The organism is Streptomyces sp. NPDC024698, assembly GCF_055559015.1.
Map to the genome: position 1 here is coordinate 114,166 of NZ_JBVHLK010000015.1, position 56,912 is coordinate 171,077.

The window sequence follows — 56,912 nt, forward strand, 5'->3', positions numbered from 1 at the left end:
CCACGGGACACGGTGGCCGAGGGAACGGCGGCCTACACCGTGGTGACCGCGTTCGAGCCGATCGGCTGTGTGGCCGGCGACTCCGAGGGGCTCGGCTCGCTGCTCGCGCAGGCTGCCCCGCTCGCCGGACGGGGGGCACCCGTGGTGCTCGTCGGGTGGGGGCCGCCGGAACGCTGCACCACCTCGGCCGTGCTGCGGGTGGCCACCAAGCTGGCCGATCCGCTGCGCGGTGCGGCGAGCTGGCGTGCCGCCCGCCGGGACGACCTGGAGGAGGTCGCCCAGCGGGCCGGGCTGCGGCCGGACGGCTCCGGGCGGGTGGCCTGCCCGTTCGGCTACGCCGATGTGGACAGCGCCGTCCGCGGGCTGCTCTCCACGGGGCTCTTCGACGCCGCGGTGGACGCCACCGACCAGGCCCAGGTCGACAAGGAGGTGGCCGAGGCGCTGCATCCTCATCTGCGGCGGGACGGGACCGTCTGGATGCCGAACGTGTTCCGGTATCTGATCGCCCGTACGCCCTGAGAGCGGTGGGGGGCGGGGCCGTGCCGGTGCTTCAGCCCGTCGCCGTCGGGTGAGGGGTGGGCGTCGGTGGCGACGGGCATCGATGGACCGGCACGTCCCCTCACGTTCGATTCCGGCTGCGGGTGTGCGGTGGCTTGGGGGTGGTTCCGGGCGCCGGGGTCACGCCTCCTTGGTCGTGCGGGGCACTCCGGCGATCCGGTACGCCTCGGCCTCCTCCAGCGTCTCGTTCGCGAGGAGCGCCTCTGCCAGGGCGTCCAGCTGTCCCCGGTGCTCACGGAGTTTCTGGCAGGCCTCCTCGTAGCACTCGTCGACGATGCGGCGCATCTCGTGGTCGATCGAGTCGAGGGTGCCCGGGGCGGCCGAGAGGCCGTAGGCCTGCTGGGCGTCGCCCGGCAGCGCGGACAGCCGGCCGACGCGTTCGCTCATGCCCCAGCGGGCCACCATGCCGCGGGCGAGGTTCGTGACCTGTTCCAGGTCGTTCTCCGAGCCCGTGGTGATGACGTCGTAGACGACGTGCTCGGCGGCCATGCCGCCGAGGGCGCCGATGATCCGGCCGCGCAGATACTCCTCGGTGTACGCGTACCGGTCCGCGTCCGGCGTCGAGAGGGTGACGCCCAGGGCACGTCCGCGCGGGACGATGGTGATCTTGCGGACCGGGTCGGCGCCCGGCCGCAGCATCCCGAGGAGGGCGTGGCCGCTCTCGTGGTACGCGGTGCGACGGCGCTCCTCGTACGGCATGACCAGGGAGCGTTCGGCGCCGAGCTGGACCTTTTCGAGCGCTTCGGAGAGGTCCCCCTGGGTCACCTCGGACTGCTTGCGCTTCACGGCGAGCAGGGCGGCCTCGTTGGCGAGGTTGGCGAGGTCGGCGCCGGTCATGCCCGGGGTCGTCCGGGCCACCTGGGTCAGGTTCACGTCCGGGGCGAGCGGGATGTCGCGGGTGTGGATCTCCAGGATCGCCTCGCGGCCGCCGCGGTCGGGGGGCGAGACGTTGACGACGCGGTCGAAGCGGCCGGGCCGGGTGAGCGCCGGGTCCAGGATGTCGGCGCGGTTGGTGGCGGCGATGACGATGACGCCCTCCGCGCCGGAGAAGCCGTCCATCTCGGTGAGGATCTGGTTGAGCGTCTGCTCGCGCTCGTCGTGGCCGCCCATGGCGGAGCCGCCCGACCGTGAGCGTCCGATGGTGTCGATCTCGTCGATGAAGATGATGGACGGGGCCACCTTGCGGGCCTCGGCGAACAGTTCGCGCACGCGCGAGGCGCCGACGCCCACGATCATCTCGATGAACTCGGAGGCGGAGGCGGAGAAGAAGGGGACGCCCGCCTCACCCGCGACGGCCCGGGCGAGGAGGGTCTTTCCGGTGCCGGGCGGGCCGGCCAGCAGCACCCCGCGCGGCATCTTGGCGCCCATCCTGCGGTAGGCGTCGGGGTTCTTGAGGAAGTCGACGACATCGTTGAGCTCGCCGGCCACCTCGTCGATGCCGGCCACGTCCGAGAACGTGGTGCGCTTGCCGCCGGGCACGAGTTCGACCGGTTTCGGGGGCGCCTTGCGGCCGAGCATGCCGCCCGCACCGCCCGCGCCGGAGCCCATGCGCCTGGCGATGAAGATCCACAGCACGACGAGCAGGATCATCGGGGCGAGCGAGATCAGCAGGTTGAACAGGAAGCTGCGTTCCTGGACGACCGGCGAGGCGGTCACGGTGACGTCGTGCTTCTGGAGGCTGTCCCACAGCTTGTCGTCCGCGAAGACCGGGCGCTGCGTCTTGAACTTGGTGTATTTCCCGCCGCCGTCGGGCTTCTCCTGGGAGTTCTTGAGCTGTCCCTGGATCGCGTCGCCCTTGGCGTAGATCTTGGTGACATTGCCGTCGTCGACCTGCCGACTGAACTCCGTGTACGAGATCGTCGGTTCGTTGCCCTTGTTGTAGAAGGACAGCACCAGGTTGGCGATCAGGAACACGATGAGCGCGGCCAGGGCCAGGCTCCACCATCCGCCGGGCAGCTTCCGCCGGCCGCCGGGCGGCGGGGTCGGCTCGGGTGGCGTGCCTTCGGTGCGCCACGGCTGGTCCGGTGCCTTGCGGGGCGGCACGGGATTGCTCATACAGGGACGTTACGACAGATGGCGGACACCGGCACCCGCGGTCGTGCCGCTGGGGGCGCCCCTCGGTGAGGGGCGCCCCCAGCGGGCGTCACGACGGTGTCCCCGTACGGGACGGGAGATCGTTCCCGGGCGTCAGCCCATGAACTTCTTGAACTCGTCCGGCAGCTCGAAGTCCTCCTGGGCGTTCTGCTGCGGGAGGCCGAAGGCGTTGCCGCCCTGGGCGCCGGCCTCGCGGCGGGCGGCCTCCTCTTCCTCCTGCTGCTTGCGCTTCATCGGGTTGCCCGAGCGCTGCTTGCCCTTGGCCTGCTTCGGCTTCTTCTTGGCGCGGCCGGGGCCGCCGCCCATGCCCGGCATCCCGGGCATGCCCGGCATCCCGCCGCCCTGGGCCATGCGGGACATCATCTTGCGGGCCTCGAAGAAGCGCTCGACCAGGCCCTTGACCGCGCTGACCTCGACGCCGGAACCCTTGGCGATACGGGCGCGGCGCGAGCCGTTGATGATCGTCGGGTCCCGGCGCTCGCCCGGGGTCATCGACTTGATGATCGCGCCGACGCGGTCGACGTCCCGCTCGTCCAGGTTGTTGATCTGGTCCTTGATCTGACCCATGCCCGGGAGCATGCCGAGCAGCTTGCTGATGCTGCCCATCTTCCGGACCTGCTCCATCTGGGCCAGGAAGTCGTCCAGGGTGAAGTCCTGGCCCTTCTTGGACGCCAGCTTGGAGGCCATCTTCTCGGCCTCTTCCTGGCTGAACGTCTTCTCCGCCTGCTCGATCAGGGTGAGGAGGTCACCCATGTCGAGGATGCGGGAAGCCATCCGGTCCGGGTGGAAGGCGTCGAAGTCGTCGAGCTTCTCGCCGTTCGAGGCGAACATGATCGGCTTGCCGGTGATCTGCCGGATCGACAGGGCGGCACCACCACGGGCGTCACCGTCGAGCTTGGAGAGCACCACGCCGTCGAAGCCGACGCCGTCGCTGAAGGCCTCGGCGGTGTTGACCGCGTCCTGGCCGATCATCGCGTCGACGACGAAGAGGATCTCGTCCGGGCTGACGGCGTCGCGGATGTCCGCGGCCTGCTGCATCAGCTCCTGGTCGATACCGAGGCGGCCGGCGGTGTCCACGATCACGATGTCGTGGACCTTGGTCTTGGCGAACTCGATGGAGTCCTTGGCGACCTTGACCGGGTCGCCGACGCCGTTGCCCGGCTCGGGGGCGTACACGGCGACGCCCGCGCGCTCGGCGACGACGCTGAGCTGGTTGACCGCGTTCGGACGCTGGAGGTCGGCGGCGACGAGGATCGGGGAGTGGCCCTGGTCCTTGAGCCACTTGCCGAGCTTTCCGGCGAGCGTGGTCTTGCCCGCGCCCTGGAGGCCCGCGAGCATGATCACGGTGGGCGGGTTCTTGGCGAACCGCAGACGGCGGGTCTCCCCGCCGAGGATCGTCACGAGCTCGTCGTTGACGATCTTCAGGACCTGCTGGGCGGGGTTGAGGGCCCTGGAGACCTCACTGCCCATGGCCCGTTCCTTGACGTTCTTGATGAACGTGCGGACGACGGGCAGGGCGACATCGGCTTCGAGGAGCGCGATGCGGATCTCGCGTGCCGTGGCGTCGATGTCCGCCTCACTGAGGCGCCCCTTGCCGCGGAGGTTTTTGAACGTCGCGCTGAGGCGGTCGGAGAGGGTATCGAACACGGTGGCTTCGGTCCTCGGAGTCGGGGTCGTTTCGGGCTGCCCTCCAGGGTATCTGTCCCCGCAAGCGATTCATCCCCGCACACCGCATTCCGGCGGCCGAGGACGAGGTCCGGGGCGGTGAAGAGCGCTCGGCACCCCTTCCCCACCCCTTCCCCGGCCGGGGTCCGCCGGCCGGAGGGCCCCCGGGGTCGCGGAGATCACATGTCACGCGGCGGGGCGGGCCCCGGGGCTCAGGTCCGCAGGGCCTCCTCCAGGGTGCGGGCCACCGAGGCGGCCTCCTCCCCCGGCAGGGGTTCCCCCTTCGTGCCCGTCACGTAGAAGGCGTCCACGGCGTTCGCGCCGAGCGTGGAGACGTGCATGCTCCGTACCCGCACCCGCGCCGTCTCCAGGGCGCGTCCGATGCGGTGCAGCAGGCCCGGGGCGTCATGGGCGCGGACCTCGATGACCGTGGCCAGGCGGGACGCCGCGGGGGCGACGGTGACGCGCGCGGGGGGCGCGACGACGCCACGGCGGCGCGGATAGGCGGCGTCGCGCTCGGCGAGGCGGGCGGTGATGTCCAGGGAGCCGTCGAGGGCGCGTACGAGGTCGGCGCGCAGCCGGGCCGCCTGCGGCAGGGAACCGTACTCGGCGGCGACCCGCCAGTTGAGCAGCAGGACCGAACCCTCGACGCCGTCGGGCAGGTCGAGGGCGCGCAGTTCCGCGGTGCGGACGGTCAGCCGGTGCATGGCGAGGACCCCGGCCACCGACGGGAGCACCCCCGGCTGGTCGGGGACGGCGATGAGGAGTTCCACGCCGAGCGGCTCCGGGTCGTCCGGGCCGGTGCCGGTCTCGGCCTCGGGGTCGAGGGGTTCGGTCTGGGCGCGCAGGGCCAGGACGGGTCCGCCGGTGCGGAACGCCTCGATCGCGAGGCGTTCCATCTCGGCGGTCGGCGCGGCGGCCTCGGGTTCCTCGGACGCGTCCCCCGCGAGCACCGCCGAGACCCGTTTGACCAGGTCGGCGACGAGGGAGCCGCGCCAGGACGACCAGGCGGCGGGCCCGGTGGCCAGCGCGTCCGCCTCGGTGAGGGCGTGCAGCAGTTCCAGGGTGCCCTGGGAGCCGACGGCCTCGGCGACCGAGCGGACGGTGGCCGGGTCCTCCAGGTCCCGCCGGGTCGCGGTGTCGACGAGCAGCAGATGGTGGCGTACGAGGGTGGCGAGCACCGCGGCGTCCACACGGTCGAAGCCGATCCGGGTGGCCACGTCGCGGGCGATGATCTCGCCGGCCACGGAGTGGTCGCCCGGCCAGCCCTTGCCGATGTCGTGGAGCAGGGCAGCGACCAGGAGGAGGTCGGGGCGGCCGACGCGGCGGGTCAGCTCGGAGGCGCGGACGGCCGTCTCGATGAGGTGGCGGTCGACGGTCCAGATGTGGACGGCGTTGCGCTGCGGCCGGCAGCGCACCCGCTCCCAGTCGGGCAGCAGCCGCGTGATCAGCCCTTCGGCCTCCAGCGCCTCCCAGACCCCGATGGTCGGCCGGCCCGAGCCGAGGAGGGTCACCAGCTGTTCGCGGGCCTCGGCGGGCCATGGGGTGGGCAGGGGGCGTACGGCGGCGGCCAGACGCCGTACGGCGTGCAGGGAAAGCGGGAGGTCCGCCTGCGCCGCCGCGGCGGCGGCACGCAGCGGGAGCACGGGGTCGCGTTCGGGCCGGGCGGCGCGGGCGAGCACGACCTCGCCGTCCTGTTCGACCACTCCCTCGGCGAGGGGGGAGCGTTCGGCGACGGGCTTGCCGCCGCCGAGCATGGCCCGCAGCCGCGGCCGCACCGCGCGCGAGCGCAGGACGCGTCCCACCTCGCGCCAGGTGACGTCGGACGCGTACGAGACGACGCGGGCGGCCTCGTACACCTGGCGCAGCAGGGTGTCGGCGTCCAGGAGTCCGAGTTCGGCGGCGACCTGGTCCTGTTCCTGGAGGGCGAGGCGGTCGGTGGCGCGGCCGGTGGCGAGGTGCAGGGCGTCACGGACGTCCAGGAGCCGGCGGCGGGCGTCGGCGAGGCCTTCGCGGGGTGCGTCGGCGAGCCAGGACGCGGCGACGGCGCGCAGCGCGGTGGCGTCGCGCAGTCCGCCGCGCGCCTCCTTCAGGTCGGGTTCGAGGAGGTACTGGAGTTCGCCCTGGCGTTCGCCGCGTTCCGCGCACAGTTCCTGGAGCTCGGGCAGGCGCTTGGGCGCCTGGTTGCGCCAGTCGGCGAGGACGGCGGTGCGCAGTCCCGCGGTGAGGCCGAGGTCCCCGGCGAGGTGGCGGGCGTCGAGGAGGCCGAGCTGGACCTTGAGGTCGTCGGAGGCGGTCTTGCGGGCCTCGGCCGGGGTGCGGACCGAGTGGTCGAGATCGAGGCCGAGGTCCCACACGGGGTACCAGAGGCGGTCGGCGAGGCCGGCGACGGCGCCGGAGTCGGAGCCGTCGTGCAGCAGGAGCAGGTCGAGATCGCTGCGGGGGGAGAGCTCACCGCGGCCGTAGCCGCCGACGGCGACGAGGGAGACCCCGCGCAGGCCCTCGGATCCGGCGGCGAACAGGCCGGTCAGCCAGTCGTCCGTCAGTTCCGCCAGGGCCGCACGGCGCGGCGGCCCGGACCGCGCCCCCTCCTGGAGGAGGCGCAGCCGGGCCGCCGCGTAGCCGCTGGGTCCCGAGTCCTCTGCTTCCACTCGCGTGTCCGTGCTCGTCACCCAGCGACTCCTGTCTTCCCTGTTCCTGCGGGCCGGTCCCGTCAGAGTGCGTCGGGGCCACGCTCGCCGGTGCGGACGCGGACGGCCGTCTCGACCGGTACGGACCACACCTTGCCGTCGCCGATCTTGCCGGTGCGGGCCGCCTTCACGACGACGTCGACGAGCTGTTCGGCGTCGTCGTCCTCGACCAGCACCTCGATGCGGATCTTGGGAACGAGGTCGACCGTGTACTCGGCGCCGCGGTACACCTCGGTGTGTCCCCGCTGCCGACCGTAGCCGCTCGCCTCGGTGACCGTCAGTCCGTGGACCCCGAAGGCCTGGAGTGCCTCCTTGATCTCGTCGAGCCGGTGAGGCTTGACGACGGCGGTGATGAGCTTCATGCGTCCACCTTCTTGGCGTCCGTGTCGGCCGGGGCGGGCACGGCGGTCCGGGCGGAGCCACCACCGGCGCCGCTGAAGTCGTATGCGGTCTCGGCGTGCTCGGCCTGGTCGATGCCGGCGATCTCCTCGTCCTCGGTGACCCGCATGCCGATGGTCTTGTCGATGACGAAGGCGAGGATCGCGGAGACGACCAGGGAGTAGCCGAGGACGGCGAAGACGCCGGCGCACTGCTTCCAGAACTGGGTCAGGCCGCCGCCGTAGAAGAGGCCCTCGACCGTGGACTGGCCGTGGCCGCTGGCGAAGAAGCCGATCAGCAGGGAGCCGATGACACCGCCGACGAGGTGGACACCGACGACGTCCAGGGAGTCGTCGTAGCCGAACCTGTACTTCAGGCCGACGGCCATGGCGCACAGGACACCGGCGATGGCACCGACCGCGATGGCGCCGAGCGGGGAGACCGCGCCGCCGGACGGGGTGATGGCGACCAGACCGGCGACCGCGCCGGAGGCGGCGCCCAGCGTGGTGAACGCGCCGTGCCGGATCTTCTCGTAGAGGAGCCAGGCCAGCATGGCGGCCGCGGTGGCGACCTGCGTGTTGACGAACATCAGCGCGCCGACGCCGTCGTCGTTGCCGAGCCAGGAGCCGGCGTTGAATCCGAACCAGCCGAACCACAGCAGACCGGAGCCGAGCATCACCAGCGGGAGGCTGTGCGGGCGCATCGGGTCCTTCTTGAAGCCGACGCGCTTGCCGATGACCAGGATCACGCCGAGTGCCGCGGCGCCCGCGTTGATGTGGACCGCCGTACCGCCGGCGAAGTCGATCACGCCGAGGTCGAAGGCCCAGCCGCCGGTGCCCCACACCCAGTGGGCGACCGGGAAGTAGACGAGCGTGGCCCACAGCGTGATGAAGATCGACCACGCGGTGAACTTCACCCGGTCCGCGAGAGCACCGCTTATCAGCGCGGGCGTGATGATCGCGAACATGAGCTGGAAGACCATGAAGACGAAGACCGGGATGGTGTATCCGGGCCAGAGTTCCGTCAGACCGATGTTGCTGAGGCCGACCCAGTCGGAGGTCCAGCCGATGAACGATCCCTTGTCCGTGCCGAAGGCGAGGGAGAAGCCGTACAGCACCCACAGGATGGTGATGATCCCCATGCTGATGAAGCTCATCATCAGCATGTTCAGGGTGCTCTTGACCCGGACCATGCCTCCGTAGAAGAAGGCGAGGCCCGGCGTCATGATGAGCACGAGGGCGGAAGCAATGAGCATGAAGCCTGTGTTCGCGGAGGACAGCTTGGGTGCCTCCGCGGCAAGCGTGATGGCTGGTGCCATCGGCGTCTCCTCGTCGTTGGTACGGCCCCGTGCGGGCGAAGCCTGGATGGGTCGTGAGGGGTGGGCCGGTTATGCGCCATGAGATTGACGCAGCGCCGTTTCCGTGGACGCCCCTCGATGTTTCGCACCCGTGACGAAGGCGCTCCGTGTGTTACACGTTCATGAACTGCCCCATTGCGGTCGAAACGATCGTTATCGTGACGCAATCTCCCGCGGGACGCCGACGGCGTCCGGGGCGGGTCCGGCCGGGGTTGCCGTACGGGTGGTCCCAGCGGTGGCCCGCCTCCCGCGCGGGAGCGGCGCCGGCCGGGGCCGCACGCAGCGGAACCGGCCACGGCGGGCCGTCCGATGACCTGGCATGGGGGAGCCGAGTCGGGCAGTTCGGGACGGCCGGCCGCAGCCGGGGTACTGGGCGGGGCCGCCTCGGCGGCCGGGGGTCAGACCGCCTCGGCGGTCTCGGGCAGGTCGACGGCGAGCTGCTCGGTGAGGTCGATGACCTCGGCGAGGTCGCCGAACTCGCGGACCGCGGTGTCGACCGTCTTTCGGATACGAGTGTTGACGCGCTCGGAGCGCACTTTCCTGCCGATCCTCAGGGCTTCTTTGGCCAGGACCGCACTCTGCTCGGGCTCACGCTGGAGAAGGTGCACGGTGGCCATGCCGATGAGGTTGAGCGCGTACGACCGCTGGTGCTCGGAGTCCTTGCCGAAGCGGTCGACCGCCTGCTGCATGAGGGGCTCGGCCATGGAGGCGTACGTGGGGCTGCGCCCGGCGACGTAGGCGAGGTCGCGGTAGGAGTGCGAGTTCTCGCCGTACAGCTCGGCCTTGGAGAAGAAACGGATCCAGTCGGGGTCCGGCTCGTCCCACTCGTGCACGTCGGTGAAGGTGTCCTCGGCCATGCGGACGGCCCGTTTGCACTTTCCGGGCTGGCCCATGTTGGCGTAGGCGCGGGCCTCCATCGCATACAGCATCGACTGGGTGCGCGGACCGGCGCAGTCACGGCTTCCGTACTGGGCGAGGTGGATCAGCTCCAGCGCGTCCTCGGGCCGCCCGAGGTGGATCATCTGACGGCTCATGCTGGAGAGGATGTACGAGCCGAGCGGCTTGTCACCCGCCTCCTTCGAGGCGTGCAGCGCGAGCACGAAGTACTTCTGGGCGGTGGGCTGGAGGCCCACGTCGTAGCTCATCCAGCCCGCCAGCTCGGCCAGTTCGGCGGCGACCTTGAACAGGCGCCTCTCGGTGGCGGCGGGCTGCGGCTCCTGGAGCAGGTCCGTCACCTCGTGCAGCTGGCCGACGACGGCCTTGCGGCGCAGTCCGCCACCGCACTGCGCGTCCCACTGACGGAACATCACGGTGGTGGACTCCAGGAGGTCCAGCTCCGGCTGGGAGAGCCTGCCGCCGCGGCGTGTGGAGGCCGGCGGTTCGGCCGGCTCGTACGCCGTCGGCGGGGTGGGCACGAGCCAGCGCTGCATGGGCTCGATGAGGGCCGGGCCCGCGGAGAGGCCGAGCGAGCTGCCGAGGAAGCCGCGCCGGGCCAGCATCAGGTCGCTGCGCGAGTACTCGCTGATCAGGGCGACGGTCTGGGGGCCGGTCCAGGGCAGGTCGATGCCGGACACGGAGGGTGCCTGGTGGGCCGCGCGCAGGCCGAGGTCCTCCACGGCCACGACACAGCCGAACCGCTCGGAGAACAGCTCGGAGAGGATCCGCGGGATCGGCTCGCGCGGGTTCTCCCCGTCCAGCCAGCGGCGCACCCGGGAGGTGTCGGTCGAGATGTGGTTGGCCCCCAACTGGCGGGCCCTGCGGTTCACCTGGCGCGCCAGCTCGCCCTTCGACCATCCGCTGCGCACGAACCACGAGCCGAGCAGCTCGTTCGGGCGCTTGTCAGCGTTCGCCCCGCCTCCGCCGTTGCCGCCCACTGGAACGCCCCCACTCCCCGAGACCACTTGTCGCCGCTCTGCGTCAAGCCCTATCAGAATGCCCGTAAACGCGGCCGCGCGTCCGGTAGTTCTCACCCTTCGAACGGGAACCCGTCTTGCCCTTGGCATACTCGCGAGTAAACAAAACCCCAGGGCTCGTGCACACAAAGTAATCCTACGATCACGCGTCCAGCCATGGCGATCGATGAATCGCCACCATTCGCCACCCCTTCGAATGAACTCCAGTCGCCCTGCTCGCGATTCACTTGACACAGAACGACCAAGGGTGGGCGGACAGGCGCACTTCAGGGCGCACCGAGCCGGGCGCACCACCCCATACGCAACAGGGCGCCGTCTGGATCGCGCGATACCGGACAGGCAGGAACAGAGGGTGACAATCCGGTTCCGTGACGTAACCACGGGCGCATCGAACCCGTTGGAGGGGGCATGGGCTTCACGATCGGCAGTAGTCGGGCGATGCGCGACATCCGGACCGGTGCTCGTCGCCGCGGCCGTTCGTCGGAGGGCACCGCGGTCGCCGCGTTCACCGGACTGTGGGGATGGGACGTGGTCCCGGGTGCCCGAGCCGCCGCGGGGGCGTGCTCGTGCGGCCGGGCCGACTGCCACGCTCCGGGTGCGCATCCCCTCTCCTTCGCCCCGGTGATCCCGGCGGGCACGACGCTGGACGAGGCGACCGGCGCCTGGGCCGGCTTCCCGGGCGCGGCGGTGATGCTGCCGGTCGGCCGGGCCTTCGACGTCATCGAGGTGGCCGAGCCGGCGGGGCGCCGCGCGCTCGTCCGGCTGGAGCGCATGGGCCTGCCGCTCGGACCCGTCACGGCCGGCCCGGACGGCCGCGCCCAGTTCTTCGTCTCCCCCGGTTCCGCCGCCGAACTCCCCGAGCTGCTCTACCGCCTGGGCTGGGACGACGCCTCCCTCGACCTGCACGGCCTGGGCCCGGGCACGTTCATCACCGCCCCGCCCTCCGACCGCGCGGGGCTCGGCCCGGTCCGCTGGCTGCGCTCCCCCGTCCTCGACTCCGTCACGAAGCCGCCGCCGGCCAGGCTGCTGCTGGGCACCCTCGCCTACGTGGCGTACCGCTCACGGGCCTGAGCACCGCGAACAGGCGGCCCGTACAGGACGAAGCGCCCGTCCCCCGGCAGTGCCGTGGGGCGGGCGCTTCTTCGCGCACCTACGCGTTCGCGTGGGTGGTCACTCTCCGATAAGGGCGTCAACGAACGCCTCCGGCTCGAACGGCGCCAGGTCGTCCGCGCCCTCGCCGAGCCCGATGAGCTTGACCGGGACGCCGAGCTCGCGCTGTACCGCGACGACGATGCCGCCCTTCGCCGTGCCGTCGAGCTTGGTGAGCACGATGCCGGTGATCTTCACGACCTCGGCGAACACCCGGGCCTGCACCAGACCGTTCTGGCCGGTGGTCGCGTCGAGGACGAGCAGCACCTCGTCGAGCGGGGCGTGCTTCTCCACGACGCGCTTGACCTTGCCGAGCTCGTCCATGAGGCCGGTCTTGGTGTGGAGCCGGCCCGCGGTGTCGATGAGGACGACGTCCGCGCCCTCCTCGATGCCCTCCTTGACCGCGTCGAACGCGATCGAGGCCGGGTCGCCGCCCTCGGGACCGCGGACGGTGCGGGCGCCCACGCGCTCGCCCCAGGTCTGGAGCTGGTCGGCGGCGGCGGCGCGGAAGGTGTCGGCCGCGCCGAGGACGACGGTCTTGCCGTCGGCGACGAGCACGCGCGCGAGCTTGCCGGTGGTGGTGGTCTTGCCGGTGCCGTTGACGCCGACGACCATCACGATGCCCGGGGTGCCGAGGTTCGAGTCGGTCTTGACCGCGCGGTCGAACTCCGGGACGAGCAGCTGGATCAGCTCCTCGCGCAGCAGGCCGCGCAGTTCGTCCGGCGTCCGTGTGCCGAGCACCTTCACGCGCTCGCGCAGCCGCTCGACCAGTTCCTGGGTGGGCCGCACACCGACGTCGGCGACGAGCAGCGTGTCCTCGATCTCCTCCCAGGTGTCGTCGTCCAGGTGCTCGCGCGAGAGCAGCGTGAGCAGTCCCTTGCCGAGCGCGTTCTGCGAGCGCGAGAGCCGGGTGCGCAGGCGGACCAGCCGCCCGGCGGTCGGTTCCGGGATCTCGATCTGGGGGGCGGCGGCCGGGGGTTCCTCGACGACGACCGACGGGGCGGCCGAGCCGTCGGGGAGATCCACCTCCTCCAGGGTGCGGCGCGGTTCGTCGCGCGGCGTCTCGGCCTCTTCGCCGACGTGCGGTTCGGCCGGAGGGGCGGTGATGTCGGGGGCGGCGGGGGGCGGCGGGGGCAGCTGCTTCCGCTTGCGACTGCCGACGACGAGCCCACCGAGCGCGCCGATCACCACCACGGCGATGACTACAGCAAGGATGATGGTTTCCATAACGCCCTCAGTATCCGCCATCGCCGGTGCGGGAAGCTTTTTCCCCGCGCAGGGGAAGGCTTGTAGTTTCGTACGAACACCGGAGCTCCCGGCCGGCCCGCGTGCGTCCGCGGCTATGGCGACCTGACGATCCGTCAGCTACCGTCCCCCTCCACATACGAAGGGGGGCTCCCCATGCCCGTGACGGTCGTGCGCTTCAACCTCGTCGAACCCGACGCCACCCCCGCCTCGCTCAGCGCCCGCTACCGAGCCGCCGTCGAGATGGCCGCGTACGCCGACGCCCGCGGGGTCACCACGGTGCAGACCGAGGAGCACCACGGCGCCGCCAACAACTGGCTGCCCTCGCCCTTCGCGTTCGCGGGGGCGGTCTTCGGGGCGACCCGGAGTGTCGCGGTCACCGTCTCGGCGGTCATCGGCCCGCTGCACGACCCGCTGCGCCTGGCCGAGGACATCGCCGTGCTCGACCTGCTCAGCGGCGGCCGCCTGGTGACCGTGGCCGGCATCGGCTACCGCCCCGAGGAGTACGCGCAGTTCGACGTGGACTGGAAACGGCGCGGCGCGCTCCAGGACGAGCTCCTGGAGACGCTGCTGAAGGCGTGGACCGGCGAGGAGTTCACCTACCGGGGCCGTACGGTACGGGTCACCCCGCGTCCGTTCTCGGACCCGCATCCCCTGCTGCTGGTGGGCGGCTCCTCCAAGCTCGCGGCCCGGCGTGCCGCCCGGCTCGGCCTGCCCTTCTTCCCGAGCGCGCACCTGCCCGAGCTGGAGGCCTACTACAAGGAGCGGCTCATCGAGTACGGCACCGAGGGCTGGACCATGATGCCCGCCGCCGAGACGCCGCTGCTGCACATCGCCGAGGATCCCGACCGGGCCTGGGCCGAGTACGGCCGCCACTTCCTGCACGAGGCACGGACGTACGCCTCCTGGCAGTCCGGCGAGATCCGTTCGGCCGTGAAGTCGGCGGCCACGACGGTCGACGAGCTGCGTGCCGAGGGGGTCTACCGCGTCCTCACCCCCGGCCAGTGCGTGGAGCTGGGCCTGGACAGCCTCGTCCTGCATCCGCTGTCCGGAGGCATGCCCCTGGACGAGGGCTGGCGGAGCCTTCGGCTGTTCTGCGACAGCGTGCTGCCCCGGCTCGTATGACCTGAAGGTCCGAACCGGGGCAGCACGCCCTCTTCACGAGTACGAGGAGAGGGGCAGCGGGGACTTGGCCCTTCTCCTCGAGTCAAGGGGAGTCACCGGCGGCCGTGGGGAGCCGCCGGTGACACGGGCGACTAGCCCATCTCCTCCAGCGTCTTGCCCTTCGTCTCCTTGACGAACTTGAGCACGAAGGGGATGGAGAGCACGGCGAAGCACGTGTAGATCACATAGGTGCCGGACAGGTTCCAGTCGGCCAGCGACGGGAAGCTCGCGGTGATGGCCCAGTTCGCCATCCACTGCGCGGAGGCGGCGACACCGAGCGCGGCGGCGCGGATGCGGTTCGGGAACATCTCGCCGAGGAAGACCCAGACCACGACGCCCCAGGAGAGGGCGAAAAAGAGGACGAAAACATGGGCGGCGATCAGGGCGACCCAGCCCTGGGTGGCCGGCAGCTTGCCGTCGACCAGGTCGTAGGAGAAGGCCCAGGCCTCCAGGCCGAGACCGATGGCCATGCCGACCGAGCCGATGAGGGCGAGCGGCCTGCGGCCGATGCGGTCCACGAAGATCATGGCGATCACGGTGCCGATGATGTTGATGATCGACGTGGTGAACGAGTAGAAGAACGAGTCCGTCGGGTCGACACCGACCGACTGCCACAAGGTCGCGGAGTAGTAGAACGCGATGTTGATGCCGACGAACTGCTGGAAGACCGAGAGGCCGATACCGACCCAGACGATCGGCAGGAAGAGGAAGCCGCCGCCGCCGAGCAGGTCCTTGAAGGTCGACTTGTGCTCACGCTTCATGGCGTGCTCGATCTCGGCGACGCGGGCGTCCAGGTCGATCTTGTCGCCCTCGACCTCCTTGAGCACCTCACGGGCACGGTCCCGGCGGCCGACCTCCAGCAGGAAGCGCGGCGACTCGGGGATGGCGAAGGAGAGCAGGCCGTAGAGCACGGCCGGGATGACCATGACGCCGAGCATGACCTGCCAGGCTTCCAGGCCCATCAGCTGACCCCGCTGGTCCCCGCCCGCGCCCTTCAGGATGGCGTAGTTGACGAGCTGCGAGATGGCGATGCCGACGACGATCGCGGCCTGCTGGAACGAGCCGAGCCGCCCTCGGTACGCGGCCGGGGAGACCTCGGCGATGTAGGCGGGGCCGATGACCGAGGCCATGCCGATGGCGAATCCGCCGACGATGCGCCAGAAGGCGAGGTCCCACAGCGCGAAGGGCAGCGCCGAACCGACGGCGCTGATGGTGAAGAGCGTCGCGGAGATCTGCATGCAGCGGATGCGCCCGATGCGGTCGGCCATGCGGCCGGCCACGGCGGCGCCGATGGCACAGCCGATCAGCGCGATGGCGATGACCTGGGCCAGGGCCGCGGAGCCGATGTCGTAGCGGCTCCGGATGGCCTCGACGGCGCCGTTGATCACGGCACTGTCGTAGCCGAACAGGAAGCCGCCCATCGCGGCCGCCGCCGCGATGAAGATGACGTGCCCGAGATGCTCGGGGTGAGCCGACCTGGCTTCTGACATAGGTGCCTGCGATGCGCTGGTCACGTAAGACTCCTCGGGCCACCGGCCTCGCTGCCGGGGGTGGGGGGCGAAAGCCTTCGTTGGTGGTTACCAGTGGCGCACAGGTTCACGTGGGCCACCACCTGAAGGTAAAAGCAACGTCGGAGAGACTATGCCTTCAAGATTCGAAGTCAAACTTGGGTTGTTGTGGATGCAATGCGACCAACCTGACGCGATTGTGTTCAAGCTTTGAACATCAAGTGCGCTGAATGGCTCAATGCGGACCCTCGGACACGCCCGTCCAGCCCCTCGCCCCACCGGGTGAAAACCCCGGAACGCGTGGCGCGGCGGCGAGCCCGGACCCGGCTATCGGGGCGGGCGGGCCTCCGCGGGCGCCGGGCCGGCGCCCGCCACGAGGCCTGTCCCGCGAGTACCCGCCGGGCGGCCGCACAAGGCTGTGACGCGTCCCACACGATGGGCCGCCGCGCCCCCGGATCGCCGTCGTCCAGGCCGTGTTCGCGTTGCCCACGACGGCCCGAGCGGCGAGGATCCGGTCATGCCGCAGACCACGGTCGTCAACCTCAAGGGCCACCGCGACGATCCCGCGTACGCCGATGTGGTGTACGTCGGCCGCGCCATGTACCGGGGTGGCTGGCGACTGGCCGGCTCCCCGCTGGCGAGCCCGTTCCGTCCGGGGCACGACGGCACCCGGGAGGAGGTCGTCGAGATGTACCGCGCCCATCTGCTGGCGCGTCCGGAACTGCTGGCCCGGCTCCCGGCCCTGCGCGGCCACCGCCTCGGCTGCTGGTGCGTCCCCGAGCGCTGTCACGCCGAGGTACTGGCCGAACTCGCCGACGAGGGCGTGGGCGAGGGCCTTCCGGCGCCGGAAGACGGGTAGCCGGGCAGCCGCGTAGCCGCGTGGCCAGGTAGCCGGGTAGCCGGGCTTCAGCGCAGGCGCTGGCTGATGACCTTCGAGACGCCGTCGCCCTGCATGGAGACGCCGTACAGCGCGTCGGCGACCTCCATCGTGCGCTTCTGATGCGTGATCACGATCAGCTGGGAGGCCTCCTGGAGCTCCTGCATGATCCTGATCAGCCGCTGGAGGTTCGTGTCGTCCAGCGCCGCCTCGACCTCGTCCATCACGTAGAACGGGCTGGGTCGCGCCTTGAAGATCGACACCAGGAGCGCGACGGCGGTCAGCGACCGCTCGCCGCCGGAGAGCAGGCTGAGCCGCTTGACCTTCTTGCCCGGCGGCCTGGCCTCCACGTCGACACCCGTGGTGAGCATGTTGTCGGGGTCGGTCAGGATGAGCCGTCCGTCCCCACCGGGGAAAAGCCGGCCGAAGACGCCCTCGAACTCCCGGGCGGTGTCCCGGTAGGCCTCGGTGAAGACCTGCTCGACGCGCTCGTCGACCTCCTTCACCACCTGGAGAAGGTCGGCGCGCGTCTTCTTCAGGTCCTCCAGCTGCTCGCTCAGGAACTTGTGGCGCTCCTCCAGCGCGGCGAACTCCTCCAGGGCCAGCGGATTGACCTTGCCGAGCTGCTGGTACGCCCGTTCGGCCGACTTGAGCCGCTTCTCCTGCTCGGCCCGGTGGAACCGCCGGGGCTGGTTGCGCGGGTGCTCGGGGTCCTCGGGCAGTTCCTCGCCCTCGGCGGGCAGGGACGGCGGTACGAGCTGGTCGGGGCCGTAGTCCGCGACGAGTCCCGCCGGTTCGACGCCGAGTTCGTCCAGCGCCTTCGCCTCCAGCTGCTCCACGCGCATGCGCTTCTCGGCGCCGAGCACCTCGCCCCGGTGCACCGAGTCGGTGAGCTTGTCGAGCTCCTCCTTGAGCTCACGGCCCTGACCGCGCGCGGCCACGAGCTCCTGCTCACGGCGGCCCTTCGCGCTCTCGGCGGCGGTGCGCTCCTCCTCCGCGCGGGCCAGCGAGATCTCGACGTGCGCGAGCAGCTGGCGTGCGCCGGAGGCGACGGCCGACGCGACGGCCGCCTCGTGGCGCAGCCGGGCGCGCCGCTGTTCGGCACGCGCGCGTGCCTCGCGTTCGGCGCGGGCGGCGCGGTCCAGCGAGTCGGCCCGTCCGGCGAGGCCCTTGACCCGCTCCTCGTGCGTACGGACCTGGAGGCGGGCCTCCATCTCCGTCTGGCGCGCGTTGGCGCCGTCGGCGGCGAGCCGGTCCCGCACCGAGGTGTCGGGTTCCTCCTCGACCGGCATCTCTTCGGCCACGGCGAGCCGTTCGGCCAGTTCCTCCGCCTCGGCCACGGCCCGGTCGAGCGCGTCCTGCGCGCGGGCGGCGGCCGCGGTGCTCCGCTCCGCCTCTCCCGCGGCGCCGCGGGCCTGCCCGGCCAGCCGTCCGAGCTGCTGCGCGACGGACGACTTCTCCCGCTCGGCGGTCCGGCGCCGCTCCCCCAACTCCTCGACGAGCGCCGCCCGTTCCTTGCGCCGCTCGGTCGCCAGCCGTTGCGCTTCGGCCAACTCCTCGCAGCGGACCGCCAGTTCCTCCAGCTGGGCCGTGGCTTCGTCCACGGAGGCCTGTACTTCGAGGAGGCTGGGGGCCCCGGCGGACCCGCCGTGCGCGAAGTGCGCCCCGAGCAGGTCGCCGTCGGCGGTCACCGCGGTGAGTCCGGGGCGGGCGTGGATCAGGTCCTCGGCCTCCTCCAGGGTGCCGACGACGACGATCCCGCGCAGCAGCCGTCGTACGGCGGGCATCAGTTCGTCGGGGCCCCGGACCAGACCGGCGGCGTACGGGAGACCGTCCCCCGTGCCGTCCGTGCCGGTGCCGGGTTCCTCGGGTGCTCCGGCGAGCAGCAGGGCCGCGCGGCCCGCGTCCTGCTTGCGCAGCAGCCGGATGGCCTCGATGGCCGAGGCCGGGGTGCCGACCGCGACGGCGTCGGCGGCCGCGCCGAACGCGGCGGCGAGCGCGACCTCGAACCCGGGGGTGACCGTCAGCAGCGCGGCGGCGGGGCCGAGTACGCCGGTGAGCCGGTCCGTGGCGCCGAGCAGCACTCCCGTGCCGTCCTTGCGCCGCAGTCCGAGGGCGAGCGCGTCGCGGCGGGCCCGGGTGGCGGCGCGCTCGCGTTCCGAGGCGGTGGCGGCCTCGCGCGCCGTGCTCAGGGCGGCCTCGGCGTCGGACAGGGCCCTTCTGGCGTCCTCGTGCCGCCCGGTGAGGTCGGCGTCGTCCGCGTCGAGTCCGTCGACCTCGGCCTTCAGCTGCTCGTACTCCTCCTGGGCGGTGACCGCGCGCTCCTGGGCCTCGTCGCGGGCGGCGGCGAGCCGGTCGATCTCGGCCTGTGCCGAGGCGGCCCGCGACCGGGCGGCGTTGACCTGGCCGCCCAGACGGGCGAGGCCCTCACGGCGGTCGGCGATGGCGCGGGCCACGTCCTTGAGCCGGCGTTCCTCGACGGTCAGTTCGCGCTCCAGCTCGGCGCGGTGCGCGACGGTGTCCTCCAGGGCCCGTTCGGCCGCCTCCAGGGCCGCTTCGAGTTCGGCCTCCTGCTCGCGGACGCGTGCGGCCTCGCGCTCCATGTCCTCGGGATCGCGCCCGCGCCGCTCCTCGGCGGGCACCGAGGTGGCGCTCTTGACGCGCGCGTCGGCCAGCGAGACCGTGCCGCGCACCCGCTCCGCGAGCTGGGAGAGGTCGTACCAGGTCTGCTGCGCGCGCTGGAGACGCGGCGTCAGCTGCCGTACCTCGTCCTCCAGCAGGGCCTCCCGCTGGAGCGCCTTCCTGAGCTCGGCCTCGGCGGAGTCCTTGCGCCGCTTGAGCTCGGCCTCGTCGGCGATCTCGGACTGGAGCGCCCCCCGCAGCCGTACGAGGTCGTCGGCCAGGAGGCGCAGCCGGGCGTCGCGCAGGTCGGCCTGGATGACGGCGGCGCGGCGTGCGACGGCGGCCTGCCGGCCGAGCGGCTTGAGCTGGCGCCGCAGTTCGTCGGTGAGGTCCTGGACGCGGGCGAGGTTCGCCTGCATGGCGTCCAGCTTCCGCAGCGCCTTCTCCTTGCGCTTGCGGTGCTTGAGGACACCGGCCGCCTCCTCGATGAAGGCGCGGCGGCCCATCGGGTCGGCGTGCAGGACGGAGTCGAGCTGGCCCTGTCCGACGATGACGTGCATCTCACGGCCGATGCCGGAGTCGGACAACAGCTCCTGGATGTCGAGCAGTCGGCAGGTGTCACCGTTGATCTGGTACTCGCTGCCGCCGTTGCGGAACATGATCCGCGTGATGGTGACCTCGGCGTACTCGATGGGCAGCGCCCCGTCGGAGTTGTCGATGGTCAGGGAGACCTCGGCGCGCCCGAGCGGCGGACGTCCGGTGGTCCCGGCGAAGATGACGTCCTCCATCTTGCCGCCGCGCAGCGACTTGGCGCCCTGCTCGCCCATGACCCAGCTGAGCGCGTCCACGACGTTGGACTTGCCCGAGCCGTTGGGGCCCACGACACAGGTGATGCCCGGCTCGAACCGCAGGGTGGTCGCGGAGGCGAACGACTTGAACCCGCGCAGGGTCAGGGCCTTGAGGTGCACGCCGCCGGACTCTACCTTTCGGGCCGGTCTCACTCCATGAACGCGCGGTTTCGCCCATGAAGGCGCAGGGCAGACCAGACGTTGAAGAGGGGGGAACGTTGCTCGGGGGAAAGAAAGAAGGGACGCCGGACGGCGTCCCTTGCAAATCTGACAACTTAGCGGTTGATTCGGGCTGCCCAACCACTGCCGTCATGGTGCGGTGCAGTGGTCAGGTGAGCGCAGGCTCCGCCTGGGGTACGTCGATGCTCTCGAGAAGCGAGTCGTGAGAAGCGGCAGCCGCGAGCGCGTCGTTCTCGGCCTGGATCCGTACAAGCTCGGATTCGAGGTCCTGGACGCGCTGCTGGAGCCGTCGCATCTCGGCAATGAGTCGCGGGTCGGAGCCGCCGACGTAACCGAGAAGCGCCTTTGCCATGATGGATGGTCCTCCACACTGAGTGACCGACCGAAGCGGTGTGGGTCGTGAGGGAATCGCACCCGCGATGCTTGACACTGCTGTTGTCGTGCTGTCGTTCCACATGCCAAACAGCTAAGGTGCGCGGGGCTTTCAGCGTCTCACCAAAAAGTTTGACGGTCAACACGATCACGCCCTGTATCGGCGGGCAACCCACTGTCGCGCGGCTTGTGGAGCGGCGGCGCTGCGACCTCGCTGGGACCCTCAGGGCGTCGGGATCATCGTTATCTCGGGAGCCTGCCACTTCGGGCCGTTCTTGGCAACCACCAGGCGGTTTCCACTACTGACGGGTGCCGGAGGCATACGCCACGCCACCTTTCGGAGGCCTCGCGGACGCTCTCGTCAGCGGATGGCGAAGCCGTCGTAGATCCCCCGGGGCGTGTCCCAGATCTCAGTGACTCCGTCGACCCGGCCGGGCGTGTCGTCTCCCTGGAGCCAGTCGAGCAGACTCTGGCAGCCGGCCCGGGGGCCCTCCGCGACCACCTGGACCCGTCCGTCGTCGAGATTGAGAGCAAAACCACTCAGCTCTCCGATCTCCAGCGCCCTGGCCCGCGTAAACCAGCGGAAACCCACACCTTGGACCCGTCCGCGGACCCAGACGACCAGCCGTGAAACCTCGTTCATGGCTGCACGCTAACCGGACAATGTCTCGTGGAGCACATCCTCCCCACGCGCCATGGGGTACCGTCCCGACCCAATGAGTCTCACCAGAAACTCACTCTTCCGGGTGAGTTTGAGGTGAGGATCGCTGACTCAAGATCGAGGAAGGCCCAAGAGATGGGACGCCACCGACGCTCCGACGCCGGCCGCGCCGCCACAGGGCGCGCCACCGGAGTCACAGAGACGAGCGAGACCCACACGGAAAGCTACGGCCCGGAGAACCTGTACGGCTACGCGGCCGTCGCCGATCTCCCGTCCGCCGCCTCCGCCCGCTCGCACCGCAAGCGCAAGGGCCCGAGCCCCGTCAAGACGGGTCTGCTCGGCGTCTCGGCGGCCGTGGCCCTCGGCACCGTGGCCGTCGCGGCCGGTGTCGTGCCCGGCGCCGACAACTACGCGCTCGGCGGTGGCAGCAACAACTCCGACAGCATCCAGGCCGCGAGCTCACCCTCCAACGCGGACCGGCAGCAGGGCGGTACGTCCGGCAGCGCGGACGCCCGCGAGGGCACCTCGACGAGCCGTGGCACCGGGCGCGCGACCACCCCCTCGACCCCCGCCCCCGCCGCCTCGGCCTCCACCTCGCCGTCGACCGCTCCGACCACGACCGCGCCGCCTAAGCGGCAGGACGCCCAGGGCCAGGACGCCGGGGCGTCCAAGCAGAAGGAGACGAAGGAGCCCGAGGCTCCGAAGCCTTCGAAGACCGCGACCAAGGCGCCAATCGCCCAGGCCCCGGTGAACGTGTCCGCGGAGTCGGCCGCCGAGGCCGAGGTGATCAAGCTCGTCAACGACGAGCGCGCCAAGGTCGGTTGCAGCCCGGTCGCCGCGAACAGCGCCCTGACGGACCTCGCCCAGACGTTCAGCGAGGACATGGCGGCGCGCGACTTCTTCGACCACACCGACCCGAGCGGGCTCACCCCCTGGGACCGCGCCGCGAAGGCCGGGATAGCCAGCCTCGGCGGCGAGAACATAGCCCGCGGCCAGGCCGACGCGGCGGCCGTCATGGACGCCTGGATGAACAGCCCCGGCCACAAGGCCAACATCCTGAACTGCGACTTCAAGACCCTCGGCGTCGGAGTCCACTTCGCCGAGGGCGGCCCTTGGTGGACGCAGGACTTCGGCTACTGAGCTAACCGCAGGTCAGAGAGCTGAGCGGCCTCCTGGGCCGCGTCCGGGCCGTCGTGCGTGGAATCTTCATCCGTGAAGACGCCATCCACGGCGGCCCGAGTACGTTTCCCGCCCGACGGCATCAGGTGCGTGTACGTCCGCAGGGTGAGACAGGTTTCTCGACCTCATCGAGTCCCCGCGCGAGCGCGGGCCCGAGTCGAGAACGGTAGGCCCACTGATGGGCCGCCACCCACACGACCGCCCGCCGGCGGTAGCCTTCCCGTCCGTTCGAAGGCTCCTGGAGGCTCCCGGTGCACGACATTGCTTTCCTGCTGCGGGGCCCGCTGTACCTGTTGTGCGTCGGCGTGCTCGCTTGGGAACTGGGCCGTAAGCCCGCTGGGCGGAACGTCAGGAAGCTGCCGGTCTTCTCTGCGGTGGCGGCTCTGGCGCTCGCCAGGCTGCTGAGCACCTAGACAGGACCAGTCGACGTGCCCTCCCGTGCCCGTTCGGCCGGGAAACAGCGGGGAGCCGCGGTCGCTGACGGACAGCGCTCACCAGAACGGCCCCTGATCAGGGGGCGCTCACCTGCGGTAGATGCCGACGCCGGCGGAGGGGCTTCGCACGTCAGCGGGTTGAGCACTCGCCGGGCCGGTCGTGTTCGTGTTGGGGGTCGGAGGGGCGGAGCGGGGGGCTAACCGGGAGTCAGCGCGATCCTCTGGGTGGCGCTGTGGCTGAGTATGCTGGGCGCATGGAATCGTCCCCGCGGATCACCGAGCGTTCCGGGAGCGGCGCGGGCGCCGTGTGCGAAGGCGGCAAGGACCTCGCGTACGACGTGTTCGCCCGTGGCTGTCCGTCCCGGGGCACGCTGGAGCATGTCACCGGCCGCTGGGGCTCCCTCACACTCGGGGCGCTGTACGACGGCACGTTCCGGTTCAACGAGCTGCGCCGCAGGGTCGACGGTGTCAGCGAGAAGATGCTCTCGCAGACCCTGCACGCCCTGGAGCGCGACGGTCTGGTGAACCGCGACGCGCGGCCCACGAACCCGCCCCGCGTCGACTACACCCTCACCCCGCTGGGCCGCGAGGTCGCCGAACGTCTGCTGGCGCTCATCGGCTTCGTGGAGGGCCGCATGGACGACGTCCTGGCGGCCCGCGGACGCTACGACGAGACCCGCGGGGTCCGGCAGGAGGCGTGAAGGCGTCGGGCCGCGCTCCGGGCGTCAGACCGCCGGGCGCGGCGCGCGCTGGCAGCGTGGGCAGAAGTAGCTGGAGCGGTTCATCCAGGGCCGGCGGCGCATCGGGGTCCCGCAGCGATGACACGGCTCGCCCTCGCGCCCGTACGCGTCGAGCGAGCGATCGAAGTAGCCCGACTCCCCATTGACGTTGACGTACAGGCTGTCGAAGCTGGTGCCGCCGACGGCGAGGGCGTCGTTCATGACATCACGGACATGGCCGAGGAGTTCGGCGGTGCGCGGCCGGGTCATGGTCCCCGCCGGGCGTTCGTAGTGCAGCTTGGAACGCCACAGCGCCTCGTCCGCGTAGATGTTCCCGACGCCGCTGATCAGTGACTGGTCGAGCAGGGCGCGCTTGAGGGTCGTCCGGCGGGCCCGCAGCGCGGTGTGGAACGCGGCGTCGTCGAAGAGGGGGTCGAGCGGGTCGCGGGCGATGTGCGCGATGACGTCGGGGAGGCCGTCCGCGGTGTTCTCGTGCAGCGACAGCCCGCCGAAGGTGCGCTGGTCGACGAACCGCAGCTCGGTGCCCTGTTCGTCCTCGAAGCGGACCCGGATGCGCAGATGCTTCTCCTCGGCGGCGTCCTCCGGCTGCACGAGAAGCTGACCGCTCATGCCGAGGTGCGCGAGCACGGAGAAGGGCGAGTCGTCGAGCGGCAGCCACAGATACTTGCCGCGGCGCATCGCCCGGCCGACCCGGTGCCCGGCCAGTGCCTTCGCGAAGGCGTCGGGCCCCGCGAGGTGCCGCCGTACGGCCCGCGGGTGGCGGACGTCCACCGATCCGACGACCCGCCCGGTGACCCAGCGCTCCAACCCCCGCCGCACGACCTCGACTTCGGGCAGCTCGGGCACGGGACTCCTCCTGGGGGACGGGCTGGCGGGCGATGCCGGAAGGGTACATCGAGGCCGGTGAGGGCCGTCGGGGAACACCGCGTACCGGACCGGCGCGACGCGAGGACCCCGCCGCGGCGCGTACGCCGTGACGGGGTCTGGTGGTGCGTTTACTTCGGGTGCTGCGCGTACCGCGGTACGTCAGCGGGTCGAAGGAGTCAGGCCGTGGCCGTGTCCGTCCCGGGCGCCGGGGAGACGTCGGCCGTCTCCTCGTCGTCCTGGGCCGCCTGCTGGGCGGTACGGGCCGCCTGCTCCGCGGCCTGGGCCGATTTCGCCCGCTCGTCCGCGGCGGAGTGGATGGCACGCCACGCGGATTCCGCGGCCTGCTGCTCCGCCTCCTTCTTGCTGCGGCCGGTGCCGGTGCCGTACGAGACGCCTCCGACGCGGGCGGCAGCAGTGAAGACCTTCTCGTGGTCCGGGCCGGTCTCCGTGACCAGGTACTCGGGAACCCCGAGCCCCTCGGTCGCGGTGAGCTCCTGGAGACTGGTCTTCCAGTCCAGGCCGGCACCGAGATTCGAGGACTTCTCGATCAGCGGGTCGAAGAGACGGTGGACGAGTTCGCCCGCCGCTTCAAGACCCTGGTCGAGATAGACAGCGCCGATCACCGCTTCAAGGGTGTCGGCGAGGATGGACGCCTTGTCCCGGCCTCCCGTGCCTTCCTCGCCCCGGCCGAGCCGGATGAAGGAGCCGAGTTCGAGGCCGCGGCCCACCTCGGCCAACGCACGAGAATTGACCACCGCGGCCCGCAGTTTGGCCAGTTGGCCTTCCGGCAGGTCGGGGTGGGTGCGGTACAGCGTGTCCGTGACCACGAGGCCCAGTACGGAGTCCCCGAGGAACTCCAGACGCTCGTTGGTCGGCAGACCGCCGTTCTCGTACGCGTAGGAACGGTGGGTCAGCGCACGCACCAGAAGGGCGGACTCGAGCTTGTAGCCGAGCCGCCCTTCCAGAAGCGTGTGGGACGAGGCTGTGTTGTCCGCCTTTTTCTTGGCGGGTGTATCCGCCTTGGCGTCAGACATCAGACCTCTCACCGGCCGCTCAGACCTCGAGGACCTGGCGCTTGTTGTAGGTGCCACAAGCCGGGCACGCGATGTGCTGAAGCTTGGGCTCGTGGCAGCGCTCGCACGCAACCAGGGTGGGGACCGCAGCCTTCCACTGCGACCGGCGGTGGCGCGTGTTGCTGCGCGACATCTTCCGCTTCGGAACAGCCACGGCTACTTCTCCTGCTTCTCGTCGACGCCAGGTTCGGCGCCGCTCAACTCGTCCTTCTCGCCATCTTCGAGTGAACCGGCGAGTCCTTGCAGTGCCGCCCAACGGATGTCGACGGCGTCGTGATGGTGCTCCGGGTCGTCCGCGAGCCGGGCTCCGCATTCGGAGCACAGGCCCGGGCAGTCGTCCTGGCACACCGGCTGCATCGGCAGTGCGAGCACCACCGCATCGCGCAGCACGGGTTCGAGGTCGAACAAGCCGTCCTCGAGGAGGAGAGTGTCCTCGTCGTCCTCGGCGTCGTCGACCGGTTCCGCCTTGGGGCGGCCCCGGTCATCGGCGTCAGGGTACGAGAACATCTCCTGGAAGTCCGCTTCGACCACCTGCTCGAGCGGCTCCAGACACCTTACGCACTCCCCCTTCGCCGAGCCACGGGCGGTGCCTGTGACAAGCACCCCTTCCATGACCGACTCCAGACGGAGGTCGAGCTCCACCGGGGCACCTTCCGGCACTCCGATGACACCCTGGATCCCGAGATCCGCCGGAGCGTCGATCGTGCGGGTCAGGCGCAGCAGCGCGCCAGGACGCCGCCCCAGCTCGTGTGTGTCGAACACGAGAGGATTGCGGTGGTCGAGGCGGGCGTTCAGAGCCATTCCTGCTTTCGATCTTCCATCTCGGGGTACGCCGCCCCAGATCCCTCGGGCAGCGCGGATCGCGGACGTAGACGCGACCGAAGAGCCAGGATACTGGACCTTTCGCTCCCGGCCCAATCCGGTACGCGCCCGCACCCCGGCGGGCGGCGCGCACCCCTCCTGACCGCAGGGTCAGTGACCGCCGCGCCCCTGCTCGTACGCCCTCAGCTGGTCCGCGCTGATCATGCTGGTGTCGAAGAGGCTGGCCTCGTCGAGGGCGTGGTTCTGCTGGTCCATGGCCTGGGCCTGCTGCTGGGCGTAGACCTGCTGGTTCTGGTCGTACCCCTGCTGGTCGTAGCCCTGCTGCTGGTAGGCGGCGTACGGGTCGGCCTGCTGGTAGCCGTAGGCGTCCTGCTGCTGGGCGTACTGCTGCTGCTGGTAGCCGTACGGGTCGGCCTGCTGCTGGTAGGCGTACGCCTCCTGCTGCCCGTAGGACGGCTGGGCGGCCGGCTCCGGGGCCTGGGCGGGCCGCTCGGGCTCGTCGGCGAGCTCCGCGAGGCCGGCCAGGTAGTCGGCGTCGCTGGTGTGCGCGCCGGGCGTTCCGTCGTCCCCGAAGGTGCCCAGCTCGCCCAGGTCGTCGCTGGCGATCCGGCCCTGGAGCTTGTCGCGGCCGCGGCCGACGGCCTCCAGGGTCTTGGCGAGGACGGCCTCGAAGGCGCCGAGCTTGGCGTCGACGTAGTCGTCGGCGTTGCGGCGCAGGGTCTCCGGGTCGTAGCTGCGCTCGGGGGCGTCCTCGTCCTCGTACCCCTGCTCGTCGAGGCCGGGACCTGTGCCGAGGAGCTTCTCGCGGCCACGGCCGACGGAGCCGAGGGTCTTGGTGAGGACGACCTCGAAGTTGGCGAGCTGGGAGTCGACGTAGTCGTCGGCCTCCGCGCGGATCTCCTCGGCCTCCCTGCGGGACTCGTCGAGGATCCGGTCCGCCTCGTTCTGCGAGCGGCGGGCGATCTCGGTGTCGGAGATCAGCGAACCGCGCTCGGCGTGCGCGGTCTCGATGATCCGTTCGGCCTCCTGACGGGCCCGCTCGACCATCTCCTCGCGGCCGCCGATCAGCTCCTGGGCCTGGGCGAGGGAGCCGGGCAGGGCCTGGCGCACCTCTTCCAGCATCGCGAGCAGGTCGGCGCGGTTGACCACGCACGATGCCGACATGGGCATGGAACGGGCGCTGCCGACCGCCGAGACGATCTCGTCGAGCTTCTTCTGTACGTCCACCGTGTGCTCGCCACTCTCTACAGCCGTGATGGAGACGGACGGGACGACTGTACGACCACTCCCGCGCCGCCCGACACCGGGTGACGGACAGTCAGTCGCTCAGTCCTTGCCGAGGCGCCCGGTGAGCGCCTCCAGGACCACCGGCGGCACCAGGTGGGAGATGTCGCCGCCCCAGTTCGCGACTTCCTTCACCAGCGACGAGGAGAGGAAGCTGTAGGTGGGGCTGGTCGGGATGAACAGGGTCTCGACGCCCGAGAGGCCGTTGTTCATCTGGGCCATCTGGAGCTCGTAGTCGAAGTCGCTGACCGCGCGCAGGCCCTTGACGATGGCCGGGATGTCCCGCTGCTTGCAGTAGTCGACGAGGAGGCCGTGGTAGGCCTCGACCTGGACGTTGCCGAACTCGGCCGTGACCTCGCGGATCAGCTCGATCCGCTCGTCGACCGTGAACAGGCCCTTCTTGGACTGATTGATCATCACGACGACGTGCACGACGTCGTACAGCGCGGAGGCGCGGGCGATGATGTCGAGATGTCCGTTGGTGATGGGGTCGAATGACCCCGGACAGACGGCGCGGCGCAACAGTGGTCCCTCGCTCTCCGGTCCGGTCATCGTGCGTCTTCGCACGTTGAGGCGGCGCGACCGTACCAAAACGTGCCCTCGCCGTAGCGACGGGCCCTCAGGGCCTCGAAACCCTCGGGCCAGCCGAATTCACCGCCTCTGGTGCTGCGCTCCACGGTGACGAGCACATCGTCCGCGAGCCAGCCCCCGGTGCGGAGTGTGAGCAGGATCTCCCGAAGATCGCCGTCCGCGACGGCGTACGGAGGGTCGATGAAGACCAGGTCGTACGGTTCCTGCGGCGCCGCCGTCCGGACGATCTGTTCCGCTTTGCCCGCTCTGACCTCGGCGCCGGGCAGGCCCAGCGTCCTCACGTTGTCGCGGATGGTCTTGGCCGCGCGGGCGTCCGCCTCCACGAGCAGGGTGTGGCCGGCGCCGCGGCTGAGCGCCTCCAGGCCGACGGCGCCCGAGCCCGCGTACAGGTCGAGGACGCGCTCGCCCGCCAGCGGGCCGCCGAGCAGGGACTGCCAGGTGGAGAAGAGGCCCTCGCGTGCCCGGTCGGAGGTGGGGCGGGTGCCGGTGCCCGGCGGCACGGCCAGACGGCGTCCGCCGGCCCGGCCGGCGATCACGCGGGTCATGGGGGTCCTTTGCGCTGGGGGTGGTCGGTTCCTCCCAGTCTCTCAGTCGCGGGCCGGTCGCCGCCGCTCAGCCCTTGTCCAGGTACTGCTCCCGTTCCTCGTCGAGCAGGGCGTCCAGGGCGACGCGCAGGCCGGGCAGGCCGGTGAGGTCCGGGTCCCCCGCGACGACCGTGGCTGCCTCCTCGCGGGCCTCGGCGATGATCTCCTCGTCCTCGATGACGGCGAGCATGCGCAGCGAGGAGCGGACGCCGGACTGGGCCTGGCCGAGGACGTCGCCCTCGCGGCGCTGTTCGAGGTCGATGCGGGAGAGCTCGAAGCCGTCCAGGGTCGATGCCACCGCGTTCAGCCGCTGCCGGGCCGGGCTCGCCTCCGGCATCTCGGAGACCAGCAGGCACAGCCCCGCCGCCGAGCCGCGGCCGACGCGGCCGCGCAGCTGGTGGAGCTGGGAGACGCCGAAGCGGTCGGCGTCCATGATCACCATGGCGGTGGCGTTCGGTACGTTCACCCCGACCTCGATCACGGTCGTGGCGACCAGGACGTGGGTCTCGCCCGCGGCGAAGCGGCGCATGACGGCGTCCTTGTCGTCGGGGTGCATCCTGCCGTGCAGGACTTCGACCCGCAGTCCCTGAAGGGGGCCCTTGACGAGCTGGCCGGCGACGTCGAGGACGGCCAGCGGCGGGCGTTTCTCCGCCTCGTCCTCGGCGGACTTCTTCCGGGCGCCCTTCTTCGGGTCGTCCTCCTCGTCGCCGATGCGGGGGCAGACGACGTACGCCTGATGGCCGTTCTCCACCTCTTCGCGCACGCGCTCCCACGCGCGTGCGAGGAAGTGCGGTTTGTCCGCGGCGGGGACGACATGGCTGGCGATCGGGGAGCGTCCGGCGGGGAGCTGGTCGAGCACGGAGGTCTCCAGGTCGCCGAAGACCGTCATCGCCACCGTGCGCGGGATGGGGGTGGCGGTCATGACCAGGAGGTGCGGGGGCTGCTTGCCCTTGCCGCGCAGGGCGTCGCGCTGCTCGACGCCGAAGCGGTGCTGTTCGTCGACCACGACCAGACCCAGATCGTGGAACTGCACCTTGTCCTCGATCAGCGCGTGGGTGCCGATCACGATGCCGGCCTCGCCGGTGACCAGGTCGAGCAGCGCCTGCCGCCGCCCGGCCGCGCCCATGGAGCCGGTGAGCAGCACGACCTTCGTGGAGTGCTCGGCCCCGCCGAGCATGCCACCCTCGGCCAGCTCGCCCATCATCTCGGTGATCGACCGGTGGTGCTGCTGGGCGAGCACCTCGGTGGGCGCGAGCATCGCGGCCTGCCCGCCGGCGTCGACGACGGCGAGCATGGCGCGCAGCGCCACCATCGTCTTGCCCGATCCGACCTCTCCCTGGAGCAGGCGGTGCATCGGGTGTTCGGTGGCGAGACCGTCGAAGATCTCCTCGGTGACCTTCAGCTGGCCCTCGGTGAGGGTGAAGGGCAGCCGGGCGTCGAAGGCGGTCAGCAGGCCGTCCGGCTTGGGGCGGCGGGCCACCGCGGGGAGTTGGGCGTCGGCGTGGCGGCGGCGGGCCAGGGCGACCTGGAGGACGAAGGCCTCGTCCCACTTGAGGCGGGCGCGAGCGTCGTGGATGTCGGCCTTGGTGTGCGGGCGGTGGATCTTGAGGAGGGCCTCGGGGAGCGTGACCAGGCCGCGGCCGTTCCGCAGCGGGTCCGGGAGCGGGTCGACCGCCTGCTGGGCGCTGGGCAGCACCGTCTGCACGGACTTGGCGATCTTCCAGGACTCCAGTTTGGCGGTGGCCGGGTAGATCGGGATGAGGGCGCCGGCCCAGCTGTCGACGCTCTCCGCGGCCTCGTCGTCCTCGCCGCGCAGCAGTTCGTAGGCCGGGTGGGCCAGCTGGAGGCGGCGGTTGAAGACGGAGACCTTGCCGGAGAACATCGCGCGGGTGCCGGGCACCAGGTCCTTGTGGGGCTTGTGCACACCGTGCCCGAAGAAGACCAGTTGGAGGCGGCCGCTGCCGTCCGTGATGGTGACTTCGAGGCGCTGGCCCTTGCCGCGGGGCGCCTTGGACGAGGCGAAGGTGGCCAGGCGCGCGTCGGCGACCTGGGCGACCACGGTCACGTGCTCGTCCAGCGGCAGGTCGGCGAGGTGGGTGAGCTGCCCGCGCTCCTCGTATCTGCGGGGGTAGTGGTGCAGCAGGTCGCCGACGGTGTGCAGGCCGAGGTGCTCGGCCATCACCTTCGCGGTGGCGGGACCGAGCGCCTTCTTCAGTGGTTCTTCGAGCACGGGCACGAGATCCATTGCACACCACCGCACTGACATTGCCGTATACGTCCTGGAAATCCGCTGGTCAGACGGCTGGTTCCGGGCCTAGGATGACGCGCCCGGCCCCATTCGCGGTCACCGCTCCCGGGACCGCCCGACCCCGCGCCGTCGCCCGTTTCCCCCGCCGGCCGGCGCAGCGACGATGGATTCCCAGACCTCACAGCCGTCCCAGGCCTCCCCGTCACCTCATACGTTCCAGGTCGACCTGCGTGGTCTGGTCGACCTCCTCTCCCATCACCTCTACTCCAGTCCCAAGGTCTATCTGCGCGAGCTGTTGCAGAACGCCGTCGACGCGATCACCGCGCGGCGCGCCGAGCAGCCGGACGCCCCGGCCACGGTGCGGCTGCACGCCGAGGGCGGGACCCTGCGCGTGGAGGACTCCGGCGTCGGGCTCACCGAGTCCGACGTGCACAGTCTGCTGGCGACCATCGGCCGCAGCTCCAAGCGGAACGACGGTCTGGAGTCGGCGCGTTCGGACTTCCTCGGCCAGTTCGGCATCGGACTGCTGGCGTGTTTCGTCGTCGCCGAGCGGATCCGGGTGGTCAGCCGCAGCGCCCGGACGCCCGACGCGGCGCCGGTCGAGTGGACCGCGGCCGACGACGGCTCGTACACCGTGCGCACCCTGCCGCGGGAGGCTCGCACCGAGCCGGGCACCACCGTGCACCTGGTGGCGCGAGCCGGGGCCGGCGAGTGGCTGAGCCCGGAGCGGGTCCGGTCGCTGGCGCGCGACTTCGGGGCGCTCCTGCCGTACGACGTACGGGTCGGCGACGAGGCGATCGCGGACCTGCCCGCGCCCTGGGACCGGCCCCACCCGAGCCCCACCGCCCGGCGGGTCGCCCTGGCCCGCCACTGCCGGGAGCTGTTCGGGTTCACGCCACTGGACTCGATCGACCTGGACGTGCCGCTCGCCGGGATCCGGGGAGTGGCCTACGTCCTGCCGACGGCGGTCTCCCCCGCCCAGCGCGCGAGCCACCGTGTCCATCTGAAGGGCATGCTGCTCACCGAGCGGGCCGAACAGCTGCTGCCCGACTGGGCGTTCTTCGTGCGCTGCGTCCTCGACACGGACAGCCTGCGGCCCACCGCCTCCCGCGAGTCGCTGTACGAGGACGAGACGCTCGCCGCCGTACGGGAGGCCCTGGGCGAGCGCATCCGGTCCTGGCTGACCGGCCTCGCGGCCGGTGATCCCGAGCGCCTCGCCGCGTTCCTCTCCGTGCACCACCTGGGGGTGAAGTCGCTGGCGCGGCACGACGCGGAGATGCTGCGCATCATGCTGCCGTGGCTGCCCTTCGAGACGACCGACGGACGGCTGTCCCTGGAGGAGTTCGCGCAGCGGCACCCGGTGGTGCACTTCACCCGGACCGTGGAGGAGTACCGGCAGGTCGCGCCGATCGCCTCCGCGCAGGGCGTGGGGGTCGTCAACGGCGGCTACACGTACGACAGCGAGCTGATCGAGGCGCTGCCCGCGGTGCGTCCGGGTACGGCCGTCTCGGAGCTGGACGCGGACACCGTGACGGCCCACCTGGACACCGTCGACCCGGCCGAGGAGCTGGCGCTGTCGGGATTCCTCGCGGCCGCGCGGGCCCGGCTCGACCCGCTGAACTGCGATGTGGTGCTGCGCGCCTTCCACCCCCTGTCGGTACCCGCCCTGCATCTGGACGACCGGGCGGCCCGCCACGAACAGGCCCGCGCGGAGGCCGAGGAGCAGGCCGACGACCTGTGGGCGGGCATTCTCGGCTCGCTGCGCGGCAGCGCCCCGCGCGCCCGACTGGTCCTCAACCATCTCAACCCGCTGATCCGCAGGATCGGTTCGCTCGGTGATCCCGAACTGATCGGCACCGCCACCGAGTCCCTGTACGGGCAGGCCCTGCTGATGGCACAGCGTCCGCTGCGGCCCGCGGACTCCGCGCTCCTGAACCGCGCCTTCATCGGCCTCCTGGAGTGGGCCACCCACACCGATCCCGGAACGGACGGCCGCCGATGAGCCCCGCCATGGACTTCGACACACTGCGCCGGGCAATGGCGGACAACTACGAGCAGCCCGAGGGGCCCGGCCGCAACGCGCGCGCGGAGCAGCTGCTCGTGGAGGCCGAGAAGCTGGACGCCCCGCTCGCCGTCGTCGAGGCGCTCGGACATCAGCTGAAGGTCTACAACTACAGCTCCGAGAAAGGGAAGATGTTCGTTCCCTTCGCGCGGCTGCTGCGTATGTGGGACGAACACCCGGAGGACTTCGACGAGTTCGAGATCCACTCGCTGCACTGGGTCTTCAAGTGGATGTCGGCGGGGATGCTCGACCAGCCGCACGTCCCGCTCGCCTCCATAGAGAAGTGGCTCGGCGAGATGGAGCGGCGCTACCGTCTCGCCGGTCACTCCGAACGGGCCGTGCGCAGCGCCGAGTTCAGCGTTGCCGCCCATCTGGGCGACCTGGAGCGCGCCGAGCGGGCGTACGCCGCCTGGCTGGCGGCGGACCGGGACTCCATGGCCGACTGCCACGCGTGCGAGCTGCACGGGCAGGGGTGGTGGCGGGCCGTGCGCGGTGCGGACGAGGAGGCCCTTGAGCTGTGGGCGCCGGTGCTCGGGGGCGAGTACACCTGCGCACACGAGCCGCACAGCGTTCTCGCGTCCTCCCTGCTGCCGCTGCTGCGTCTGGGGCGGGCCGAGGAGGCCCGCGCCCATCATCTGCGCGGGTTCCGGCTGGTGCGGGCCATGGAGAGCATGCGGGGCGCGTACGCGGACCATGTGGAGTTCTGCGCCCTGACCGGGAACGAGGCGCGTGCCCTGGAACTGCTCGCCGAGCGCCCGGCCTATTTCACGGACTCGGGGGATCCGCGCAGCAGGCTGGACTTCCTGTCGGTCGTGGCGCTCACGATGGACCGGCTGACCGCGCTCGGGCACGGCGGGCAGCCGGTTCCCGGGCCCGCGGGGCGGGAGTGGACGGCGGCGGAACTCGCCGCGCACGCGCGCGGGGAGGCGCTCACGCTGGCCGCGCGGTTCGACGACCGCAACGGGACGCCGTACATCGGCGAGCGGGCTCGCGCGCGCATGGACCGGCCGCCGCTCGTCGACCGCCTGCCCCTCGGGGTCCGCTCCGCGAATCCGGCGGGCGCCGGGTCCCACCGGCCGGCGCCGGTGGCCGCCGCGCCCGTTCAGGCGGCCGTGCCCGGGGCCGACGGACCGGGGCTCGGGGCGCTGCTCGCCGAGGCACGGCGGCTCTCGGCGCTGCGGGACCCGGACGCTGTCCCGGCGTGGGCCGCCCTCTCGCGCGCCGCCGAGGGCCAGGAGCTGGAGGTGCGCGACCGCGCGGAGATCGCCGATCACGCGGCGATGGGCCGCGGCCCGCAGGGAGCCGCTCTCTTCCAGAAGGCCGCCGAGCTGTACGAGCGGGCGGGCGATCCCGGTGAGGCGCTCGCGGCCCGTTCCCGGGCCGCCCATGTCGGGGCGCTGTCGGGCGGGTCCTGCGAGAAGGCCCTGGAGACCCTGGCGGAGCTGCGTGGACAGGTACTCGCCCTGTTCGCGGACGGCGGTACGCGGGCCGCGCAGACGGCGTCCGTGCTGGTGAGCCGGGCGCGGACGCTGATGCTCCGGGTGGACGAGCTGGAGAGCGCCGCCGTGAACGGACAGCCGCTCACCGGCGGCGCCACGGGAGCGGACTCCGAGGCCGATGTCCTGACCGCGGCCGAGGAGGCGGCGGTCGAGCTGCTGGAGCTCGCGCAGCCGTACGCGGGGGACGACGTGGCCCTCGCCTCACGGGCCGCCGAGGCCTACGCGATGCTCGGGGAGCTCGCCGCGCGTGCCGACGACGCCGAGGGGGCGGCCGGACTGCTGCGACGCGCCGTCGACGGGTTCGTGGCGGCGGGGCTGCCGTGGTTCGCCGTCGAGTACGACTCCCGGCTCGCCGGCATCGCGACGCACCTCGGCGACCTGGAGGCCGCCGAACGGGCGACGCGGGCCGCGCTGGAGCACGGCGGGTCCCATCTGGAGCCGGCCGGCCATGCCCAGCTGCATCTGCGGCTCGCCGAGACACTCGCCGCCACCGGGCGGTTCGGCCCCGCCGCGGAGCATGCCCTGGAGGCCGCGCACTGGGCCGACGGGGCGGACCAGGCGGCCACGTTCGGGGCTTGGGCGCGCCACCACCTCGGTGGTCACCTGCTGCGCCTCGGACGATGGGCGGAGGCGGCCGAGATCCTGGAGTCGGCCCTGCCGGATCTGACCGCCGAGATGCACGGCGAGGGCTCGATCGTGCAGACACGCTGGTGGCTCGGCGACTGTCTCACCGAACTCGGCGAACACCGCGAGGCCGCCGAACACTGGCTGCGCGCCGCCGGCATCGCCCGTCACTGGCCCGAGCAGCGCGACCACGCGATGCTCGCGAACCTCGCGGCGGAGGCACTCGCGCGGACCGGGCTGACCGCCGAGGCGGATCAGGCGTACGTCCGCGCGTGCGGCCTGTGGCGCGAGCTGGGCGACGTCGTCGGGCTGGTCCGCGCGCTGCGGGCCCGCGCGTGGAGCGCGGCCGGGCGGGACGGAGGGCTCGGCGCGGCGCGGGAGCTGATGGCGGAGGCGGTCCGGGAGTGCGAGTCGGCGACCGCCCCGTCCCCGGAGGACGGGGACACGGACACGGGCACCGGCACCGGCACCGGCACCGGCACCGGCACGGACAGCGACGCGGACGCGAGGCGTCGTACGGCTGCCGAACTCGGGCACACCCACCGTCAGTTCGGCGATCTGGTGGCCCGTTCGGTCGCGCACGCCGAGGAGAGCGGGAATGACGTACGGAAGGCCTTCGAGGAGGCACTCGGGCACACGGACCGGGCCGCCGCCGTGTTCGCCTCCCTCGGAGACGCCCTGCTCGGTGCACGGACCGGCGCCGAGCTGACGGCCGGCCGGATGGAGGCCGAACTGGGACTGCGCGAGGCCGCCGCCGCACGCGCGCGCACGGTTCTCGCCCTGTGCGACCGGCTGGAGGGGGAGGTCGCCGTGGCCCGGCGGACCGAGGCCGAGCAGCTGAACGCGCTCGCTCGGGGGACGGACTAGAGCCCGACGTACGGTCGGGCTGGAGCGGGGCGGTCCGTCTGGCGCGGGGCGGTCGTGTCCGTCGTGTCGCCCCCGCGGATCGTCTCGGCCGCGCGGCGCAGTTCGTCGAGGACCGTCCGTACGGCCCGGCGCGCCACGCGTTCGGGACGGTGGAGCACGTCGATACGGCGGACGGCGTGCACCCCGGTCAGGGGTCTGAGGACCAGGGCGGGATGCGGGCGCGTGGTCCAGCGGGGCATCAGGGCGAGCCCGCCTCCCGCGGCGACGATCTCCGCGACCACCGTGAACTCGTTGACACGGTGGACGATGTCGAGCCGCCGGTTCGCGGCGGTCGCGATGGCGTCCACCGTGGCCATCAGCGGGAACCCGTCGTGCACGGTGATCCAGGGCTGGTCCGCGACATCGCGCGCGGTCAGGCTCGTCTCGCGGGCCAGCGGGTGCCCGGCGGGCAGGGCGACGTCGAGGGGTTCGCTCAGCAGCGTGGTCGCGGTGACGGTACGCGGCCAGGGCGGCGTGTGGGCGAGATGGTGGGCGACGACGAGGTCGTAGTCCCGGGTCAGCCGGGGGAAGTGGTCCTGCGCCACGTCCTCGTCGGCGAGCGAGAGCCGCGGGGCCGTCCGGGCCCGGTCGCGCAGCAGGGCGGGGAAGAACGTGGCGGCCGCGCTGTGGAAGGCGGCCACCGACACGTCCCCGGCCGGTTCGCCGACGAACGCGTCCACGCAGTGCCGTGCCCGCGCGAGGGCGCTCTCCACCTCGATCGCCGCGCCGGCCAGCACCCGCCCGGCGTCCGTCAGCACCAGCCGCCGTCCGTCGCGTTCGGTGAGCGGGACCGGGATCGAGCGTTGCAGCAGACGCAGGTGCTGGGAGATCGCCGAGGGGGTCATCAGCAGCGCCTCCGCCACGGCGGTGACGCTTCCCAGCTCGCCCAGTTCGCGCAGGATCCGCAGCTGCCGCTCGTTCACCCGCTCAGTGTAATGACCTTGCAGTGATGCTTAACAGATGGTGAAGAACTTCGCTCTGGGCTTCAGGGTCGCGGTACGGGAGCGTGTGGGGCGTGTCCCGAGTCCGCAGCACCGACGCGGTGCTTCTCCTTGTCGCCGCCGTCTGGGGTTCCAGCTATCTGGCCGCCAAGACGGCCACTACGGCGCTCCCCGTCCTGGTCGTCCTGTTCGCGCGGTACGGCATCTCGGCCGCCGCCTGCGTGGCGCTCGTCGCCGTCCGGCGCCGGACGAGGCTCTGCACACGCGACGAGCTGCGGACCGGGGCCGTCCTCGGGGTCACCCAGGCGGCGGTCCTGGCCCTGGAGACGTACGGGGTCGCGCACACCAGCGCGGCCAACGCGGGCCTGCTGATCAGCCTCACGATCGTGCTCACCCCCCTGCTGGACCGCGGGCAGGGGGCGGCGGGCCTGCCGCCGCGCTACTTCGCCGCCACCGGTCTGTGTCTGCTCGCCGTCGGGCTCCTGGTGTCCGGCAGCGGCTTCCACTCGCCTCGGTCCGGTGACCTGCTGATCCTCGCCGCCGCGCTGGTTCGCGCGGCCCATGTGGCGCTCGTGGGGCGGCTCACCGCGCGCCGCCCGGTGCGGCCGCTGCACGTCACGACCGTCCAGACGGTCGTCGGCACGGTCCTGTTCGCGGTTCCCGCCGCCCACTCCCTGCCCGCGCTCGGCCGGGTCGACGCCGGGGTCTGGGCGCAGCTCCTCCATCTCGCCCTGTTGTGCAGCGTGTTCGCGTTCCTGGCGCAGACCTGGGCGGTGCAGCGCAGTTCGGCGAGCCGGGCCAGTCTGCTGCTGGGGACCGAGCCGGTCTGGGCCGTCGCGGTCGGCATCGGCCTCGGCGGCGAGCACCTCACGGTGCTCACCGCGCTCGGCGCCGCGCTCATGGTCGCGGGCACCTACTGGGGGCAGGCCGTCGAACGCGCCCACCGGACCGCAGGGGCCGGGCGGGCAGCCCGGTCGTCCCCGGTTCCGGCGGGCGTCTGACCGCGCCGGGACCGTCCACCGGGGCGGGCGGGGTCCCGCGCCGGGCTACTCGACGCCGATCAGCAGCAGCGCGCCCTGGCGTCCGCCCCGGTACACCACGGTGTCCACCGCGAGATACGCCTCCCGTACCCGTGCCTCCAGGTGCGCGGTGATGCTCTCGGGGGCCTCGTCCCCGAGCACGAGCGTGACCATCTCCCCGCCGGCCGCGAGCATGCGGTCGAGGACGGCCTGAGCCGTGGCGGTGACGTCGGTGCCGATGACGGCGACGTCACCGTCGATGAGCCCGAGGACGTCTCCGGCCTGGCAGATCCCGGCCATGGTCCAGGACTGCCGCTCGGCGACGGCCACCTCGGCGTAGCGGGTGGCGCCGGCCGCCGAGGTCATGGCGACGACGTCCTCGTCGAAGCGGCGCCCCGGTTCGTGCACGGCCAGCGCGGCGATGCCCTGGACGGCGGAACGGGTCGGGATCAGCGCGACCCGGACGCCCTCGGCGCGTGCCTGTTCCGCGGCCGCCGCCGCGGTGTGCCGCAGGTCGGCGTCGTTGGGCAGCAGCACCACCTCGCGCGCGTGGGCCCGTCGTACGGCCTCCACGAGCTCCCCGCTGGCGGGCGGCTCGTCCGGCCGCGCGAGCACGGTGGTCGCCCCGGCCTCGGAGTAGAGCCCCGCCAGGCCCTCCCCGGGCACGACCGCCACGACGGCCCGCTGTGCCCGCTCGCGCGGCGGACGGCCCGCCCCGGCCCCGGTGTGCGCGTCGCCCAGACCGAAGTGGGTGATCCGGATGCGGTGCGGACGACCCGCCTCGACGCCCGCCTCGACGGCCGCGCCCGCGTCGTCCACGTGCACATGGATGTTCCACAGGCCGTCCCCGCCGACCACGACGAGGGAGTCGCCGAGGGCGTCGAGCCGGTTCCGCAGCCGGTCCACGGCGGTGTCCTCCGCCTCCAGGAGGTAGATCACCTCGAAGGCGGGATGGCCGCTCTCCGCGGACCCGTCCCCGCAGGCGATCCCCGCGTCGGCGCCGTGACCGTCGGTCTCGTCCGAGCCGTAGGACGTGTCCGCCCCGTTCGTCCCGTCCGCCCCGTGGGGCCCGTACGGCCCGGTGTTCCGTTGTCCGCGCTCCGCGCCGGAGCCGTGGGCCCCGGGACCGGGAAGGCCCGGGTTGCCGTCCGTACCCGTCGTGTCCGGGGCCGGGGCGCCCGAGGTCCCGGGAGCGCTTCCCTCCCCCGGTCCGAGTGGTCTCGGCGCCTCCCCCGTGAACGTCTCCGCCAGCGCCGCGAGCACCGCCACCAGTCCCCGCCCGCCCGCGTCGACGACACCGGCGTGCTCCAGGACGTCGAGCTGTCCGGTGGTCGCCGCGAGCGCCGCGCCCGCGCCCGCGTAGGCGGCGAGCGCGACCGTGCCGCAGTCCCCCTCGACCCCGAGGGCCGCGTCGGCGGCGGCCGAGGCGACGGTGAGGACCGTGCCCTCGACGGGGTGCGCGACCGCCCCGCGGGCGGAGTCGGCGGCGTTGCGCAGGGCAAGACACAGGCCCGGACCGTCGGTGTGATCCGCCTCACCGTCGGCCGCCAGCACCTGGGCCATGCCCCGCAGCAGCTGCGCCAGGATGGTTCCGGAGTTGCCCCGGGCCCCGATCAGGGCCCCGTGCGCCATCGCCCTGATGGCGTCGGAGAGCGGGACCCCGGTTCCCGCGGCCTTCGGTGACTCCCCGGCGGCCCGGCTCTCACCGGCTGGCCCGGAGCCGGCGTCGGCCCCATCGGCCCCCGCCGTCCCGGGCGCCGGGACGGCCACCGCCTCGTATCCGGCGAACAGCGCCTCGACGGCGGCCGCGGCCGATTCCACGGTCAGATACAGGTTCGTCCCGGTGTCCCCGTCGGCGACCGGGTAGACATTGATCGCGTCGATCTCCTCGCGCGCACGGCCCAGGGCCCCGAGCGCGAGCCCGCACCAGGTGCGCACCGCGAGAGCATCGAATGTCTGCGGCACCTGCGGCACCCGCGCCTCCTTGAGCTGCTGGACGTGGGAGGCAGCGTAGACCCAGAACCGGTCACCGCCGGTGGAGGGCCCCCGGGGCCGGGGAGGGCGCGATGGCGACCGGCAGATGATGGTAGTTTCGTTCTCCGGACGCAGTCGTTGTATGCTGCTCCAGTTGCCCGATCCGATCGGGCCATCCCCCTGGCACCGCCACTCAGATCCTAGATCTTGATCCTCGGCATGCCGGGATCAACCGTAAATGCATCTGAAGTCTTTGGAGTGACCCGTGGCTGCCAACTGCGATGTCTGCGGCAAGGGGCCGGGCTTCGGCAACAACATCTCGCACTCGCACCGCCGTACCCCGCGTCGCTGGAACCCCAACATCCAGCGCGTTCGTACCGTGGTGGGCGGGACGCCGAAGCGCGTGAACGCTTGCACCTCGTGCATCAAGGCCGGCAAGGTCACGCGCTGACAACCGCTAGCGCGCGGCCACTGCTGGTTCGCTTGCACTGAACCCGTCCACCTCACGGTGGGCGGGTTTTTTGCTGCCCCCACACGGGCGGACCGCCAACGCCTCCGTGCCACCGGACCGCCCCGGCGTCCGAGGTGTGCACCCCGGACGCCGGACGCCTCAGGACTCGATGTCCCCGAAGTGGTCCCAGCCGCCCTTTCTCGTCCAGGGAGCGCCGTCCACGGTCACCCGGGGCAGGGCCGACGGGTTCAGGACCTCGCCGATCACCTTCCAGCGCGCCGGCAGCTTCACGTCCGGCGGGAACGTGGCGACGATCGCGTGATCCTCGCCACCGGTGAGCACCCACTGGATCGGGTCGACCCCGACGGCCTGGCCGATGTCGTTCATCTGCGAGGGGATGTCGATGTCCCCGGAGCGGATGTCGATGCGCACCTTGCTCGCCTCGGCGATGTGCCCGAGGTCGGCGATCAGACCGTCGCTGACGTCCGTCATCGAGGTCGCGCCGAGCCCGGCGGCGGCCGGACCCGCGTGGTACGGCGGTTCGGGCCTGCGGTGGGCCTCCACGAAGGCGCGCGGCGAGCGGAAGCCCCGGGAGAGCACCGCGAACCCGGCCGCGGACCAGCCCAGCCAGCCCGTCACGGCGACGACGTCACCCGGCTGGGCACCGCCCCGGGTGACCGGCTCGTGGTTGCGCAGATCGCCGAGCGCGGTGATCGCGACGGTGATGGTCTCGCCCCGTACGACGTCCCCGCCGACCACGGCCGCGCCCGCGACCTGGCACTCGTCGCGCAGCCCGTCCATCAGCTCGGAGGGCCAGGTGGCCGGGAGCTCGGCGGGCACGACCAGGCCGAGCAGCAGCGCGGTCGGTACGGCGCCCATCGCGGCGATGTCCGCGAGGTTCTGCGCGGCGGCCTTGCGGCCGACGTCGTACGCCGTGGACCAGTCGCGGCGGAAGTGACGTCCTTCGAGGAGGATGTCGGTGCTCGCCACGACCCTGCGGTCCGGCGCTGCCACCACCGCGGCGTCGTCGCCCGGTCCGACCCGGACCGCCGGGGTGGTGGTGAGGCGCGAGGTGAGCTCTCGGATGAGCCCGAACTCCCCCAGCTCGCCCACGGTGCCCTTCATGATCGTCGTGCTCCCTCTGTCGCTGCCCGTGCCCGGTCGCGAGCCGTCTGAGTACTCGGTACGGTCGAGTTGACCGTCAACTTGCGCAGTCCCTCCACCCCGGCGCGCGAGCCCCAGTCACCGCGGGTCTCCCCGCGGCGAGCGGCAACGCGATACCGTGGCGTTCCTTTTCCCCACATGATCCTCGTGGCCGCCCTGGAGGTTCCGTGGTACAGGCGTACATCCTGATCCAGACGGAGGTCGGCAAGGCGTCGACCGTCGCCGAGACGATCGGCAAGATCCCGGGGGTGATCCAGGCCGAGGACGTGACCGGACCGTACGACGTGATCGTGCGCGCCCAGGCCGACACCGTGGACGAACTCGGCCGCATGGTCGTGGCCAAGGTCCAGCAGGTGGACGGCATCACCCGCACCCTGACCTGTCCGGTCGTGCACCTGTAGCCCCCGTCTACCCTTGGCCGGTGAACTTCTTCCGTCACCGGCACACCGCCTCCCTCGGGCTGCCCGCTCTTGCGGCACTGATCGCGATCGCGGGCTGCTCCTCAGCAGACGACAGCACGTCCGTCGCGGTTCCGCACCCGGACACGAAGGTCACCGAGCTGTGCCAGAACCTGGACAAGGTGCTGCCGCGGAGCGTGGACGGCCGGCGCCGTGAGGACCCGGAGCCCCGGTCCGCGCTGACCGCGGGCTGGGGAAGCCCGGCGATCATACTGCGCTGCGGTGTCGGACGGCCGCCGAAGATGACCGATCCGAAGGTGGCGACGGGCGACGACCCGAAGGCCGTGGCCGGCGGAGTGAACGGCGTCGACTGGCTGATGGAGAAGCAGGACGACGGGACGACTCGCCTCACCACCGCGTCGCGTCTGGCGTACGTCGAGGTCACCGTGCCCGCGGGCGCCGATGCCTCCGGCGTGCTCGTCGACCTGGCCCCCTCCGTCAAGAAGGCGATCCCGAAGGGGATCGCCGACTGACGTGCTGGTCCCGCGGGGTGCTCAGCGCAGTCCGGTGGACCGGCGCAGCGCCGCCTGGATCAGACGGTCGACGAGCTCGGCGTAGCCGACGCCCGTCTCCCGCCACATCCGCGGGTACATGGAGATGGGGGTGAAGCCCGGCATCGTGTTGATCTCGTTGATCACGAACTCGCCGTCCTCGGTGAGGAAGAAGTCCGCGCGGACCAGGCCCTCGCAGGAGGCCGCGTCGAAGGCCTCGACGGCGAGGCGGCGGACCTCGGCGGTCTGCTCCTCGGTGAGCGGCGCCGGCACGATCCCGTCGGCCGCGTCGATGTACTTGGCCTCGAAGTCGTAGAACGCGTGCGACTGCACCGGCGGGATCTCCGCGGGGACCGACGCGCGCGGCCCGTCCTCGAACTCCAGGACACCGCACTCGATCTCGCGGCCGCGCAGCAGCGCCTCCACGATGATCTTCGGGTCGTGCCGCTGGGCCTCCTCGATCGCCTCGTCGAGGCCCGCGAGGCCGTCGACCTTCGTGATGCCGAACGAGGAACCCGCGCGCGCGGGCTTCACGAAGAGCGGCCAGCCGTGCTCACCGGCGAAGTCGACGATCTTCCTGCGGGCGGCGGACTGGTCCTGCTGCCACTCGCGCGGCCGGATCACCATGTACGGGCCCACCTTCAGGCCGAACGAGGTGAACACGCGCTTCATGTAGTCCTTGTCCTGGCCGACGGCCGAGGCGAGGACGCCCGAGCCGACGTAGGGGACACCGGAGAGCTCCAGGAGGCCCTGGAGGGTGCCGTCCTCGCCGTACGGGCCGTGCAGCATCGGGAAGACGACGTCGACCTCGCCGAGCGCCTTGGGGACCGACCCGGGCTCGTTGTAGACGACTTCGCGGTTCGCGGGGTCGACGGGGAGCACCACGGCGCCCTCGGCGGACTCGGCGAGCTGCTCGACGCTGGGCTGCTTGCGGTCGACGATCGCCATGCGTTCCGGCTCGTCCGCGGTGAGCGCCCAACGGCCGTCCTGGGTGATGCCGATCGGCAGTACGTCGTACTTCGTACGGTCGATGGCGCTCAGGACGGCGCCGGCCGTGACCACGGAGATCCCGTGTTCGGAGCTGCGGCCGCCGAAGACGACGGCCACGCGCGGCTTGCGCGTCGGCCGCTCAGGGCTCTGGGGGAGGTTCTCGGTGCTCATATCGCGTTGAGAGTACCCGGTGGTACGCGGTGAGTCAGCGCCCCACGGCGGCCGTTGCTCAGCGTCGTTCCCACCGTTGCGGAGCGTCGCCCACCTGGCGGTTCACCGCTGCCGGTTCAGCGGCGTTCGGACTTCGCGCTGCGCCCCATCAGCTCCTTGAGGGCGACCACCGGGGGCTTGCCCTCGTGGACGATGCTGACGACCGTCTCCGTGATCGGCATGTCGACGCCGTGCCGGCGGGCCAGATCCAGCACCGACTCGCAGGACTTGACCCCCTCGGCGGTCTGCCGGGTGACCGCGATGGTCTCCTGGAGGGTCATGCCCCGGCCGAGGTTGATGCCGAAGGTGTGGTTGCGGGACAGCGGCGAGGAACAGGTCGCGGCGAGGTCGCCGAGGCCCGCGAGGCCGGAGAACGTCATCGGGTCCGCGCCCATGACGAGGCCGAGCCGGGTGGTCTCGGCCAGCCCGCGGGTGATCAGCGAGCCCTTGGCGTTGTCGCCCAGGCCCATGCCGTCGGCGATGCCGACGGCGAGACCGATCACGTTCTTGACCGCGCCGCCGAGTTCGCAGCCCACCACGTCGGTGTTCGTGTACGGGCGGAAGTACGGCGTGTGGCAGGCGGTCTGGATGCGCCGGGCCACCTCCTCGTCGCGGCAGGCGACGACGCCGGCGGCGGGCATCCGCTGGGCGACCTCCTTGGCGAGGTTGGGTCCGGTGACGACGGCGACGCGGTCGGCGGAGACCTTGGCGACCTCCTCGATCACCTCGCTCATCCGCTTCACCGTGCCGAGTTCGACGCCCTTCATGAGCGAGACGAGCACGGTGTCGGGGGCGAGCAGCGGCACCCACTCCGCGAGGTTGGCGCGCAGGGTCTGGGACGGGACCGCGAGGACGGTGAAATCGGCGTCGCGCGCGGCCTTCGCCGGGTCGGCGGTGGCCCGCAGGTTCTCCGGGAGTTCGATCCCCGGGAGGTAGTCCGGGTTCATCCGCGTGGAGTTGACCGCGTCGGCGAGTTCGGGGCGGCGCGCCCACAGGGTGACGTCGCACCCGGCGTCGGCGAGCACCATGCCGAAGGCCGTACCCCACGATCCGGTCCCGAAGACGGCCGCCCTGACCGGCTTGCTCACGTGCCCTGCCCCTCTTCCTGCTGTGCCTTCGACTTGGCCGCGGCCTTGCGGCGCTGCGCGATGCGCACCTCGCGCGGGTCGTACACGTTCTCGGGCGCCTTCTCGCCGCGGATCAGCTCCAGCTGCGCGGTGATGGCCGCCATGATGACCTCGGTGACCTCCTTGAGGAGGTCCGGGCTCATCTCCCGGTCGTAGTAGCGCGAGAGGTCCACCGGCGGGCCCGCGAGCACGTGGTGGGTCTTGCGCGGGAGGACGTCGGGCTTCTTGGCGTACGCGGGCAGGAGTTCGTTGGCGCCCCACTGGGCGACCGGGATCACCGGGCACCTGGTCTGGAGGGCGACCCGCGCCGCACCGGTCTTGCCGGTCATCGGCCAGCCGTCGGGGTCACGGGTGAGCGTTCCCTCGGGGTAGAACGCCACGCACTCGCCGCGTTCCACGGCGTCGATCGCGGCCCGGAACGCGCTCAGGGCGTCGGTGCTCTCGCGGTAGACGGGAATCTGTCCGGTGCCGCGCATCGCGGCGCCGACGAATCCCTTCTTGAAAAGACCGGCCTTCGCCAGGAAGCGCGGAACACGCCCGGTGTTGTACTGGTAGTGCGCATACGCGAACGGGTCCACATGGGAATTGTGGTTCACCGCGGTGATAAATCCGCCCTCGGCCGGAATGTTCTCCATCCCACGCCAGTCCCGCTTGATCAGAACCACGAGCGGCGGTTTGACGAGAACCGCTGCAAAGCGGTACCAGAAGCCGATTCTGCGGCGGGGCACGCGGACACCTTCCTCTTGAGCCTGGGGGGCCGCACAAGTGTCGCTCCAGGCCGCCTGTCTGTCGAGAACACCGTACGCCCCGACACCCGCACCGCCAGGGTGGCCAGGTCACAATAAGGCGTGACCGGAGAGGGTGGAGTGCTCGTGCGGTGGACCGTGGTCGTACCCCTCAAGGCCCTGGCGAGGGCCAAGAGCAGGCTGGCGGACACGGCCTCCGACGTCGTGCGCCCCGGTCTCGCCCTCGCGTTCGCGCAGGACACGGTGGCGGCGGCGCTGGCCTGCGCCGCGGTCCGCGGTGTGGTGGTCGTCACGGGCGACGCCCTGGCCGGGCGGGAGCTGGCCGCGCTGGGCGCGCGCATCGTCGCGGACGAGCCGGGCGGGGGTCTCAACGCGGCGCTGGCGCACGGGGCGGGGGCCGTACGGGCCCGGGATCCGGAAAGCGCCGTCGCGGCCCTGAACGCGGATCTGCCCGCTCTGCGGCCTTCGGAATTGGCCCGGGTACTGACCGCCGCGTCCGAATTCCCCCGCGCTTTCCTGGCCGATGCCGCCGCAATCGGAACCACCCTCCTGGCCGCCTCCCCGGGCCGGGAATTGCTCCCTGCTTTCGGGGGTGATTCCCGGGCCCGCCATCGCGCCTCGGGCGCCGCGGAACTCGGGCTCGACGCGGTGGATTCCGTACGACGGGACGTGGACACCCGGGAGGATCTGCGGGCGGCGCTGACGCTCGGCGTGGGGCCGCGCACGGCGGCCGCGGCGGCGCGGCTGCTGATTCCCGGGCAGTGACGGGCCGCCGACGGCGGGGGCCGGTCCTGGCGCGGCGCCCCGTACGGGGGATCAGTAGGCTGCGCTCATGCAGGCGACCTCGTACACGTACGACCCCGAGACCCGCAGCGGACAGGTGCTGCTCGACGACGGCACCCCGGTGCCCTTCGACGGTCCGGCGTTCGACGCCGGCGGGCTGCGGCTGCTGCGGCCGGGCCAGCGCGTGCGGATCGAGACCGAGGGCGAGGGCGCGGGGCTGCGGATCACCCTGATCACGCTCCAGACCTTCTGACACCCGCTTCGGGCGCACCGGGCACCCTCCCGGAGGCAATGAACGCGCCGGACGCACTCAAGGGCCCTCTGAACATGCCGCGGGCCGGGCTCCCGGTGGGAGCCCGGCCCGGCGCGTGAGGTGCCCCCGCGCCCGGCTTCCGGCGGGCGGCGGCCTTCTTGGGGGTCGGCCTTCTTGGCGGTGGCCTTCTTGGCGTGCTCTAGCGGGCGGTGGCCTTCTTGGCGGTGGTCTTGCGGGCCGTCGACTTCTTGGCCGGGGCCTTCTTGGCCGTGGCCTTCTTCGCGGGCGCCTTCTTGGCGGCGGTCTTCTTGGCCGCGGTGGTCTTCGCCGTGGTCTTCTTGGCGGCGGCCGTCTTCGCCGTCGTCTTCTTGGCCGCGGTCTTCTTCACGGCGGCCGTGGTCTTCTTCGCGACGGTCTTCTTCGCCGCGGTCTTCCTGACCGCCGCCTTCTTGGCGGTGGTGGCCTTCTTGGCCGCGGCCTTCTTCACCGTCGCGGAAGCGCCGCCGGAGAGGCTGCCCTTCGGGGCCTTCTTGACCGCGACGTCGTTCTTCGGGAGCTTCTTCGAGCCGCTCACGAGGTCCTTGAACCCCTGGCCGGCACGGAAGCGCGGCACGGAGGTCTTCTTGACCCGCACCCGCTCACCCGTCTGAGGGTTGCGGGCGTAACGGGCGGGGCGGTCGACCTTCTCGAAGGAACCGAAGCCGGTGACCGAGACCCGGTCTCCGCCGACAACCGCACGGACGATGGCGTCCAGTACCGCGTCGACCGCGTCGGCGGCCTGCTGACGCCCGCCGACCTTGTCGGCAATCGCTTCTACGAGCTGCGCCTTGTTCACGTCTTCCCCTTCGGAGACATTGCCCGAACGAATGCGTTCAAGCTTTTTCGCACGTTAGGCAGATATATACCGCAAATCAAACACGAAACGGGCTAATCACCCTTGTGCCGCAACGAACTCGGGCCGCAGCGCAGTTCGTCAGTGATCCCCTTCGAGGAATCGGCCCTCGTCGAGGTCGCTGGTGAACCGCTCCAGCCGCCTTGCCGCGTCGGCGAGATCGTGTTTGGCCGCGGCCGTAATGACCAGCAGCTTCCGGGTCAGCGCCATCCGTACGCCCTCCGGGACTTGCAGTGCGCGCACTGTTGTGTGCGCTTCCTTGAGTTGGGCCGCGACTGCCGTGTAGAGCTCGAGTTGGCCGTCACGTTCCATGCACAGATTGTGCCATCTGGGGCGAGTTGTCGCCTGCGCAGGGGGTAACTGCCGCCCCCCGGAGGCCTCCTGACCCCCTTGGCCGGAAGTCGCCCCTGTAGTCGCCTACCCGAGCAATCCCCTTTGTAACTAGGGGAGTTGACCGACCTTGCGGGGGTGCGCGGGAGCCCCTCGGAGGCGGAAACAGCTGTACCCCCAACCGTCCACGATTGGGGGTACAGAGGGGTGTTGCGTGGCTGAAATCAGTCGCGACCCGGCCGCCGTGCGGCCTCGGGGTCAGACCGGGAGCGTCTTCGGCTTGTGCGAGGGCCGCTTGGCCTCGTACGCCGCGATGTCGCCCTCGTTCTTCAGGGTGATGGAGATGTCGTCCAGCCCGTTCAGCAGCCGCCAGCGGGCGTTCTCGTCGAGCTCGAAGGCGGCGGTGACGCCCTCGGCGCGCACCTCGCGCGCCTCCAGGTCGACCGTGATCTCGGCCTGCGGGTCCCGCTCCGCCAGCTCCTGGAGCGCCTCCACGGTCTTCTGGTCCAGAACCACCGTGAGCAGGCCGTTCTTGAGCGAGTTACCGCGGAAGATGTCGGCGAACCGGGAGGAGATCACGGCCTTGAAGCCGTAGTTCTGGAGCGCCCAGACGGCGTGCTCGCGGGAGGAGCCCGTACCGAAGTCGGGGCCCGCGACCAGTACCGTCGCGCCCTGGTGCTCGGGCTGGTTGAGGACGAAGGAGGAGTCCTTGCGCCAGGCCTCGAAGAGACCGTCCTCGAAGCCGTCCCTGGTCACCTTCTTGAGCCAGTGGGCGGGGATGATCTGGTCGGTGTCGACGTTGCTGCGGCGCAGCGGGACGGCCCGGCCGGTGTGCGTGGTGAATGCTTCCATGTCTCTCAGACTCCAGCGGGCACGGGGGCGTCGGACAGGTCGGCCGGGGAGGCCAGGTGGCCGAGGACCGCCGAGGCGGCGGCGACCTGCGGCGAGACCAGGTGCGTACGGCCGCCCTTGCCCTGCCTGCCCTCGAAGTTGCGGTTGGATGTGGACGCGGAGCGCTCACCGGGGGCCAGCTGGTCGGGGTTCATGCCCAGGCACATCGAGCAGCCCGCGTGCCGCCATTCGGCGCCGGCCTCCTTGAAGACCACGTCCAGACCCTCGGAGACGGCCTGGAGACCGACCCGCGCGGAGCCGGGGACGACCAGCATCCGTACGCCGTCGGCGACTTTGCGGCCCTCGACGATCGCGGCGGCCGCGCGCAGGTCCTCGATACGGCCGTTGGTGCACGAACCTACGAAGACGGTGTCGACCTTGATCTCGCGCAGCGGCTGCCCGGCGGTCAACCCCATGTATTCCAGGGCCTTTTCGGCTGCCAGCCGCTCCGAAGCGTCTTCGTACGAAGCCGGGTCGGGGACGTTCGCCGAAAGCGGCGCTCCCTGGCCGGGGTTGGTGCCCCAGGTGACGAACGGCGACAGGGAGGCGGCGTCGATGACGACCTCGGTGTCGAATACGGCGTCGTCGTCGGACTTCAGCGTCTTCCAGTACGCGACGGCGGCGTCCCAGTCCTCGCCCTCGGGGGCGTGCGCGCGGCCCTTGAGGTAGTCGAAGGTGGTCTCGTCGGGGGCGATCATGCCCGCGCGGGCGCCGGCCTCGATCGACATGTTGCAGATGGTCATCCGGGCTTCCATCGAGAGCTTCTCGATGGCCGCGCCGCGGTATTCCAGGATGTAGCCCTGGCCGCCGCCCGTACCGATCTTGGCGATGATCGCCAGGATCAGGTCCTTGGCGCTGACCCCGTCGGGCAGTTCCCCGTCGACGGTGATGGCCATGGTCTTGGGACGGGCCAGCGGCAGTGTCTGGGTGGCCAGCACATGCTCCACCTGGGAGGTGCCGATGCCGAACGCCAGGGCTCCGAAGGCGCCGTGCGTGGAGGTGTGCGAGTCACCGCAGACCACGGTGGTGCCGGGCTGGGTCAGACCCAGCTGGGGCCCCACCACGTGCACCACGCCCTGCTCGACGTCGCCCAGCGAGTGCAGCCGTACGCCGAACTCGGCGGCGTTCTTGCGCAGCGTCTCCAGCTGGACCCGGGAGACCGGGTCGGCGATGGGCTTGTCGATGTCGAGGGTCGGGGTGTTGTGATCCTCGGTGGCGATGGTGAGGTCGAGGCGGCGCACCTGGCGCCCCGCCTGACGCAGACCGTCGAAGGCCTGCGGGCTGGTCACCTCGTGCAGCAGGTGCAGATCGATGAAGAGGAGGTCGGGCTCGCCCTCGGCGCGCCGGACGACGTGGTCGTCCCAGACCTTCTCCGCGAGTGTCCTACCCATCGCTTTCCCTCCGGCCGGCTCGTGTGGCGCCGGCCCAACTAGAGATATCGGGGCGGTGGACGTCCGCACCCCTAGTGCCGGACGTCGTCCGCCGGACCCGTTGGTCCGCGGGCCGCTGTGTCTACAAGGGTGGCGCGTTCCACCGGAAATTGAACTTGCGTTTCACAGAGTGAGACGCGAGTATCGTTTCATGGACAACAGTAGCGGCGTCGGCGTTCTGGACAAGGCAGCCCTTGTCCTGAGCGCTCTGGAGTCCGGTCCGGCCACCCTCGCGGGCTTGGTCGCGGCGACCGGACTGGCACGACCCACGGCACATCGCCTCGCCGTGGCACTTGAACACCACCGCATGGTGGCGCGCGACATGCAGGGCCGGTTCATACTCGGCCCCCGGCTCGCCGAGCTGGCCGCGGCCGCCGGCGAGGACCGCCTCCTCGCGACGGCGGGTCCGGTGCTCACGCACCTGAGGGACCTCACGGGCGAGAGCGCGCAGCTCTACCGTCGCCAGGGCGACATGCGCATCTGCGTCGCCGCGGCCGAGCGGCTGTCCGGTCTGCGAGACACCGTCCCGGTGGGCTCCACCCTCACCATGAAGGCCGGTTCCTCCGCCCAGATCCTGATGGCCTGGGAGGAGCCGGAGCGGCTGCACCGTGGCCTCCAGGGCGCCCGCTTCACCGCCACCGCGCTGTCGGGGGTGCGGCGCCGGGGCTGGGCCCAGTCGATCGGCGAACGCGAGCCGGGCGTGGCGTCCGTCTCCGCGCCGGTCCGGGGACCCTCGAACCGTGTCGTGGCCGCCGTCTCGGTCTCCGGACCGATCGAGCGTCTGACCCGGCACCCGGGCCGTATGCACGCCCAGGCGGTCATCGACGCCGCCGGCCGTCTGTCCGAGGCCCTGCGCCGCACGGGCTGAGACCCGCGTCCCTCGCTCTCGCGCGACGGGAGGGCCGGCCTCAACGCCGCGGCAGGCCCTTCCCGAAGCACACCGTCCCGTACGCGGGGTGCGCCGATGTCCGGTGCACCCCGCGCCCTGTTTCCGGGGTGACCCAACGCACGTGCTCGTGCGGTGAGTTGGATCACCCGGGCCGGCAGGAGAGCAAGGACCACGAGGAGCACCCGGACGCACAGGACGCCGAAAGGGCCCCCACCTGAGTGGAGACCCTTTCGAACCGTGTACCCCCGACCGGATTCGAACCGGCGCTACTGCCGTGAGAGGGCAGCGTGCTAGGCCGCTACACAACGGGGGCCTGAATCCTGCGTTTCCGCAGATTCGGAGCTGGGCTACCAGGACTCGAACCTAGAATGACGGTACCAGAAACCGTAGTGTTGCCAATTACACCATAGCCCATGGTGGTTTAGACCAATGTGGTCAGTACCCCCGACCGGATTCGAACCGGCGCTACTGCCGTGAGAGGGCAGCGTGCTAGGCCGCTACACAACGGGGGCCCTAGCGATCCTGCATGAAGGGCAGCGGGTGCGACCCGAACTGCCTTCCTGGGAAGGATCTGTACCCCCGACCGGATTCGAACCGGCGCTACTGCCGTGAGAGGGCAGCGTGCTAGGCCGCTACACAACGGGGGCGTTGCGGATCTGGATCTCCGCGGTGCAGATGAGCTCTGCGAGCTGGCCTACCAGGACTCGAACCTAGAATGACGGTACCAGAAACCGTAGTGTTGCCAATTACACCATAGGCCACAGAAACGCAATCCCGTACGAAGATCTTGTTTCGGCTGACGTCTCCGGGCTCCGGCCTTTCGGCCCGCTCCCGGCGGCGCAGAAAGAACATTACCCGAAGGTGGACCCCGCTCCAAAACGGGTATCCGCGCCGAGGATCGCGGGCAGCTCGGCGAGTGATCCGATGCGGTGCGGACCGGCCTGTCCCCGGGCGCCCGGGGCCCGGTCGCCGCCACGGTCGATCCACACCGAGAGCAGACCGGCGTCGGCGGCGCCCCGTCCGTCGATCTCCGGATGGTCCCCGACGTAGGCGACGCGGTGCGGTGGCAGCCCCAGGGCCTCGCAGGCTGCGTGGAAGGCGGCCGCGGCGGGCTTGGAGACGCCCAGTTCGGCGGCGCACAGGATGGCCTCGAAGCGGTCGTGCACCCCGAGCGTGCGCAGCTTGCGGTCCTGGACGTGGATGCTGGAGTTGGACAGCACCGCGTGCCGGTGGCTGGCGACGAGCGCGTCCAGGGCCGGCAGGACGTCCGGGAACAGGGTCCAGGCGCCCTCGTAGTGCGTGACGTACCGGCCGAACCACGCGTCGGCCTCGGCGTCGCTCAGCGGCTCTCCCAGGAACACCCTGACGCGGTCCCGCCGCTGGCCCTGCCAGTCGGTCTCACCGGCCGCGTACCGGGCCCACTGGGCGTCGGTGACCTCCCGCCAGCGCGTGAGGGCCCCCTCCACGGTCGTGCCGTCGTCGAGCAGACCCTCGGCCGCGAGATGGCCCCGCATGCCCGCCCGGTCCGCGCTCGTGTAGTCGAAGAGCGTGTCGTCGATGTCCCACACCACGGCGTCGATGCCCATGCGCCGACGGTATCCCCGCACACGGGCGGCTGTCCCTCCCGGGGCGCGTTCGCGGCGGTGTCCGGCAGGGCGTGCGCCCCGGGCGCCGTGATGGCCGGCGGGGGCGCACCTCCCGCTCCGGAAGAAGGAGTTGACTGGAGCGGCGGGCTCCACCCGGCCCGCCCGGGTACGCGTGAGGGGCGGCGCCCGAACCGGGCACCACCCCTCACCTGTACGTCCGACGGCTACGCGGCGAGCCGCTCCAGCGCGGCGTCGACGCGCGCCAGTGTCCTCTCCTTGCCCAGGATCTCCAGGGACTCGAAGAGCGGCAGGCCGACCGTGCGGCCGGTGACGGCGACGCGGACCGGAGCCTGGGCCTTGCCGAGCTTGAGACCGTGCTCCTCACCCGCGGTCAGGACGGCCTCCTTGAGGGAGTCCGGGGAGGACCAGTCGGCCGCCTCCAGCTTCGCGCGGGCCGTGCGGAGCAGGGCGTCGCTGCCCTCCTTCATGGCCTTGGCCCAGGACGCCTCGTCGACGGCCGGCTCCGGCAGGAACAGGAAGTCGACGTTGTCCGTGATCTCGGAGAGGACCTTCATCCGCGACTGGGCGTGCGGGGCGATCGCCTGCCACTTCGCCTCGTCGAAGTCCTCCGGCGCCCAGGGCGCGAAGGGGGCGCGCAGCCAGGGGGCGCAGCGCTCCGTGAAGTCCTTCACATCGAGCATGCGGATGTGGTCGGCGTTGATCGCCTCGCACTTCTTCAGGTCGAAGCGGGCCGGGTTCGGGTTCACGTCCGTGACGTCGAACGCGGCGACCATCTCGTCGATCGAGAAGATGTCGCGGTCGGCGGCGAGGGACCAGCCGAGCAGGGAGAGGTAGTTCAGCAGGCCCTCGGGGAGGAAGCCGCGCTCGCGGTAGAGGTTGAGCGAGGACTCCGGGTCGCGCTTGGAGAGCTTCTTGTTGCCCTCGCCCATCACGTACGGAAGGTGACCGAAGGCCGGGGTCTCCTTGGCGATGCCCAGCTCGGTCAGCGCCTTGTAGAGGGCGACCTGCCGGGGGGTGGAGGAGAGCAGGTCCTCGCCGCGCAGGACGTGGGTGATCTCCATCAGGGCGTCGTCCACGGGGTTGACGAGCGTGTACAGCGGCGCGCCGTTCGCCCGGACGATGCCGTAGTCCGGCACGTTCTCCGGGAGGTAGGTGATCTCGCCGCGGACCAGGTCCTCGAAGGTGATCGCCTCGTCGGGCATCCGGAAGCGGACGATGGGCTTGCGGCCCTCGGCCTCGTAGGCGGCCTTCCGCTCGGCGGACAGGTCGCGGCAGTGGCCGTCGTAGCCGGAGGGTTTGCCGGCGGCGCGGGCGGCGTCGCGGCGGGTGTCCAGCTCCTCGGTGGAGCAGTAGCAGCGGTACGCGTGCCCCGCGTCCAGCAGCTTGGCGGCGACATCCGCGTAGATGTCCATGCGCTGCGACTGGCGGTACGGCGCGTGCGGGCCGCCGATCTCGGGGCCCTCGTCCCAGTCGAAGCCCAGCCAGCGCATCGAGTCGAGCAGCTGGTCGTACGACTCCTCGGAGTCGCGGGCCGCGTCGGTGTCCTCGATGCGGAAGACCAGGGTGCCTTCGTTGTGCCGGGCGAACGCCCAGTTGAACAGGGCGGTGCGGACCAGCCCGACATGGGGGTTGCCGGTCGGGGAGGGACAGAAACGTACACGGACGTTAGCCACGCTTGATCACCTTGTTGGTGAGAGTGCCGATGCCTTCGATGGTGACGGCGACCTCGTCGCCGACGTTCAGGGGGCCGACCCCGGCCGGGGTGCCGGTGAGGATCACGTCGCCGGGGAGCAGCGTCATGGCCTCGGTGATGTTGACGATCAGGTCCTCGATGGAGTGGATCATCTCGCTGGTGCGGCCGAGCTGGCGCTGCTGCCCGTTGACCGTGCACTGGATGGTCAGGTCGGAGGGGTCGAGGTCCGTCTCCACCCAGGGGCCGAGCGGGCAGGAGCTGTCGAAGCCCTTGGCGCGGGCCCACTGCTTCTCACGCCTCTGCACATCGCGGGCGGTGACGTCGTTGGCGCAGGTGTAGCCGAGGATGACGTCCTTGACGCGCTCGCGCGGGACCTCGCGGCACATGCGGCCGATGACGACGGCGAGCTCCGCCTCGTGGTGGAGCTCGCTGGAGAAGGAGGGGTACTGGATCGGGTCGCCGGGGCCGGTCACCGAGGTCGAGGGCTTGAAGAAGGCGAACGGGGCGTCGGGCACCTCGTTGCCGAGCTCCCTGGCGTGCTCGGCGTAGTTGCGGCCGAAGGCCACGACCTTGTTCGGGAGCACCGGCGGCAGCAGCCGGACCTTGTTCAGCGGGACCTTCGTACCGGAGAGCTCGAAGTCCGCGAACGGGATGCCCTTGATGATGTCGAGGACGAGCTCGTCCGGCTTGTCGCCCTCGACCGCGCCGAAAGCGACGTTGCCGTCGATGGAGAATCTGGCGATGCGCACGGGATCCTTGCGCCCCTCACTGAGCTGGCTGGAGTCTGAGGCTCCAGGCTAACGCGGCAAGGGCTGCGGGCTTCGCGCATATCCGCCGGGGCCGCGCGCCGGGCGCGGCCCTCGGGCGGTCGCCGTGGTCACTCGGCGGCGGCCACCGCGACCGGGGCGTCCATCAGGACGGTGCGGCGGGGGTTGGCCGTCTGGAGGGGGAGATCGACCGAGTGCTCCGGCCGTTCCGGCGTGCGCAGGGCTTCGGCGTCCTCGAGGTGCGCCAGCGTCGTGCGCCGCGGGTTGGCAATGTTGCGGAACATCATCGTCGTCTTCACCGTTTTGCTCGACCTTGTCGTCCTGGGCGCCGGTGGGGGCAAAGAGCCCCGTATAGGCGCGGGTTGTCGGATTCGCCATCCCTGTAAAGCGTCAGGCTAAACATTCAATTCCCTGGTGATGCCGTGAAGGCGCCATGATCGCCGTGTGAGTTTGCTCACTCACCAAGGGGCAAACCGGTCAATCGCGACCCTCAACTCGGGGCGACCAAACGGACATTACTCCACTGAACCAATCATTCCGCTCCTGATCATCGCGACTGGGACACCGGGGGGACACCCACGGCTCGTAGGCCTATGCCCGGTATGTACGAGAACCCCTTACACGTCAGGTGACATCACCCTCACATGCTGTCACGGAGGTCACAGCCTGGTACACGGCCCTTGTTGGAGATCCTGCACTGTGCTGGAATTCCTCGGACCGCCGCGGATTCACGATCCGGCGCGCAGGGGCGCTACTCAGCGCCGAGTGGCGGCGGGAAGGGGGAACCTGCGCCGGTCACTCAGACCACATACACAGCGCGCATCTGTGCCTGTGTACAACGCCGACACCGTCCCGCCGTTCCAGCGGAGGGGCGCCTGGTCCAGAGGTTGCGACGCTAGTGCAGGGACGTTTCAAGAGGGATGGCAGCGCTTCGGCGGAGCCGGAGCCGCGCGGCGGGACCGACCGCGGTTCCTCGCCCCAGCACGCCCAGAACCCGGGACCGGCAGAGGTCGGCGGCAGCGGTGAACACTCCGCTCGCGCCGGCGCGAAGCCCAAGGCTCCCGCCACCACGACCGACGCCACGCAGGCGAGCACGCCGAGCTACGGCTCGCGCGTAGCCCTGCGGAACTGGCGCATCTCGACGCGACTCGTCTCGCTGCTCGCGCTCCCCGTGGTCGCCGCGACCTCGCTGGGTGCGCTCCGCATCAACGAGTCGATGGACAACATCCAGCAGCTCGACAACATGCGACTGCTGACCGAGATGACCAAGCAGGCCACCGAGCTCGCCGCCGCGCTCCAGCAGGAGCGCGACGAGACGGCCGGTCCGCTGGCACACGGCGCTCTGGCCAACGACTACGAGGTCAAGTCGGTGCGCGACGCCACCGACGTGGCGAAGAAGCACTTCCTCGAAGGCACCCAGCAGGTCGACGACGCCACGTCCAAGGGCCAGCTGTCCGGCGTGCACGACAGCCTCGTCGGTGTCGTGGCCGAGCTCTACAAGCTGAACCAGATCCGCAGCGACGCCTACAACGACCCGCAGAACTCGACCCAGACGGTGGACGCCTACCACCGCCTGGTCACCGAGCTCCTCGCGCTGTCGCAGGACATGGCC

At 71.3% G+C, this 56,912-nt stretch carries 50 protein-coding genes and 5 tRNA genes (2 of these 55 only partly in view); 17 read left to right on the forward strand and 38 right to left on the reverse strand.

Going from position 1 to position 56,912, the window contains the following annotated elements; genetic code table 11:
* Positions 1-519 carry the 3' portion of an SAM-dependent methyltransferase gene (locus ACZ4AA_RS27700; RefSeq protein WP_467608657.1) on the forward strand. The gene continues 339 nt to the left of window position 1, outside the view, so the window shows 519 of its 858 coding nt (coding positions 340-858); its start codon lies beyond the left edge, outside the window; it ends in the stop codon at positions 517-519.
* 159 nt (positions 520-678) lie between these two features.
* Here the strand turns inward: ACZ4AA_RS27700 and ftsH are convergent, their stop codons facing one another.
* The 6 genes from ftsH to nsdA form a co-directional block, all read right to left on the reverse strand.
* Positions 679-2,613: an ATP-dependent zinc metalloprotease FtsH gene (gene ftsH, locus ACZ4AA_RS27705; RefSeq protein ID WP_467608663.1), complete on the reverse strand. Its 1,935-nt coding sequence runs from the start codon at positions 2,611-2,613 to the stop codon at positions 679-681.
* 132 nt (positions 2,614-2,745) lie between these two features.
* Entirely contained in the window at positions 2,746-4,299 is a 1,554-nt protein-coding gene (gene ffh / locus ACZ4AA_RS27710; RefSeq protein ID WP_467608666.1) for a signal recognition particle protein, read from the reverse strand.
* 230 nt (positions 4,300-4,529) lie between these two features.
* Complete coding sequence (locus ACZ4AA_RS27715) at positions 4,530-6,989, reverse strand: [protein-PII] uridylyltransferase (protein WP_467608668.1); 2,460 nt, start codon at positions 6,987-6,989, stop codon at positions 4,530-4,532.
* A gap of 41 nt (positions 6,990-7,030) precedes the next feature.
* Entirely contained in the window at positions 7,031-7,369 is a 339-nt protein-coding gene (locus ACZ4AA_RS27720; RefSeq protein ID WP_215118299.1) for a P-II family nitrogen regulator, read from the reverse strand.
* Entirely contained in the window at positions 7,366-8,703 is a 1,338-nt protein-coding gene (locus tag ACZ4AA_RS27725) for an ammonium transporter (RefSeq protein WP_467608677.1), read from the reverse strand. Before ACZ4AA_RS27725 ends, ACZ4AA_RS27720 begins: the two co-directional genes overlap by 4 nt.
* Positions 8,704-9,140: 437 nt before the next feature.
* Complete coding sequence (gene nsdA / locus ACZ4AA_RS27730) at positions 9,141-10,616, reverse strand: transcriptional repressor NsdA (protein WP_467608682.1); 1,476 nt, start codon at positions 10,614-10,616, stop codon at positions 9,141-9,143.
* A 447-nt stretch (positions 10,617-11,063) separates the two neighbouring features.
* On the opposite strand from nsdA, the gene ACZ4AA_RS27735 reads away from it, so the two are divergent.
* On the forward strand, positions 11,064-11,726 hold the full coding sequence (locus tag ACZ4AA_RS27735; protein ID WP_467608685.1) for a bifunctional DNA primase/polymerase: 663 nt from the start codon (positions 11,064-11,066) through the stop codon (positions 11,724-11,726).
* Between the two features lie 99 nt (positions 11,727-11,825).
* On the opposite strand, the gene ftsY is transcribed toward ACZ4AA_RS27735, so the two are convergent.
* Positions 11,826-13,031 (reverse strand): signal recognition particle-docking protein FtsY, encoded by a 1,206-nt coding sequence (gene ftsY, locus ACZ4AA_RS27740; RefSeq protein ID WP_467608688.1) that lies wholly within the window; start codon positions 13,029-13,031, stop codon positions 11,826-11,828.
* Between the two features lie 174 nt (positions 13,032-13,205).
* Between ftsY and ACZ4AA_RS27745 the strand changes: the two genes are divergently transcribed.
* Positions 13,206-14,174 carry an LLM class flavin-dependent oxidoreductase gene (locus tag ACZ4AA_RS27745; protein WP_467608692.1) on the forward strand — a complete coding sequence of 323 codons (969 nt, stop codon included), beginning with the start codon at positions 13,206-13,208 and terminating at the stop codon, positions 14,172-14,174.
* A gap of 131 nt (positions 14,175-14,305) precedes the next feature.
* Here ACZ4AA_RS27745 and ACZ4AA_RS27750 read toward each other — a convergent pair whose 3' ends face one another.
* Positions 14,306-15,727: a sugar porter family MFS transporter gene (locus tag ACZ4AA_RS27750; protein ID WP_467608698.1), complete on the reverse strand. Its 1,422-nt coding sequence runs from the start codon at positions 15,725-15,727 to the stop codon at positions 14,306-14,308.
* Positions 15,728-16,238: 511 nt separating this feature from the next.
* Here ACZ4AA_RS27750 and ACZ4AA_RS27755 point away from each other — a divergent pair.
* A complete protein-coding gene (locus ACZ4AA_RS27755) occupies positions 16,239-16,580 on the forward strand; it encodes a DUF4326 domain-containing protein (RefSeq protein ID WP_467608701.1) in 342 nt (113 codons plus the stop codon).
* 47 nt (positions 16,581-16,627) lie between these two features.
* On the opposite strand, the gene smc is transcribed toward ACZ4AA_RS27755, so the two are convergent.
* The 3 genes from smc to ACZ4AA_RS27770 form a co-directional block, all read right to left on the reverse strand.
* Complete coding sequence (gene smc, locus ACZ4AA_RS27760; RefSeq protein WP_467608703.1) at positions 16,628-20,188, reverse strand: chromosome segregation protein SMC; 3,561 nt, start codon at positions 20,186-20,188, stop codon at positions 16,628-16,630.
* Between the two features lie 208 nt (positions 20,189-20,396).
* On the reverse strand, positions 20,397-20,600 hold the full coding sequence (locus ACZ4AA_RS27765; protein ID WP_028802434.1) for a hypothetical protein: 204 nt from the start codon (positions 20,598-20,600) through the stop codon (positions 20,397-20,399).
* A 381-nt stretch (positions 20,601-20,981) separates the two neighbouring features.
* Complete coding sequence (locus ACZ4AA_RS27770; protein ID WP_328447682.1) at positions 20,982-21,263, reverse strand: acylphosphatase; 282 nt, start codon at positions 21,261-21,263, stop codon at positions 20,982-20,984.
* A 153-nt stretch (positions 21,264-21,416) separates the two neighbouring features.
* Between ACZ4AA_RS27770 and ACZ4AA_RS27775 the strand changes: the two genes are divergently transcribed.
* The 3 genes from ACZ4AA_RS27775 to ACZ4AA_RS27785 all read left to right on the forward strand — a co-directional run bounded on the left by ACZ4AA_RS27775 (position 21,417) and on the right by ACZ4AA_RS27785 (position 23,595).
* The gene (locus ACZ4AA_RS27775) at positions 21,417-22,421 is read left to right on the forward strand and encodes a CAP domain-containing protein (protein ID WP_467608707.1); all 1,005 of its coding nucleotides are present in this window, start codon (positions 21,417-21,419) and stop codon (positions 22,419-22,421) included.
* A gap of 290 nt (positions 22,422-22,711) precedes the next feature.
* Positions 22,712-22,873 (forward strand): hypothetical protein, encoded by a 162-nt coding sequence (locus ACZ4AA_RS27780; protein WP_467608710.1) that lies wholly within the window; start codon positions 22,712-22,714, stop codon positions 22,871-22,873.
* 275 nt (positions 22,874-23,148) lie between these two features.
* Positions 23,149-23,595 carry a winged helix-turn-helix transcriptional regulator gene (locus ACZ4AA_RS27785; RefSeq protein WP_467608714.1) on the forward strand — a complete coding sequence of 149 codons (447 nt, stop codon included), beginning with the start codon at positions 23,149-23,151 and terminating at the stop codon, positions 23,593-23,595.
* A 24-nt stretch (positions 23,596-23,619) separates the two neighbouring features.
* Here the strand turns inward: ACZ4AA_RS27785 and mutM are convergent, their stop codons facing one another.
* The 8 genes from mutM to recG all read right to left on the reverse strand — a co-directional run bounded on the left by mutM (position 23,620) and on the right by recG (position 31,100).
* Complete coding sequence (mutM, locus tag ACZ4AA_RS27790) at positions 23,620-24,480, reverse strand: bifunctional DNA-formamidopyrimidine glycosylase/DNA-(apurinic or apyrimidinic site) lyase (protein ID WP_467608717.1); 861 nt, start codon at positions 24,478-24,480, stop codon at positions 23,620-23,622.
* Positions 24,481-24,677: 197 nt separating this feature from the next.
* Positions 24,678-25,535 carry a ribonuclease III gene (gene rnc / locus ACZ4AA_RS27795; protein WP_467608720.1) on the reverse strand — a complete coding sequence of 286 codons (858 nt, stop codon included), beginning with the start codon at positions 25,533-25,535 and terminating at the stop codon, positions 24,678-24,680.
* 19 nt (positions 25,536-25,554) lie between these two features.
* On the reverse strand, positions 25,555-25,728 hold the full coding sequence (rpmF, locus tag ACZ4AA_RS27800; RefSeq protein ID WP_006139588.1) for a 50S ribosomal protein L32: 174 nt from the start codon (positions 25,726-25,728) through the stop codon (positions 25,555-25,557).
* Positions 25,729-25,730: 2 nt separating this feature from the next.
* Positions 25,731-26,375 (reverse strand): YceD family protein, encoded by a 645-nt coding sequence (locus ACZ4AA_RS27805; RefSeq protein ID WP_467608725.1) that lies wholly within the window; start codon positions 26,373-26,375, stop codon positions 25,731-25,733.
* Between the two features lie 171 nt (positions 26,376-26,546).
* Entirely contained in the window at positions 26,547-27,623 is a 1,077-nt protein-coding gene (locus ACZ4AA_RS27810; RefSeq protein WP_467608728.1) for an ATP synthase subunit B family protein, read from the reverse strand.
* Between the two features lie 99 nt (positions 27,624-27,722).
* Positions 27,723-28,202: a pantetheine-phosphate adenylyltransferase gene (coaD, locus tag ACZ4AA_RS27815; protein WP_355766653.1), complete on the reverse strand. Its 480-nt coding sequence runs from the start codon at positions 28,200-28,202 to the stop codon at positions 27,723-27,725.
* 26 nt (positions 28,203-28,228) lie between these two features.
* Positions 28,229-28,816, reverse strand: a complete 588-nt coding sequence (gene rsmD / locus ACZ4AA_RS27820) for a 16S rRNA (guanine(966)-N(2))-methyltransferase RsmD (RefSeq protein ID WP_467608731.1) — start codon at positions 28,814-28,816, stop codon at positions 28,229-28,231.
* A 67-nt stretch (positions 28,817-28,883) separates the two neighbouring features.
* Entirely contained in the window at positions 28,884-31,100 is a 2,217-nt protein-coding gene (gene recG, locus ACZ4AA_RS27825) for an ATP-dependent DNA helicase RecG (protein WP_467608734.1), read from the reverse strand.
* Between the two features lie 166 nt (positions 31,101-31,266).
* On the opposite strand from recG, the gene ACZ4AA_RS27830 reads away from it, so the two are divergent.
* Positions 31,267-33,105, forward strand: a complete 1,839-nt coding sequence (locus ACZ4AA_RS27830; RefSeq protein ID WP_467608737.1) for an HSP90 family protein — start codon at positions 31,267-31,269, stop codon at positions 33,103-33,105.
* Between the two features lie 8 nt (positions 33,106-33,113).
* Complete coding sequence (locus ACZ4AA_RS27835; RefSeq protein WP_467608740.1) at positions 33,114-36,155, forward strand: tetratricopeptide repeat protein; 3,042 nt, start codon at positions 33,114-33,116, stop codon at positions 36,153-36,155.
* On the opposite strand, the gene ACZ4AA_RS27840 is transcribed toward ACZ4AA_RS27835, so the two are convergent.
* Positions 36,152-37,117 (reverse strand): LysR family transcriptional regulator, encoded by a 966-nt coding sequence (locus ACZ4AA_RS27840; RefSeq protein ID WP_467608743.1) that lies wholly within the window; start codon positions 37,115-37,117, stop codon positions 36,152-36,154. The two genes, ACZ4AA_RS27835 and ACZ4AA_RS27840, sit on opposite strands and share 4 nt — an antisense overlap.
* A gap of 92 nt (positions 37,118-37,209) precedes the next feature.
* Here ACZ4AA_RS27840 and ACZ4AA_RS27845 point away from each other — a divergent pair, with 92 nt between their 5' ends.
* Entirely contained in the window at positions 37,210-38,136 is a 927-nt protein-coding gene (locus ACZ4AA_RS27845) for a DMT family transporter (RefSeq protein ID WP_467608746.1), read from the forward strand.
* A gap of 45 nt (positions 38,137-38,181) precedes the next feature.
* Here the strand turns inward: ACZ4AA_RS27845 and ACZ4AA_RS27850 are convergent, their stop codons facing one another.
* Positions 38,182-40,128, reverse strand: coding sequence for a DAK2 domain-containing protein (locus ACZ4AA_RS27850; protein ID WP_467608749.1), 1,947 nt, complete (start codon positions 40,126-40,128; stop codon positions 38,182-38,184).
* Positions 40,129-40,393: 265 nt separating this feature from the next.
* Between ACZ4AA_RS27850 and rpmB the strand changes: the two genes are divergently transcribed.
* Positions 40,394-40,579 carry a 50S ribosomal protein L28 gene (gene rpmB, locus ACZ4AA_RS27855; RefSeq protein WP_037625034.1) on the forward strand — a complete coding sequence of 62 codons (186 nt, stop codon included), beginning with the start codon at positions 40,394-40,396 and terminating at the stop codon, positions 40,577-40,579.
* 159 nt (positions 40,580-40,738) lie between these two features.
* On the opposite strand, the gene ACZ4AA_RS27860 is transcribed toward rpmB, so the two are convergent.
* On the reverse strand, positions 40,739-41,704 hold the full coding sequence (locus tag ACZ4AA_RS27860; RefSeq protein ID WP_362391608.1) for a thiamine-phosphate kinase: 966 nt from the start codon (positions 41,702-41,704) through the stop codon (positions 40,739-40,741).
* Positions 41,705-41,910: 206 nt separating this feature from the next.
* On the opposite strand from ACZ4AA_RS27860, the gene ACZ4AA_RS27865 reads away from it, so the two are divergent.
* Positions 41,911-42,144, forward strand: a complete 234-nt coding sequence (locus ACZ4AA_RS27865) for an Lrp/AsnC family transcriptional regulator (RefSeq protein ID WP_037625030.1) — start codon at positions 41,911-41,913, stop codon at positions 42,142-42,144.
* 20 nt (positions 42,145-42,164) lie between these two features.
* Positions 42,165-42,674 (forward strand): DUF3515 domain-containing protein, encoded by a 510-nt coding sequence (locus tag ACZ4AA_RS27870; protein ID WP_467608753.1) that lies wholly within the window; start codon positions 42,165-42,167, stop codon positions 42,672-42,674.
* Positions 42,675-42,695: 21 nt separating this feature from the next.
* On the opposite strand, the gene ACZ4AA_RS27875 is transcribed toward ACZ4AA_RS27870, so the two are convergent.
* From ACZ4AA_RS27875 to ACZ4AA_RS27885, 3 genes are all read right to left on the reverse strand, one after another.
* Positions 42,696-43,853 (reverse strand): D-alanine--D-alanine ligase family protein, encoded by a 1,158-nt coding sequence (locus ACZ4AA_RS27875; protein ID WP_467608756.1) that lies wholly within the window; start codon positions 43,851-43,853, stop codon positions 42,696-42,698.
* 116 nt (positions 43,854-43,969) lie between these two features.
* Positions 43,970-44,980, reverse strand: a complete 1,011-nt coding sequence (locus ACZ4AA_RS27880) for an NAD(P)H-dependent glycerol-3-phosphate dehydrogenase (protein WP_339131810.1) — start codon at positions 44,978-44,980, stop codon at positions 43,970-43,972.
* Positions 44,977-45,747, reverse strand: coding sequence for a lysophospholipid acyltransferase family protein (locus ACZ4AA_RS27885; RefSeq protein WP_467608760.1), 771 nt, complete (start codon positions 45,745-45,747; stop codon positions 44,977-44,979). Before ACZ4AA_RS27885 ends, ACZ4AA_RS27880 begins: the two co-directional genes overlap by 4 nt.
* Before the next feature lie 144 nt (positions 45,748-45,891).
* Between ACZ4AA_RS27885 and cofC the strand changes: the two genes are divergently transcribed.
* Together cofC and ACZ4AA_RS27895 are read left to right on the forward strand one after the other, a co-directional pair.
* A complete protein-coding gene (gene cofC / locus ACZ4AA_RS27890; protein WP_467608835.1) occupies positions 45,892-46,530 on the forward strand; it encodes a 2-phospho-L-lactate guanylyltransferase in 639 nt (212 codons plus the stop codon).
* A 67-nt stretch (positions 46,531-46,597) separates the two neighbouring features.
* Positions 46,598-46,801, forward strand: a complete 204-nt coding sequence (locus tag ACZ4AA_RS27895; RefSeq protein WP_037625018.1) for a hypothetical protein — start codon at positions 46,598-46,600, stop codon at positions 46,799-46,801.
* Between the two features lie 199 nt (positions 46,802-47,000).
* On the opposite strand, the gene ACZ4AA_RS27900 is transcribed toward ACZ4AA_RS27895, so the two are convergent.
* From ACZ4AA_RS27900 to leuC, 4 genes are all read right to left on the reverse strand, one after another.
* Positions 47,001-47,636, reverse strand: coding sequence for an HU family DNA-binding protein (locus ACZ4AA_RS27900; protein ID WP_365735662.1), 636 nt, complete (start codon positions 47,634-47,636; stop codon positions 47,001-47,003).
* Positions 47,637-47,774: 138 nt separating this feature from the next.
* A complete protein-coding gene (locus tag ACZ4AA_RS27905; RefSeq protein ID WP_355986699.1) occupies positions 47,775-48,005 on the reverse strand; it encodes an SCO5555 family protein in 231 nt (76 codons plus the stop codon).
* 276 nt (positions 48,006-48,281) lie between these two features.
* The gene (leuD, locus tag ACZ4AA_RS27910; protein WP_467608765.1) at positions 48,282-48,875 is read right to left on the reverse strand and encodes a 3-isopropylmalate dehydratase small subunit; all 594 of its coding nucleotides are present in this window, start codon (positions 48,873-48,875) and stop codon (positions 48,282-48,284) included.
* A 5-nt stretch (positions 48,876-48,880) separates the two neighbouring features.
* Entirely contained in the window at positions 48,881-50,305 is a 1,425-nt protein-coding gene (gene leuC / locus ACZ4AA_RS27915) for a 3-isopropylmalate dehydratase large subunit (protein WP_467608767.1), read from the reverse strand.
* A 190-nt stretch (positions 50,306-50,495) separates the two neighbouring features.
* On the opposite strand from leuC, the gene ndgR reads away from it, so the two are divergent.
* On the forward strand, positions 50,496-51,212 hold the full coding sequence (gene ndgR, locus ACZ4AA_RS27920; RefSeq protein ID WP_006383662.1) for an IclR family transcriptional regulator NdgR: 717 nt from the start codon (positions 50,496-50,498) through the stop codon (positions 51,210-51,212).
* A 261-nt stretch (positions 51,213-51,473) separates the two neighbouring features.
* On the opposite strand, the gene ACZ4AA_RS27925 is transcribed toward ndgR, so the two are convergent.
* The 9 genes from ACZ4AA_RS27925 to ACZ4AA_RS27965 all read right to left on the reverse strand — a co-directional run bounded on the left by ACZ4AA_RS27925 (position 51,474) and on the right by ACZ4AA_RS27965 (position 55,599).
* A tRNA-Glu gene (locus ACZ4AA_RS27925) sits at positions 51,474-51,546 on the reverse strand.
* 29 nt (positions 51,547-51,575) lie between these two features.
* Positions 51,576-51,647 (reverse strand) — tRNA-Gln (locus ACZ4AA_RS27930).
* Between the two features lie 25 nt (positions 51,648-51,672).
* Positions 51,673-51,745 (reverse strand) — tRNA-Glu (locus tag ACZ4AA_RS27935).
* A gap of 62 nt (positions 51,746-51,807) precedes the next feature.
* Positions 51,808-51,880 (reverse strand) — tRNA-Glu (locus ACZ4AA_RS27940).
* A gap of 42 nt (positions 51,881-51,922) precedes the next feature.
* Positions 51,923-51,994, reverse strand: a tRNA-Gln gene (locus ACZ4AA_RS27945).
* A gap of 90 nt (positions 51,995-52,084) precedes the next feature.
* A complete protein-coding gene (locus tag ACZ4AA_RS27950; RefSeq protein ID WP_467608771.1) occupies positions 52,085-52,819 on the reverse strand; it encodes an HAD family hydrolase in 735 nt (244 codons plus the stop codon).
* Between the two features lie 224 nt (positions 52,820-53,043).
* Complete coding sequence (gene gltX / locus ACZ4AA_RS27955) at positions 53,044-54,513, reverse strand: glutamate--tRNA ligase (RefSeq protein ID WP_467608774.1); 1,470 nt, start codon at positions 54,511-54,513, stop codon at positions 53,044-53,046.
* Positions 54,506-55,282, reverse strand: coding sequence for a fumarylacetoacetate hydrolase family protein (locus ACZ4AA_RS27960; RefSeq protein WP_467608778.1), 777 nt, complete (start codon positions 55,280-55,282; stop codon positions 54,506-54,508). Before ACZ4AA_RS27960 ends, gltX begins: the two co-directional genes overlap by 8 nt.
* Before the next feature lie 128 nt (positions 55,283-55,410).
* Positions 55,411-55,599, reverse strand: a complete 189-nt coding sequence (locus tag ACZ4AA_RS27965) for a hypothetical protein (RefSeq protein ID WP_467608783.1) — start codon at positions 55,597-55,599, stop codon at positions 55,411-55,413.
* A 599-nt stretch (positions 55,600-56,198) separates the two neighbouring features.
* Between ACZ4AA_RS27965 and ACZ4AA_RS27970 the strand changes: the two genes are divergently transcribed.
* On the forward strand, positions 56,199-56,912 hold the 5' portion of the coding sequence (locus ACZ4AA_RS27970; protein ID WP_467608788.1) for a sensor histidine kinase. It continues 3,024 nt past the right edge of the window; 714 of the gene's 3,738 nt are visible here — the first part of the coding sequence; its start codon is at positions 56,199-56,201; its stop codon lies off the right edge, out of view.

Excerpts from the sequence above, each read along its gene's own strand:
- ftsH (WP_467608663.1), bottom strand. The coding sequence starts at position 2,613 with ATGAGCAATCCCGTGCCGCCCCGCAAGGCACCGGACCAGCCGTGGCGC.
- ACZ4AA_RS27720 (WP_215118299.1), bottom strand. The coding sequence starts at position 7,369 with ATGAAGCTCATCACCGCCGTCGTCAAGCCTCACCGGCTCGACGAGATC.
- ACZ4AA_RS27725 (WP_467608677.1), bottom strand. The coding sequence starts at position 8,703 with ATGGCACCAGCCATCACGCTTGCCGCGGAGGCACCCAAGCTGTCCTCC.
- ACZ4AA_RS27735 (WP_467608685.1), top strand. The coding sequence starts at position 11,064 with ATGGGCTTCACGATCGGCAGTAGTCGGGCGATGCGCGACATCCGGACC.
- ftsY (WP_467608688.1), bottom strand. The coding sequence starts at position 13,031 with ATGGAAACCATCATCCTTGCTGTAGTCATCGCCGTGGTGGTGATCGGC.
- ACZ4AA_RS27745 (WP_467608692.1), top strand. The coding sequence starts at position 13,206 with ATGCCCGTGACGGTCGTGCGCTTCAACCTCGTCGAACCCGACGCCACC.
- ACZ4AA_RS27755 (WP_467608701.1), top strand. The coding sequence starts at position 16,239 with ATGCCGCAGACCACGGTCGTCAACCTCAAGGGCCACCGCGACGATCCC.
- ACZ4AA_RS27765 (WP_028802434.1), bottom strand. The coding sequence starts at position 20,600 with ATGGCAAAGGCGCTTCTCGGTTACGTCGGCGGCTCCGACCCGCGACTC.
- ACZ4AA_RS27770 (WP_328447682.1), bottom strand. The coding sequence starts at position 21,263 with ATGAACGAGGTTTCACGGCTGGTCGTCTGGGTCCGCGGACGGGTCCAA.
- ACZ4AA_RS27775 (WP_467608707.1), top strand. The coding sequence starts at position 21,417 with ATGGGACGCCACCGACGCTCCGACGCCGGCCGCGCCGCCACAGGGCGC.
- ACZ4AA_RS27785 (WP_467608714.1), top strand. The coding sequence starts at position 23,149 with ATGGAATCGTCCCCGCGGATCACCGAGCGTTCCGGGAGCGGCGCGGGC.
- rnc (WP_467608720.1), bottom strand. The coding sequence starts at position 25,535 with ATGTCTGACGCCAAGGCGGATACACCCGCCAAGAAAAAGGCGGACAAC.
- ACZ4AA_RS27805 (WP_467608725.1), bottom strand. The coding sequence starts at position 26,375 with ATGGCTCTGAACGCCCGCCTCGACCACCGCAATCCTCTCGTGTTCGAC.
- rsmD (WP_467608731.1), bottom strand. The coding sequence starts at position 28,816 with ATGACCCGCGTGATCGCCGGCCGGGCCGGCGGACGCCGTCTGGCCGTG.
- recG (WP_467608734.1), bottom strand. The coding sequence starts at position 31,100 with ATGGATCTCGTGCCCGTGCTCGAAGAACCACTGAAGAAGGCGCTCGGT.
- ACZ4AA_RS27830 (WP_467608737.1), top strand. The coding sequence starts at position 31,267 with ATGGATTCCCAGACCTCACAGCCGTCCCAGGCCTCCCCGTCACCTCAT.
- ACZ4AA_RS27835 (WP_467608740.1), top strand. The coding sequence starts at position 33,114 with ATGGACTTCGACACACTGCGCCGGGCAATGGCGGACAACTACGAGCAG.
- ACZ4AA_RS27860 (WP_362391608.1), bottom strand. The coding sequence starts at position 41,704 with ATGAAGGGCACCGTGGGCGAGCTGGGGGAGTTCGGGCTCATCCGAGAG.
- ACZ4AA_RS27875 (WP_467608756.1), bottom strand. The coding sequence starts at position 43,853 with ATGAGCACCGAGAACCTCCCCCAGAGCCCTGAGCGGCCGACGCGCAAG.
- ACZ4AA_RS27895 (WP_037625018.1), top strand. The coding sequence starts at position 46,598 with ATGCAGGCGACCTCGTACACGTACGACCCCGAGACCCGCAGCGGACAG.
- ACZ4AA_RS27905 (WP_355986699.1), bottom strand. The coding sequence starts at position 48,005 with ATGGAACGTGACGGCCAACTCGAGCTCTACACGGCAGTCGCGGCCCAA.
- leuD (WP_467608765.1), bottom strand. The coding sequence starts at position 48,875 with ATGGAAGCATTCACCACGCACACCGGCCGGGCCGTCCCGCTGCGCCGC.
- leuC (WP_467608767.1), bottom strand. The coding sequence starts at position 50,305 with ATGGGTAGGACACTCGCGGAGAAGGTCTGGGACGACCACGTCGTCCGG.
- ndgR (WP_006383662.1), top strand. The coding sequence starts at position 50,496 with ATGGACAACAGTAGCGGCGTCGGCGTTCTGGACAAGGCAGCCCTTGTC.
- ACZ4AA_RS27950 (WP_467608771.1), bottom strand. The coding sequence starts at position 52,819 with ATGGGCATCGACGCCGTGGTGTGGGACATCGACGACACGCTCTTCGAC.